Annotated in this window: 36 protein-coding genes and 1 tRNA gene; 18 read left to right on the plus strand and 19 right to left on the minus strand. The window is 63.3% G+C overall.

Annotation, left to right across the window (positions count from 1 at the left end):
- Positions 1-69: 69 nt before the first annotated feature.
- The 6 genes from AB5Y81_RS07200 to AB5Y81_RS07225 form a co-directional block, all read right to left on the minus strand.
- Entirely contained in the window at positions 70-846 is a 777-nt protein-coding gene (locus tag AB5Y81_RS07200) for a hypothetical protein (RefSeq protein WP_010634629.1), read from the minus strand.
- A 112-nt stretch (positions 847-958) separates the two neighbouring features.
- On the minus strand, positions 959-1,384 hold the full coding sequence (gene arsC, locus AB5Y81_RS07205) for a glutaredoxin-dependent arsenate reductase (RefSeq protein WP_026141739.1): 426 nt from the start codon (positions 1,382-1,384) through the stop codon (positions 959-961).
- 63 nt (positions 1,385-1,447) lie between these two features.
- Positions 1,448-2,512: an ACR3 family arsenite efflux transporter gene (gene arsB / locus AB5Y81_RS07210; protein WP_017778748.1), complete on the minus strand. Its 1,065-nt coding sequence runs from the start codon at positions 2,510-2,512 to the stop codon at positions 1,448-1,450.
- A 101-nt stretch (positions 2,513-2,613) separates the two neighbouring features.
- A complete protein-coding gene (gene arsA, locus AB5Y81_RS07215; protein ID WP_279484640.1) occupies positions 2,614-4,377 on the minus strand; it encodes an arsenical pump-driving ATPase in 1,764 nt (587 codons plus the stop codon).
- A gap of 39 nt (positions 4,378-4,416) precedes the next feature.
- Positions 4,417-4,785 (minus strand): arsenite efflux transporter metallochaperone ArsD, encoded by a 369-nt coding sequence (arsD, locus tag AB5Y81_RS07220; protein WP_279484641.1) that lies wholly within the window; start codon positions 4,783-4,785, stop codon positions 4,417-4,419.
- Between the two features lie 4 nt (positions 4,786-4,789).
- Entirely contained in the window at positions 4,790-5,158 is a 369-nt protein-coding gene (locus AB5Y81_RS07225) for a helix-turn-helix transcriptional regulator (protein WP_005298747.1), read from the minus strand.
- A 192-nt stretch (positions 5,159-5,350) separates the two neighbouring features.
- Between AB5Y81_RS07225 and AB5Y81_RS07230 the strand changes: the two genes are divergently transcribed.
- Together AB5Y81_RS07230 and AB5Y81_RS07235 are read left to right on the plus strand one after the other, a co-directional pair.
- Entirely contained in the window at positions 5,351-5,656 is a 306-nt protein-coding gene (locus AB5Y81_RS07230) for a DUF134 domain-containing protein (RefSeq protein WP_206865582.1), read from the plus strand.
- Positions 5,656-6,177, plus strand: coding sequence for a NifB/NifX family molybdenum-iron cluster-binding protein (locus AB5Y81_RS07235; RefSeq protein WP_206865583.1), 522 nt, complete (start codon positions 5,656-5,658; stop codon positions 6,175-6,177). The genes AB5Y81_RS07230 and AB5Y81_RS07235 overlap by 1 nt, the downstream gene beginning before the upstream one ends.
- A gap of 213 nt (positions 6,178-6,390) precedes the next feature.
- Here the strand turns inward: AB5Y81_RS07235 and AB5Y81_RS07240 are convergent, their stop codons facing one another.
- The gene (locus AB5Y81_RS07240) at positions 6,391-7,482 is read right to left on the minus strand and encodes an HD-GYP domain-containing protein (RefSeq protein ID WP_139725475.1); all 1,092 of its coding nucleotides are present in this window, start codon (positions 7,480-7,482) and stop codon (positions 6,391-6,393) included.
- A gap of 270 nt (positions 7,483-7,752) precedes the next feature.
- On the opposite strand from AB5Y81_RS07240, the gene rimO reads away from it, so the two are divergent.
- Positions 7,753-9,081, plus strand: coding sequence for a 30S ribosomal protein S12 methylthiotransferase RimO (rimO, locus tag AB5Y81_RS07245; RefSeq protein ID WP_279484643.1), 1,329 nt, complete (start codon positions 7,753-7,755; stop codon positions 9,079-9,081).
- A 146-nt stretch (positions 9,082-9,227) separates the two neighbouring features.
- Here rimO and rtxA read toward each other — a convergent pair whose 3' ends face one another.
- From rtxA to AB5Y81_RS07260, 3 genes are all read right to left on the minus strand, one after another.
- The gene (gene rtxA / locus AB5Y81_RS07250; protein WP_279484644.1) at positions 9,228-23,309 is read right to left on the minus strand and encodes an MARTX multifunctional-autoprocessing repeats-in-toxin holotoxin RtxA; all 14,082 of its coding nucleotides are present in this window, start codon (positions 23,307-23,309) and stop codon (positions 9,228-9,230) included.
- A 17-nt stretch (positions 23,310-23,326) separates the two neighbouring features.
- Positions 23,327-23,722: a toxin-activating lysine-acyltransferase gene (locus AB5Y81_RS07255; RefSeq protein WP_269429463.1), complete on the minus strand. Its 396-nt coding sequence runs from the start codon at positions 23,720-23,722 to the stop codon at positions 23,327-23,329.
- Positions 23,723-23,808: 86 nt separating this feature from the next.
- Positions 23,809-24,207: a hypothetical protein gene (locus AB5Y81_RS07260; protein ID WP_019839631.1), complete on the minus strand. Its 399-nt coding sequence runs from the start codon at positions 24,205-24,207 to the stop codon at positions 23,809-23,811.
- A 307-nt stretch (positions 24,208-24,514) separates the two neighbouring features.
- On the opposite strand from AB5Y81_RS07260, the gene AB5Y81_RS07265 reads away from it, so the two are divergent.
- The 5 genes from AB5Y81_RS07265 to AB5Y81_RS07285 all read left to right on the plus strand — a co-directional run bounded on the left by AB5Y81_RS07265 (position 24,515) and on the right by AB5Y81_RS07285 (position 32,309).
- A complete protein-coding gene (locus AB5Y81_RS07265; RefSeq protein WP_279484645.1) occupies positions 24,515-26,602 on the plus strand; it encodes a type I secretion system permease/ATPase in 2,088 nt (695 codons plus the stop codon).
- On the plus strand, positions 26,599-27,963 hold the full coding sequence (locus AB5Y81_RS07270; RefSeq protein WP_017766580.1) for an HlyD family type I secretion periplasmic adaptor subunit: 1,365 nt from the start codon (positions 26,599-26,601) through the stop codon (positions 27,961-27,963). The genes AB5Y81_RS07265 and AB5Y81_RS07270 overlap by 4 nt, the downstream gene beginning before the upstream one ends.
- 2 nt (positions 27,964-27,965) lie before the next feature.
- Positions 27,966-30,125 carry a type I secretion system permease/ATPase gene (locus tag AB5Y81_RS07275; RefSeq protein ID WP_017766579.1) on the plus strand — a complete coding sequence of 720 codons (2,160 nt, stop codon included), beginning with the start codon at positions 27,966-27,968 and terminating at the stop codon, positions 30,123-30,125.
- Between the two features lie 127 nt (positions 30,126-30,252).
- Positions 30,253-30,927 carry a response regulator transcription factor gene (locus tag AB5Y81_RS07280; RefSeq protein ID WP_010634645.1) on the plus strand — a complete coding sequence of 225 codons (675 nt, stop codon included), beginning with the start codon at positions 30,253-30,255 and terminating at the stop codon, positions 30,925-30,927.
- On the plus strand, positions 30,927-32,309 hold the full coding sequence (locus AB5Y81_RS07285; RefSeq protein ID WP_005298736.1) for an ATP-binding protein: 1,383 nt from the start codon (positions 30,927-30,929) through the stop codon (positions 32,307-32,309). Before AB5Y81_RS07280 ends, AB5Y81_RS07285 begins: the two co-directional genes overlap by 1 nt.
- A 312-nt stretch (positions 32,310-32,621) precedes the next feature.
- Here AB5Y81_RS07285 and glk read toward each other — a convergent pair whose 3' ends face one another.
- A complete protein-coding gene (glk, locus tag AB5Y81_RS07290) occupies positions 32,622-33,590 on the minus strand; it encodes a glucokinase (protein WP_042008408.1) in 969 nt (322 codons plus the stop codon).
- Positions 33,591-33,939: 349 nt separating this feature from the next.
- Here glk and AB5Y81_RS07295 point away from each other — a divergent pair, with 349 nt between their 5' ends.
- Both AB5Y81_RS07295 and pyk read left to right on the plus strand, forming a co-directional pair.
- Entirely contained in the window at positions 33,940-34,794 is an 855-nt protein-coding gene (locus tag AB5Y81_RS07295; protein ID WP_005298732.1) for a MurR/RpiR family transcriptional regulator, read from the plus strand.
- 163 nt (positions 34,795-34,957) lie between these two features.
- On the plus strand, positions 34,958-36,397 hold the full coding sequence (pyk, locus tag AB5Y81_RS07300; RefSeq protein ID WP_005298729.1) for a pyruvate kinase: 1,440 nt from the start codon (positions 34,958-34,960) through the stop codon (positions 36,395-36,397).
- A gap of 66 nt (positions 36,398-36,463) precedes the next feature.
- Here the strand turns inward: pyk and AB5Y81_RS07305 are convergent, their stop codons facing one another.
- The 4 genes from AB5Y81_RS07305 to AB5Y81_RS07320 all read right to left on the minus strand — a co-directional run bounded on the left by AB5Y81_RS07305 (position 36,464) and on the right by AB5Y81_RS07320 (position 43,785).
- Positions 36,464-37,510, minus strand: coding sequence for an efflux RND transporter periplasmic adaptor subunit (locus tag AB5Y81_RS07305; RefSeq protein WP_279484648.1), 1,047 nt, complete (start codon positions 37,508-37,510; stop codon positions 36,464-36,466).
- Positions 37,511-37,525: 15 nt separating this feature from the next.
- Complete coding sequence (locus AB5Y81_RS07310; RefSeq protein ID WP_279484649.1) at positions 37,526-40,588, minus strand: efflux RND transporter permease subunit; 3,063 nt, start codon at positions 40,586-40,588, stop codon at positions 37,526-37,528.
- A 170-nt stretch (positions 40,589-40,758) separates the two neighbouring features.
- Complete coding sequence (locus AB5Y81_RS07315; protein WP_005298724.1) at positions 40,759-43,083, minus strand: acyl-CoA dehydrogenase; 2,325 nt, start codon at positions 43,081-43,083, stop codon at positions 40,759-40,761.
- Positions 43,084-43,131: 48 nt separating this feature from the next.
- Positions 43,132-43,785, minus strand: coding sequence for a TetR/AcrR family transcriptional regulator (locus AB5Y81_RS07320; protein WP_005298722.1), 654 nt, complete (start codon positions 43,783-43,785; stop codon positions 43,132-43,134).
- A 468-nt stretch (positions 43,786-44,253) separates the two neighbouring features.
- Between AB5Y81_RS07320 and AB5Y81_RS07325 the strand changes: the two genes are divergently transcribed.
- Together AB5Y81_RS07325 and AB5Y81_RS07330 are read left to right on the plus strand one after the other, a co-directional pair.
- Entirely contained in the window at positions 44,254-44,994 is a 741-nt protein-coding gene (locus AB5Y81_RS07325; protein ID WP_010634652.1) for a phosphatase, read from the plus strand.
- An 85-nt stretch (positions 44,995-45,079) separates the two neighbouring features.
- Positions 45,080-45,155: transfer RNA gene (locus AB5Y81_RS07330), tRNA-Thr, on the plus strand.
- 115 nt (positions 45,156-45,270) lie between these two features.
- On the opposite strand, the gene AB5Y81_RS07335 is transcribed toward AB5Y81_RS07330, so the two are convergent.
- Entirely contained in the window at positions 45,271-47,559 is a 2,289-nt protein-coding gene (locus AB5Y81_RS07335; RefSeq protein WP_279484650.1) for an FdhF/YdeP family oxidoreductase, read from the minus strand.
- Entirely contained in the window at positions 47,546-48,352 is an 807-nt protein-coding gene (fdhD, locus tag AB5Y81_RS07340; RefSeq protein ID WP_279484651.1) for a formate dehydrogenase accessory sulfurtransferase FdhD, read from the minus strand. The genes AB5Y81_RS07335 and fdhD overlap by 14 nt, the downstream gene beginning before the upstream one ends.
- Positions 48,353-48,500: 148 nt before the next feature.
- Here fdhD and AB5Y81_RS07345 point away from each other — a divergent pair, with 148 nt between their 5' ends.
- The 3 genes from AB5Y81_RS07345 (at position 48,501) to AB5Y81_RS07355 (ending at position 50,534) form a co-directional block, all read left to right on the plus strand.
- Entirely contained in the window at positions 48,501-49,418 is a 918-nt protein-coding gene (locus AB5Y81_RS07345) for a LysR family transcriptional regulator (protein WP_279484652.1), read from the plus strand.
- A 267-nt stretch (positions 49,419-49,685) separates the two neighbouring features.
- Complete coding sequence (locus AB5Y81_RS07350) at positions 49,686-49,889, plus strand: hypothetical protein (RefSeq protein ID WP_017780636.1); 204 nt, start codon at positions 49,686-49,688, stop codon at positions 49,887-49,889.
- Positions 49,890-50,240: 351 nt separating this feature from the next.
- On the plus strand, positions 50,241-50,534 hold the full coding sequence (locus AB5Y81_RS07355) for a hypothetical protein (RefSeq protein WP_231570557.1): 294 nt from the start codon (positions 50,241-50,243) through the stop codon (positions 50,532-50,534).
- 369 nt (positions 50,535-50,903) lie between these two features.
- On the opposite strand, the gene AB5Y81_RS07360 is transcribed toward AB5Y81_RS07355, so the two are convergent.
- Entirely contained in the window at positions 50,904-51,983 is a 1,080-nt protein-coding gene (locus tag AB5Y81_RS07360) for an ATP-binding protein (RefSeq protein WP_279484653.1), read from the minus strand.
- Positions 51,980-52,708 (minus strand): response regulator, encoded by a 729-nt coding sequence (locus tag AB5Y81_RS07365; protein ID WP_010634673.1) that lies wholly within the window; start codon positions 52,706-52,708, stop codon positions 51,980-51,982. Before AB5Y81_RS07365 ends, AB5Y81_RS07360 begins: the two co-directional genes overlap by 4 nt.
- Positions 52,709-52,863: 155 nt before the next feature.
- Between AB5Y81_RS07365 and AB5Y81_RS07370 the strand changes: the two genes are divergently transcribed.
- The 3 genes from AB5Y81_RS07370 (at position 52,864) to AB5Y81_RS07380 (ending at position 57,668) form a co-directional block, all read left to right on the plus strand.
- On the plus strand, positions 52,864-54,021 hold the full coding sequence (locus tag AB5Y81_RS07370) for an efflux RND transporter periplasmic adaptor subunit (RefSeq protein ID WP_279484654.1): 1,158 nt from the start codon (positions 52,864-52,866) through the stop codon (positions 54,019-54,021).
- Positions 54,022-54,035: 14 nt separating this feature from the next.
- Positions 54,036-57,164: a multidrug efflux RND transporter permease subunit gene (locus AB5Y81_RS07375; protein ID WP_279484655.1), complete on the plus strand. Its 3,129-nt coding sequence runs from the start codon at positions 54,036-54,038 to the stop codon at positions 57,162-57,164.
- A 117-nt stretch (positions 57,165-57,281) separates the two neighbouring features.
- Positions 57,282-57,668 carry a hypothetical protein gene (locus AB5Y81_RS07380; protein ID WP_279484656.1) on the plus strand — a complete coding sequence of 129 codons (387 nt, stop codon included), beginning with the start codon at positions 57,282-57,284 and terminating at the stop codon, positions 57,666-57,668.
- Positions 57,669-57,671: the final 3 nt, after the last annotated feature.

The raw sequence follows: 57,671 nt of genomic DNA on the forward strand, positions 1-57,671 counted from the left end.
GCACCAATTAAACAGACGGCAATCCGCGCCGTGTGAAGAAAAACTGGCGGTTGCTCACCCTCTGCTCAATCAGCGGGTCAGATCCTTGTCCACCCAGTACTTGGAGCCCGAGATATTGGCGTCCAGCAGCAGCCCCTTTTCGCCGATCTGGTAGATGGCCATGCCGCCGTTGTACTTGGCGGTCAACTCGGCGCTCTCCTTGCCCGCCACGGCACCCACCTCGGAGGTGGCCTCCCAGCCCTGGCTGACGAAGGCATCGAACCTGGCCTTGTCCTCAAACAGGATCACCTGCTGATAGAACTTGCCGCCCAGCCCGGCCGCCAGCCCGGCACCGAACATCTTCATGTAGGTGTGCTTGCCGGTGGCACGGTTGACGGCCACCCCGGCCCCCTGGTTGGTGTGCAGCATCAGGGAGAACTTGCGCGAGTCGAACACCGCATAGCCGTATGCCTTGTCAAACAACAGCTTGGCCGAGGGCTGTTCGTTGAACAGCCGCACCAGGGCGGTGTCGGCCATGGTATTGAGGGCGAGGCGCGCCTCGTCCGCCGTCTTGGGCTCCAGCATCTCGTCGAGCTTCTTGTCGGCCACCGCCAGCCACTCCTTGCCGGTGGCCACGCTCTTGTCGGTCCAGGCGCCGGCGGTATTGAACGCCTCCGAGCCCCACTGGGAGACCGAGGCCCAGGTCGCCTTGGAGAAATCGGTGACGCTCTGCCACGCCTCCTTGCTGGTGTCGCTCACCGCGTTGCCAAGCTCGGTCGCGGCCGCCTTCACCTTGGCCCAGTCGGCCAGGCCAGGGGCCGAGGTCAGCGCCAGTGCCGTGGCTATCACCAGGAATCGAATCTTCATGCTGTTTCCCCCGCTGTGATGAGTCGAGGGTCACAGTAGCAGATCCGGCGCCCACCCGGTAAGTGCATCTGCACCCTCCGGGTCAGCCGGTGACGCTCGGCCCCGCTCCCTGTCAACGCAGCCGCTTGCCGTGCTCGTCCACCACCTGCTCGCCATCTTCCTTGGCGAAGGCCCCTTTTTGCTGATCGGGCAATATATCGAGCACCAACTCCGAGGGGCGGCACAGTCTGGTGCCAAGGGGGGTGACCACTATGGGACGGTTGATGAGGATGGGGTGGGCCAGCATGGCGTCGATCAGTTCGTCATCGCTGAAGCGATCTTCTGCCAGAGCGAGCGCCTCGTAGGGGGGCACGTTCTTGCGCAGCAGCTCGCGCACTGGCATCCCCATGGCGGCGATCAGCGCCACCAGCTCATCGCGTGAGGGGGGCGTCTCCAGATAGTGGATGACGGTCGGCTCAACCCCGCTGTTGCGAATAAGCTCGAGGGTGTTGCGGGAGGTGCCACATTCCGGATTGTGATAGATGGTGATTGCACTCATTGGCATGTCTCTCATGGCTTAAGTGAATAAAAACATTGGATAAAAAGGGTTAGCGGCCATCTGTTAACGGCTTAGCCCCGCTTCGTACCAGGGTTTGCTGGCATTGACGATGCGCACCACCAGCAGCATGACCGGCACTTCAATCAGCACCCCGACCACGGTGGCGAGCGCCGCGCCGGAGTGGAAGCCGAACAGGCTGATGGCGGCGGCCACCGCCAGCTCGAAGAAGTTGGAGGCGCCGATAAGGGCGGAGGGGCAGGCCACCGAGTGCTTCTCCCCCACCTTGCGGTTGAGCCAGTAAGCGAGCCCCGAGTTGAACAGCACCTGGATCAGGATCGGTACCGCCAACAGGGCGATGACCAGCGGCTGCTCGATAATGGCGTTGCCCTGGAAGGCGAACAGCAGCACCAGAGTGAGCAACAGGGCCGCCACCGACCAGGGTTGGATGCGGGTCATGACGCCGTCAAAATGGGCCTCTCCCTTTTTCAGCAAAGCCTTGCGCAGCAGCTGGGCGATGATCACCGGGATGACGATATAGAGCACCACCGAGGTGAGCAGGGTATCCCAGGGCACCACTATGCTGGAGACCCCGAGCAGCAGCGCCACCAGCGGAGCGAAGGCAAACACCATGATGAGATCGTTCACCGCCACCTGCGACAGGGTGAAGTAAGGATCGCCATTGGTGAGGCGGCTCCAGACAAACACCATGGCGGTGCAGGGGGCCGCCGCCAGCAGGATCAGCCCCGCCACATAGCTGTCGAGCTGATCCGCCGGCAACCAGTCGGCAAACAGCACCCGGATGAAGAGCCAGCCGAGGAAGGCCATGGAGAAGGGCTTGACCAGCCAGTTGATGAAGAGAGTGACCCCAATCCCCTTGAGGTGCCCCTTCACCTGATGCAGGGCACCGAAGTCTATTTTGAGCAGCATGGGGATGATCATCACCCAGATAAGCAGCCCCACCGGCAGGTTGACCTTGGCCACCTCCATGGCGCCGATGGCTTTGAAGAGTTCAGGCAGGCCCTGCCCTAGCCCAATCCCCACCAGAATGCAGAGGGCCACCCAGGCGGTGAGGTAACGTTCAAAAAAGCCAATCGCCGGTTGGCTCTTGGCATCACAGGTTGCAGACATGAGGGCTCCCGATGCGGTCATCCCGCATCTCTTTAGTTAACGACAAATGTTCATCCGCCCCGGCCACGCGGCCGGGGCCCTTGTTCAGTGATGCTGACTGCTCAGTGGTGCTGACAGAGGCGGCGCAGGGCATCCGCCCCCACCGGCTCCTCGGCAAGCAGCGGCACCACGGCGTAGCGGCTGGCGTGTTGCTGCTCGACCGCCTCGACATGGGGCAACTGGCGCTCGGCCCGCAGTTGCAGCAGCGGCGAGCTGACCGCGGCTTGCTGCAGACTGTGGTTGATAAGCCAGGCCCAGGGCTCGATGCCGGCGCGGCGCAGATCGGCTTGCAGATTGGCCGCCTCCTGCACCGGGGTGGGCTCAGGCAGGGTGACGATCAGCACCTTGGTCTGCTTGGGGTCCTGCAACTGCATCATGGGGGTGGTGAAGTGCAGCCCCTTGCTTCCCATCTGGCGGGCGATCTCCCTGTGGTAGGCGCCGGTGGCGTCGAGCAGCAGCAGGGTGTGGCCGGTGGGGGCAGTATCCATCACCACGAAGCGCTTGCCCGCCTCGCGGATGATCCGCGAGAAGGCCTGAAACACGGCGATCTCCTCGGTACAGGGGGAGCGCAAGTCCTCCTCCAGCAGCGCCCGCCCCTGCTCGTCCAGTGCCGCCCCCTTGCTGGCCAGCACCTGGGCGCGGTAACGCTCGGTTTCGGCACGGGGGTCGATGCGGCTCACCTCGAGATGGGGCAGACTGCCTGCCAGCGTCTCGCCGAGGTGCGCGGCCGGATCCGAGGTGGTGAGGTGAACCGGCAGGCCGCGGCTTGCCAGCTCCACCGCTACCGCAGCGGCCAGGGTGGTTTTACCCACCCCGCCCTTGCCCATCAGCATGATGAGGCCGTGACCGTCGGCGGCCAGTTCGTCCACCAGCGAACTCAACTCGGGCTGGACTGGCAGATGGGCTGACGTTGCCAGCGATGCCTGCCCACCAGCATCCTGTGGTTGCAGCAGCTGGCGCAAACTGTCGAGCCCCACCAGGTTGGTGGCCAGCAGCGGCACCTGATCCCGGACCAGCCCCTTTATTCCCTGCGGCATATCGGCGAGGGCCTGCTGCTCACGCCGCCAGATGGCCTGCGCCAGCGTGTCACCGGCAATAGCGTCCTCGGGGAAGAAGCCATTGATCACCAACTGCTGGTTCGCCAGGCCGATGGCCGCCAGCTCCTCGTGGGTGCGGGCCACTTCCCGCAGGGTGGAATGCTGGGCGCGCGCCACCAGCATCAGCCGGGTGCGCACGCCGTCGGCCAGCGCCGCGACGGCCTCGGCATACTGGCTGCGCTGTTTCTCCAGCCCCGCCAGCGGGCCCAGGCAGGAGGCATCCCCCTTGCCCTGCGCCAGAAATTCGCTCCAGGCCCCCGGCAGCTGCAACAGGCGGATGGTGTGGCCGGTGGGGGCGGTGTCGAAGAGGATATGGTCGTACTCCGAGCGCAGCGCCGGGTCGGTGAGCAGGGCGGTGAACTCGTCAAAGGCGGCGATCTCGGTGGTACAGGCGCCGGAGAGCTGCTCCTCGATGCTGCGCACCACTCGCTCGGGCAGCTTGCCGCGCACCGGGCCGACGATCCGCTCCCGATAGGCTTTGGCCGCCGCGGGGGGATCTATCTCCAGCGCCGACAAACCGGGCACAGCGGCGATGGCGGTGATGCGATTGCCTATGTCGGTGGCAAACACCTGCCCCACGTTGGAGGCGGGATCCGTGCTCACCAGCAGCACCCGTTTGCCGGCGTCACAGAGGGCCACCGCACTGGCGCAGGCCAGCGAGGTCTTGCCCACCCCGCCCTTGCCGGTGAAAAAGAGAAACGGCGGCGGATTGGTCAGAAAGTGATACATAGCCTCTCCCGTTACGACATGGCTTGTAATATCAATGTCTTAGCAGCAACCGCTACCAGGACGGCAGGCCGCTTTCACTATGCCCTTGATGGTGGCCTGCGGCGCGGGCAGTCCGGCATAGCGGGCCAACTCGCCGCGGCTCGGATAGCGGCCGGTCAGCACTACCTGACCCTCCACCAGCACCAGCGGCAGCCCATCCTCCCCGGCGTGGGTCAGAAAGGCGCTGACCGCAGGTGTTTCGGCAAACTGCAGCGGCTGCTGGGCCAGATTGAAACGCTCGATGGCAACGCCCTGCTCCCTGGCCCAGGCCAGATCGGCGGCAAAGGTGACCAGCGCCTGATCGACCTCGGTGCCGCAGACGCCGCTGGCGCAGCAGAGGGCGGGGTCGAAAATCTGAATGACTGACATGGCATTACTCCTTGTGGCAGCAGGGCTGCGCAGGCAGCACATGGGGTGAGCAAGTAGACTCGGCGCGCATCATGCCGCACGCCTCCGGATGGCCGGCGCAACACTCCTCGGTGAGATAGCCGATAAGGTCCAGCATCAAGGGGATATTGGCGCGGTAGCGCAGGAAGCGCCCCTCCTGCTCCACCGACAAGAGGCCGGCATTGAGCATCGCCTTGAGATGAAACGACAGAGTGTTGGGGGCGATGTCGAGCTCGCCGGCCAGCTCGCCCGCGACCCGCCCATCCAGTCCCGCCTTGACCAGCAGCCGCCACACATCGAGCCGGATCCCGGATGCCAGCGATTCAAAGACCTTGGTGGCCGTCTCTTTGTTCATGTTTGTCTCTCGTTGGATGCGCCTTTATTTCAACTATACAAGAATCATTGAAATGATCAAGTTGCCGCCAGCTCTGCTCGTGAAGCCGCAACCTCCCTCTCAACAAGATCATGCCTTTCAATTACATTTTTCTTTAATTTGCATATGCCATTTATGCGGCGTATATGTGGCATATGCAAATTAGGAGTCGTTATGCCGAGACCGAAAATAGCCCGTCGTATCTGCGGGCGCCCCGCCAACAGCTGCTTCAAGCCCAATGGTGTCCCCATGCATGAACTGGAGCAGGTGGCCCTCGCCGCCGATGAGTTTGAGGCGCTGCGCCTGGTGGATCTGGAGGGCATGCAGCAACAGGAGGCCGCCCGACTCATGGGCGTTTCTCGCCAGACCTTGGCCAATACCCTCAAGCGCGCCCGCTACAAGGTGGTGGAGTGCCTGAGCTCAGGTAAGGCCCTGTTGATGCAAACCGACGTCCCGCAACCCGGTGGAGAAACCGCGTAATGAACCAGAACGTGAATACAGCAGCCGTGCCAGGCAACCATGCCATCCTGTTGAGCCGGGGCCGGCCATCCGCCCACGTCAGCCGGGCTGAGCAACTGCAGATTGTCAGTCCAGCCGGCGAGGTGCTCGCGACCATGTCCAACCCAGCCAACGGTGAGGGTTGCCGTGGCAAACAGGCCCTGCTGGCGACGCTACAGGCCCATGCCGTCACTCAGGTGCTGGTGCGAAACATCGGTGAGCACATGCTGGGCCGACTGCTCGATGCCGGGATATCGGTATGGCAGTACCGCTCGGCGCACCTTGATCTGTCTGCTGCCCACCTTCAGCCGCTGACCGACGCCAGCCAGGGCAGTCCGTCACGCCGCAAGGCCAGCAAGGCCGGAAGTCTTATCAAGGGGATCCAGCCATCCTGCAACGGCCGCAAGGAAAAACAGATCGGTAGGGAAAGTGGTTGTCACCAGGCGGAGCAGTGCGGCTGCAATCATCAACAGGGGGACAAATCATGTCACACCTGCTGCTGAGCATGCTGGCCTCCTTCGCATTGATCCTGGCCATGAGCGCCCTGCTCTGGTGGCGCCAAACCCGGCTAGCGGCAGAGCGCCAGGGCACTAGCGACCGGCCTTGTGGCTGCGCAAGCGCTTGCTCCGAGCATCTCTATCAAATTGCAGAGCCCGCCCCCAGGCATTCACCCCGGTAGGCAAGCCGACCCTAGCACCGAGAGCGTGAACAAGAGGTCAAGTTATGGCCGGATCCCGATACTGCTGATGGATGGCGCGAAACGCCTCCTTGCTGCGCAACGCCGACGCGACACAGACGGGGTCGAACTGGCTGCCTGCATGGGTCTTGAGGTACTCGAAGGCCGTCTCGAACGGCCAGGCCTGCTTGTAGGGACGCTCGCTGGTGAGCGCGTCGAACACATCCGCCACCGTGACGATGCGGGCCTCCAGCGGGATCGCCTGCCCCGCCAGCCCCTCCGGGTAGCCCTGGCCGTCGAAACGCTCATGATGGTAGGCAATGATGTTCTTGAGCATGTCGGTGTGATGGATGCCGTCCAGACCAAACTCCTTGATCATCAGGGCGATCATCTCCCGTCCCTTGAGCGGGTGGATCTTCATCACTGCGTACTCCTCCGGGGTCAGCTTGCCCGGTTTGAGCAGGATGGCGTCCGGCACCGCAATCTTGCCGATGTCGTGCAGCTCGGAGAAGAGATGGATGAACTCCACCTCCTCGTCGTTGAGGGGATAATGGGCTGCCACCTCGCGGGCGATGAGCCGTGAATAGGCTGACATGCGGTGCAGATGGTTGGCGGTCTCCTCGTCCCGGTAGCGGCTGAACTCCCGCGCCGTGGTCAGCGCCCCGTTCAGGGTCTGGATGGAGAAGAACTCAACGGCGATGATGGCTGCCAGGATCTGGGCATAAGCCGCCAGCTCACCGCGAATGGCTGCATCGAAGTAGCCGGGCTCCCTGGCATCGCAAAACAGAAAACCAAACAGCCGGCTGTTGAACAGCAGCGGCTCGGTGTAGCTCGACTCATAACCGGCCGCCAGCAGCTTGCGGCTGTGCTCGGCGGGGGACCCCTGCAGCGAGCCCAGGGTATCGAGCACCCTGGGTTGCTGGCGCTCGGCCAGATAGCGCAGGGAGGGCACCTCGCTCAGCTTCACCTCGTACTGCAACAGCGGCGAGCCCCCCTCCGTGCTGTGGGCAAAGGTCTTGAGCTTGTCCGTCTGCTGGTCATAGATGGCGACCGCAACCCGGCTCAACTTGTCAAACCGCTGCCTGAGCGTGGCGTGCACGTTCTGCACTTTTTCGCCAAATGAACTCTCCATCCCGCGCGTCCTTCTGCTATTCCTGCAGGGAGTATAGTGACCCCTGTTTTTACTCTCCTGCCAAATTGACTCAAGCGTCAGCAACAAACATCAGGGCCCCGCAGACCGGCCGGCAAGGCCTGTTGCCACCATGGTTTTCTCCTTTGACGGCCCATTGTGGCCCGGGCAAAGAGATTGTTCGCTTCCGGCGTGCCGGCTGTATAGTTTTTGGTTAGCCATTCCGGTAAAATCCGCGCCCTAAAACTAGAGCCACCTAAGAGTGATTGAGCGATGTCCAACACAAAACAGGCCCCCAAAGTAGGATTCGTCTCCTTGGGTTGCCCCAAAAACCTGGTCGATTCCGAGCGCATCCTGACCCAGCTGCGTACCGAAGGGTACGACGTGGTGCCCAGCTATGACGATGCGGAGCTGGTGGTGGTCAACACCTGCGGCTTCATCGACAGCGCGGTACAGGAGTCGCTGGAAGCCATCGGCGAGGCCCTGGCCGAAAACGGCAAAGTGATCGTCACCGGTTGCCTCGGCGCCAAAGAGAACCAGATCCGCGAGATCCACCCCAAGGTGCTCGAGATCACCGGCCCCCACGCCTATGAAGAGGTGCTCGGCCACGTCCACAAATACGTGGAGAAGCCGACCCACAACCCCTTCACCAGCCTGGTGCCGGCCCAGGGCGTCAAGCTGACCCCCCGTCACTACGCCTATCTGAAGATTTCCGAAGGCTGCAACCACCGCTGCACCTTCTGCATCATCCCCTCCATGCGCGGGGATCTGGTGAGCCGCCCCATCGGCGAGGTACTGGCCGAGGCCAAGCGCCTGAAAGAGGCCGGCGTGAAGGAGATCCTGGTCATCTCCCAGGACACCTCCGCCTACGGCGTCGACGTCAAGCACCGTACCGGCTTCTACGACGGCATGCCGGTCAAGACCAGCATGGTGGCCCTGTGCGAAGAGCTGGCCAAGCTCGGCATGTGGGTGCGCCTGCACTACGTCTACCCCTACCCGCACGTGGATGACGTCATCCCGCTGATGCGCGACGGCAAGGTACTGCCTTACCTGGACATCCCGTTGCAGCACGCCAGCCCGCGCATCCTGAAACTGATGAAGCGTCCCGGCTCCGTCGAGCGCACCCTGGAGCGGATCCAGAAGTGGCGCGAGATCTGCCCCGAGATCACCCTGCGCTCCACCTTCATCGTCGGCTTCCCCGGCGAGACCGAAGAAGAGTTCCAGATGCTGCTGGACTTCATCGACAAGGCGGAACTGGATCGGGTCGGCTGCTTCAAATACAGCCCGGTCGAGGGCGCCAAGGCCAACGAGCTGCCGGATCCGGTGCCGGCCGAGGTGCAGGAAGAGCGCTTCCAGCGCTTCATGGAGCTGCAACAGCAGGTCTCCATCCGCAAGCTGGCCCGCAAGGTCGGCAAAGAGATGCTGGTGCTGATCGACGAGGTGGACGAAGAGGGTGCCACCGGCCGCTCCGCCGCCGATGCCCCCGAGATCGACGGTCTGGTCTACCTGAACGGTGAAACCGGCCTCAAGCCCGGCGACATGGTCAAGGTCCGCATCGACGAAGCGGACGAGTACGACCTGTGGGCCAGTCTCATCGACTGATCCCCGATAAGCACCAATAAAAAGCCAGTCAGCCCCTGACTGGCTTTTTTGTTGGTGCCTGCGCCGCCCGCTTCGGGTGCAACAGGCATAAAAAAAACCTGCTCCGAAGAGCAGGTTTTTACCTTACGGGAGGGAAGTCAGGTTGCTCAGGCAACCCGCCCCTTGCCCTGGATCACATCACCCCAGGCCGACTGCACCAGGCTGTTGGCCTGGCTGTCGAGCCGGTTGAGCAGGCCCATGTCGCCCGCTTCGGGGGCGAAGCTGCTCATGGCCTGGATCAGGTTGTCCACCGCCTGATGGGAGAGCGCGCTGTAGCTGCGCTCGCCGTCAGCCTGCTGCTCGCCAAGCCCGATCACCAGCTGGGCCCGATTGTCGGCGAAGTAGTTGCTGAAGGTGGCACTGCCCAGCTGCTCGAACTTGCCCTGCTCGCTGGAGCCGTCGGCACGACGGTTGACCAGCAGTTGCAGATCGTAGCCGCTGCGCTTGAACCAGAGATCCCGCCAGCTGACATCGTTGAAGACGATGAAGTCCTCCTTGCCGATGTCCTGCACCAGGTTCTCTATCACGGCGCCACTGAACACGAAGCTGTCGACACCGGTGCCACCGCTGAACTGGTTCTGGTAACCGCCCAGCACCAGCAGGTCATCGCCGGCACCGCCATCGAGCTGGCTGAACTTGGCGACCTGGTCGGCGATCAAGCGATCCCGGCCGTCACCGCCCCGGATGGTGGCGTGATAGCCCATCAGCTTGACCTGGTTGTTGCCATGCTCGGCCAGCAAGCGGTTGTGATTGCCGAACACCATGGCAAAGTCATCGCCCTCGCCGAGCCGGATCTGGTTGTGATGACCTATGGTCACCGTGAAGTCCTGATCCGCGCCGGCATCGATCTGGTTGTAGTTGCCGGAGGTCACCAGATAATCCTGGCCTGCGCCCCCTTCTACTATGCCCTCTTCACCGAAGATGAAGGCCTGATCGTTGCCCTCGCCCATGAAGGCGCGGTTGACACGGCCGGCCAGCACGGCGACGTCGTCACCCTGCCCGCCGAACATCATGTTCTCCCGTCCCATCATGATCCCGGTGTCCTGACCGGCGCCACCGGTGAAGATGTTGGAGGTCCCGGTGGCGTAGAAGACATCGTCCCCACGACCACCCCAGAAGTTGTTGTTGTCGCCGAGGTAGGCCCCCAGATCCTTGCCGTCTCCCCCCCAGTTGAAGTTGTAGTTGCCAAGGGAGACATGCATGTCGCCATCTCCCTGCAGATGGCCACTGTTGCGCAGGAAGTCGAATGTCTGCTCCTTCATGTTGAGCAGATCGGCCGTCAGGTTCTGCTTGAGGTTCTTGGCCAGCGCCACCACCTCCGCCTGCTTGTCCCGGTTGAACAGGGTGGCAAACAGGTTGGGCAGGCTCAGGGCGTTGAAGCCGAAGGCCCGCTCCTCGGTGGCGGCTGGCAGCGCCGCCGGCTTGGCGTCGTTCCCCTGCTGCACCGTCACGGTCCCGGACTTGGCCTCTTCGGGCGCCTCGTCCTGCAGGCCGTGGGTACGGGCAAAGCTGCTGAGGGCATCTTCCCCCAGATCCAGCCCGGCCTTGAGCTGATCGAGCCATTTGGCCGGATCGGTCAGGCTCTTGAGCTGATCGCCACCAAACTCGGCGATGACCCCCAGCATCTCCTGCAACAGGGCCGGCGCATCGATGGCCGCCCCATCACGGGCCACCAGCTGGCCACGGGCGTTGTAATCCACGCCGAAGATGTCCGCCAGCGTGGTATCGGCCCCCACCCCAGCCAGACGACCCAGCAACCGGTTCTGCAGCTGGCGCGGCAGATCGGTCGGGGTGAAAGTAAAGGTGGTCTTGGCCTGCCCGCTGGCGGTGAACTCCTGGGTCATCAACCCGAACAGGGAGCCCAGGTTGGTGTCCAGGATCGCCTGGATGTTGTCACCGAACACGAAGTTCCAGTTGCCCGTGGTGACCTGGATATCGGCCCCCTGACCGGCAACGGCAAAGTTGAAGACCAGCTTCTCGTTGGCCTGGCGCAACTTGCCCGCCCGGTCCAGAGGGCCCTGCGCACCCTGGCCACCGCCGGAAATGCGCTTGTTGAACTCCTTGTTGAGGGTCGCTTCAAGGTCGCTCTTGAGCCCGCGACTGCTGCGCTCGTTGCCGCTGTCCAGGGTGGTGAGCGAGCCGTATTCGACGCTGCTGGTCTGATCCAGACCGGCCATGTCGGCCACGAACTTGTTGGCGCCGGCCAGGGTCCACTGATCCCACTGGCTGGCAACCCAATCCGGTTTGGCACCGTCACCGGCGATCTGCTGCAGGGCACCGGCAATGCGGGCGGCCCCGTCAAACGGATTGACCAGCGGCGGAGTGGGGATGGATTTCTCCAGCATCACGATGAGATCGTTGCTGCGCCCCAGGTTGAAGCTGACGTTGCGTTGCCCAACGAACAGCTGGGCCCCTTCCAGCGCCCGGTAGCCGGCGATGTCGACGCTGTGTTTGCTGTCGCCATCCCCGATGTGCACCATGACGTTGTTGTCGCCGAAGGCCAGCGACTTCATGCCGCCCGTGCCTACCTTGACCCCCAGGTTGGTGGTCCCCCAGTTGAGGGCGGTGAACTCGCCATCCCCCACGTTGACCTGAACGTTGCCGGAGTAGCTGACCGCACTGCTGGTCTGGCTCGATGCCGTCTCCGGCTGGCGCTGTTTCTCGGGTGCGACGAAGGTCTCGTCGTTGTCGGCGATGGCGCCCCGGGCACGGCTTTCGCCCTCGCTCTGGCCCACTTTCGCCAGGTCGATGTCCCCTTCAGCCACGCCGCCGCGCACCCGCTCGTTGTACACCACGGGTTCGCCGGCTTCGTTGAGGGTCAGCACCACCTTGTTGGCGGCCACCTTGCGGGCCCAGACATCCGCCTCACCACGGGTGTGCTTGCGACCCCCCTGGTCCACCGCCACCTCGCTGCTGCGAGCCGACACCTGGGTACGGATCCCCTCGTTATCCAGCGCCTGGATGAAGCGACGGGCAAAGCCGGCCTGCAGGTCGTCGCTCACCAGGGAGCAACCCACCAGACTGATGTGGCTCGGTTTGGTGGTCACGCCGGCCTCTTGTTGCAGACGATCGACCAGGCGGCGCAGACGTCCGGCCAGCTCGTCGGCACTGTAGCCACTGAGGCGGCTGTTGTTCTGTCCATCCTCATCGCGGCCATGGCCGACCACCTGCCAGCGGATATTGCCGGCCAGCTGAGCCGGATCGCCATAAACCACCCGATAGTTGCCATCTGCATCCAGCTGCACCACCACGCTGTGGTCGGGGTGTTTGCCGGCCAGGCTGGCCGCGGCCTTTGCGGCCACAGGATCATCTTCGGTCTGGATGATGATCTGGCTGGTGAAGCGGGTCTCGCCCCCCTGGTTGCCCGGCGTCACCTCAGGTTGCTGCCACTGGTTGACCCGCTGGTTGCGAACCGGCTGGTCTTCGCCATCCAGCGCCGCTACCGGCGTCCACTTCCTGCCGACATCGGCGTACTCGACCCGCTGACTGACATCGTCCGCCTGCAGGTGGAAGCGATTGTCCGCATCCACCTTCAGGGCCGGCAGCCCCAGGCGATGGGTGATGCCGGGTACGAAGCCTTCGATCCCCTTGTGGGACCCCAGGTGGGCACTGCCGTAGATGGCGACGAACTTCTCGCCGGCCGGCAACTTGCCCAATACCTCGACAGCGACGTTGTTGGCCGCCCCGGCCCGGTACATCAGGCCGTGTTCGGTGCCAGCGATGGCGGGTCTGGCGGTGCTGCCATCGTCCAGCGCCACGATCCGCATTCCCCGCTCCCGGGCCCGCTCGAACAGGGAGGGCTCCAGGTGCTTGTTCTTGAGCATGCTCGTCAGCTCGGGAGACATCTCTCCCCCCGCCAGATAACGGTCGATCAGCGGCTGAGCCAGCTCACTGCGCAGGTGTTCCAGAGCGATGACAGTCACCCCCTGGGTCTTGAGCGCATCCATCTGCTCGTTGACGAACCGCAGACCGTTGACGTCGCTACCGTGGGTTTCGCCGATCAGCAGACCGTTGCGGTTATCCAGCAGGCGCGACAGCTGTCCGGCCAGCGTGCTCTCCCCGTCCAGCTGGTTGTTCAGCGTCCGCAGGGCATCGCCACCATAGCGGGCATCCCAGGCCGCCACATCGGTCTGCTTGCTGCTGTGATAGATGTTCTCGATCTGCGCGATGCGGCGGGACTCCAGCTCGCCGAGGTAACGGCGGTCACCGAACTTGTCCAGCATGATCAGCTCGGCGGAGAGCTCAGATCCGGGGGCTGCCTGCTTGGCGGCCTCCTTGATGAAGTAGACCGCCATCTGGGCGGACTGCTCCCCCGTCATGTCCTGCAGCTCCTGGTAGGAGTAACCCAGATGCAGCACCTTGCGGGTGTCGTCCAGCACGGCCCGGTTTAGCAACCCTTTCCCCTGTGCCTCGGTCAGCCACTTCTTCAGATCATCATGCTGTTCGCCCAGCGCGATGTGGAAGCGGGCATCAAACGGCAGATCCGCCGGCACGACCCCCTGGTACCCAGCCTTGGCCGCCAGATAGGGGTCTTGCGCCGCCCAGCGCAGCACCATCTGGGTGAGACCCGGATGCTGGCCCTGCGCCTCTTCGGCGGCCTTGCCGATGACAATGGCAGCCAGGTCCGGGCGGGTCTTGGCCAGCGCCGTCACCTCGGCCTGCAACGAGGCCAGCTCGCCGCGATAGAGATTGCCGTGAAGCTGACTCTGCAGCTTGCTCAGCGCCGGGTTTCTGCCGGAACCTTCGTGCTTGACCAGGTAGTCGTCGATCAGATTGTTCAACCGCAATGCGGCTTCTACTTTGGCCTGTCCGCTGGCACCGTGCAGCGTGGCGAGCTGATCCAGGATCTGCTGATAAGACTCGCCAATGGGCTTGGCAAAGACCTGGGCAGCTTTTTTCAACTCATCCGGGCTGTAGACGTCGGCAAACAGCCTGGCTGTGCGCTCCGTCACCCCCGTTTTGCCCGACAGCTCCGCCATCGGACTCTCGTCAAATACCGGCAACTGCAGGATCTCCTGCAGGGTGACCTTGTTGGCCAGATCCTTGGATGGCTTGAAGCGGGCGAGCTCGGCGCCGTTCATCTCGCTGACCCTGAAGAACAGCGGCTTGCCATCCGGCCCCGGCTTGAGGTGGTAGCCATTGGCCATGTCCAGCCCCTCTTTGCCGAAGAAGCGGGTCATGTAACGACTGAACTTCTCGGCGGAGGAGAATTCGACGATGCCGGCATTGGGATCGTAGAAGCCGTAGATCCGGCCAGACTCTCCCTGCTTGGCCCAGGCCGCCATGGCGTGGCCCGGCGCATCCAGCTCCAGCAACACGGGGGCATCGCTGCCCTTGGCAGTCAGCTTGGTGAGCACGGTGTCGAGCGAGATGGCGTTCTTGCCCTCCCACTTCTCCTTGACGATGTCGTACTTGATGCTGCGCAGGCTGTCGTAGTTGTAGGCGGCCGGCGTGTTGGTGTGGATCTCCGCCAGGCTGCCCACCAGCTTGCGGGCGTTGTCCAGCTCGGTAGCCGAGTAGCGATCCGGGTTGTTGATGACCGCCGCTGCGGAGTAGAGCTTCTCCATCATGCGCCGCGCCAGATCGGGTTGCCCCTCGCTCTCCAGCTGCTTGGCGACCAGCACCAGCTTGGAGAGGGGATCGCAGCGCCCGCCGAAGCCGTCATCCGCCAGATTGAGCAGCAACAGCTGGGGAGCCAGATGCTCTCTGGCATATGGATCCGTGCCACCTTGCGAGGCCACGTCTCGGAACAGACGGTTGGACTGCTCAATCCTGGGTTTGATGGTGCTCTTGAGCGCCCGGTTTTCGATCTCCCAGGCCAGCGCGCCCTGTTGCTGTGGCGTCAGGGTCGGCTGGACGAACAGGTCCACCAGCTGAGTCATGCTCATGTCGGACTGGAAGCCCTCGATCACCTTGCCGGCCAGCCCTTGCTGATACCCGGTCAGGAAGGCCTTGGTGGTACGGATGTCTCTGGTCGCCCCGTTGCTGCCCACCTGCGGGGTGAGCGCCTCCTGGTAGCGCTTGAGATCGCGTCTGATGGCCTCGATGCCCTTGAGCGGCGCCTCAATGTCTGCAGCCGGCGGCGTGCGGTTGAACAAGTCACCCACGATCTGCTCGGCGTACTGGCCCATCAGGCGGTTGCTGGCCAGATGGCCATAGAAGGTCTGCTCACCGCTGACCTGATAACCGGCCACGGCCAGCTTGGCCCGCAGCTTTTCCCCTTCGCTGCCGAGCCCTTCGTTGTCGGTCAGCAGCATGATGGGCGTGCTCTTAGGCAGGCCGTCGAGGTTTTTCTCCACCGAGAAACGACCGTTGATCGCCTTGGCGATCGCCCCCACCAGACCGCCCGGGTTGGGCAGCTCGTGGGCCTTGATCGCCTTGCTCATGCTGGGCATGGGGCGATCGAGCAGCAGCCCGCCCACCGGCTTGCCCTGCTCGGCGGCATAACGGGCCAGATCGGCGGCGATGGGGCCGCCCATGGAGTAGCCATGGATCAGGATCTTGCCAGGGGCCACCCCACGATCTTCCACCAGATAGCGGAACATGGTGCGGGCATCCTGATAGACCCCCTGCTCGCTGGGTCCGCCATCGCTGGCCCCATAGCCGCGCAGGTTGACCGCCAGCATGTCGATGCCCTGCTTCTGGTAGTGGCTGCGAACCGCATCGGCCTGCTCCTCGGCGGAGGAGCCCGAACCGTGCAGGAACAGCACCACCTCGGGCTTGCCATCCTGCGGCGTCCCTGGCTGCTCGGCCCCCTTGTGCAGGTAACCGGATAGACGGCCGGCATCCCCTTGCAGGGTCACCTGCTCGGCCTCGCCCTGGCTCACCGCATGGTCGAGCAGTTGGCGGGTGATGTCGCCCACCTGGCGCCGCTCATCGCGGGTGCCGTAGAGGTTGTCATTGAGGAAGCGGGTCAGCGGGTTGAGCGGCTGCTTGTCCAGCGGCGCCGTATCGGCATCCGCCGCGCCCGGACTCTGGTCCCCCGGCTTGTGGCCACCCAGGGCCTGCAGTCCGTTTGCCTCCTCCGCTTGATGCTCGGCGGTGAGCTGGCTCCATGCCTCGGCATGGTTGGCCATCACCCACTCGGCCTTGTGGTTGGCAGAGGCCACCTTCTTGGCATTCTTGACCGGCGGCAGCCCCTGGCTCTCCCGATAGGCCTGATACCAGCTGTCGAAGTCCGCGCTCTGCTCGACCAGGTTGTTAACCGCCGCCACTATGGTGCGGCGACTGACCGGGTCGAACTGGTCGAGGGTCTTCACCTCTACCCTGGCGGTCGACTCCGACTTCGGCACAAACTGGCTCAGCTCGTTCGGCACCTGACGGAACTCGAACAGGATGGCCGGTTCCGGGTGCTTGCCATCCCCCGTGGTCGCATTGTTGATGCCATGCCCGGCCACTTCGCCACCAAACTTGAAGTAGTCATAGATGTTCTGTGCCAGCGCCGGTGAATAGGCCGACTTGAGGGTCGCCAGGATCTGCTCGGACACCAGCTTGCGGTCATGGGCACTGAGCAGCGCCAACATGGCCACCGGCTTGGTTCTCGGCAGAATTTCCCAGGCATTCTTCACCTTGGGATCGGTCAACCCCTGGGCGTTGGGCGTGATCCCCTCGGCCAGCGGATCCCAGTCATTGATGTGAATGCCGTATTCCCGGGCCAGATCGGCCGTCTTGCCGTAAATGGAGGTGAGGTAGGCAAACACATTCTGTGCGGTGGTCGCATCCTCCCACTGCACGTTGGCCGTGTTGGACAGCAACAGCTCCTTCAGCTCGGGGTGATACCAGGGGGCGGACTCCAGCAGCCGGATCTCCTGGGACGAGCCGGTACCAAACGCCTTGGCACTGACCGCCACGGTCGCCTGCTGGCCGCTCGGCGTCATGCCGATGGTCTGCCCCTGACCGTCACGGGCGGCGCCATTGCCGGCGGCGATCACGTGGTTGGCATTGGAGATGACCAGGGTGAAGCGGCCATCCTCGCTCACGAGATCGGACAGTCTGGTGTGATTGGTCTGGCTGATGTGCTGGGTGAACTCTCTGGCAAGCCAGAGCATGGCCTCCTTGCGCGCTTCCACCGCCTGCTGATCCTGCATCTCGCTTGGATAGGTCACCAGCTCGATGGTATGGGTCTGCCACTGGTTGATCCCTTTGACATCGCTTATTCCGGCGGGATTGGTGTACCCCCCCTGGTTCATGTCCTTGGTCAGCATGAACAGCGGATTGCCTGCAGCGTCGTGCACGTAGCCAAACTTCTGTGCCGAGTTCTTCGGCAACGCCACCACCAGCCCAGTCAGCTCGTTCTCGATGCCGATGGAGGAGCCGTTGAAGTGACTGCTGAACTCAGGCACGGCCTTGCTGCCCGTGCGGGGGCCATGCAGGCCGGTGAGATCCACGGCCGCCGTGGCCAGTACCTCATGCTGCTGCACCGGCTTGCTCGCCGTGGCTGTCGCGTGCGCCTCCTCCTGCACCAGGCTCGGTGTTGGGGTCGGCGTTGGAGTCGGGGCCACCGGCGGTGTCGCCGGTTGACGGATCCCGGCATTGATCTGCAGGCGGTTGACCGCCGCCAGCGCCCCGTCGAGGGCGGACTGCTCCTGCTCGCTCAGCCCGGTGGCAGTGTCGATGGCCGAGGGTTGGACCTCATCAGGAGCCGATACGGTGCCGATCGCGGGCACATCCAGCTCGCCGGCCTGCGGCAGGGGCTGTGCGGTGACCGAGGGCTGGCCGGGCTGGGCACCCTGGCGGTTCGGCTTGTCGCCGCTCTGCTTGAGGCTCGCCGCATTCTGTTTGGCCTGGTTGGCCTGCAAACCGGCCTGGCTGGCCGCCTGCTCGCCGGCGAGCTGCGCCTGGCTGGCACTCGCTTCGCCCTGCTGCTGCCGCGATGCGGCCTCCCCCTGGCGAGCCAGCGCGTCGAGACGGCGCTGTTCGGCCTGGGCGGCCCGCTGCTGGCCAGCCGCCTCGGCGTCACCTTGCAGCTGTTCGCTGCGCTGCTGACCCGTCTTGGACTTGGCCAGCGCGCTATCGACCTGCTGATGCTGCGCCTCATGGCGGAGCCTGGCATCTTCGATCGCCGTGCCGGCCGTGCTGCCGGCATCGTCCAGATCTTCCTGAACCGTGCTCAGCAGGTGGTCGGCAAAGCCGGTGCGCCAGTGCTGGCCGGACGGCTCGCTCGCCGCGTCAGGGGTTCTGACCTGGTCAAACTGGCGGGCCAGCGTATCGAGCTGCGCCGTCATGTCGCGGGCTTCCGCCTCGATGGCGGCACGCTGCTGCTGGCCATTCTCCGCCAGCTTCTGCTGGTCGGTAGCCTCCAGCTGGGACTGGCTCCCGGCGATGGCGGCCAGCTGCTGCGCCTTCTCCTGCTCGAGCCGCTGTTTGTCGGCATCGGCACTCGCCTGATCGCCTCTCGCCCGGGCGGCGTTGTCATCTTGCGCCAGCTGGGCGCTGACCTGGCCTATCTCGGCCTTGCCGGCGGCGGTGGCCACCACGTTGTCGAGCAGGTAGCCAAGGCCGTTGTTCTCACCGGTGCCGCGGAACGCCAAGGTATTGGCTCCCTCTCTGGCCGTCAGCGTCAGCGCCTTGCTCTGCCAGCTGCTGGCGTCCCCTTCGCTGGCAAACACCCGCTCGCCATTCCACAGCACCTCGATGCCGTGTTGCAGGGAAATATTGGCCCGACGGGCAAAATCAAATGTCAGGTTGACGGTCTCGCCCGCCTTGAGGCCGGCAAGATCCTGGGAAATCTGGGTATTGCGGCCAGTCGACAGTTCGCTGACCCGGGCACCGTGCCCGTCGGTCGCCAGCCCGTAAGTGGCGGCGGAAAAATCGGCCTCGATGCCGGCGCCGGCATGTTGCCAGCCGTGCGCACCCTGTTCGAAATCGCCGTTGACGATGAGGTTCTCGCCCCCTCTGGCCAGCCCCTGCTCATCGAGCTGCAGCGCCTTGTCCATGGCCTGCTCGTCGCGCTCGCCGGCCTGGCTCACCTTGCCGGTCAGACTGCCGGCCAGGGCGGATTTCACCTCGCCAATCTCGTCCAGACCAAAGCCGCTCAGTCCCTGTACCTCGCCCAGGCTGGCCGCTTGCGGGGTCTTGATCGGGCCATGTTCATCGCCCTGCACCAGATAGTTGATGGCCTGGTTGCCCGCGCTGCCGAGCAGGGTCTGCTTGATGTTGTCAAACAGGGTGCCGAGCTTGTTGCTGCTGGTATTGCTGCTGGCGATGGCCAGGCTGTAGAAGTCGCCGTTGCCGATCTTGATGGCCACGTTGTGGCGGGCATAGGCGGCCGTGATGTCCAGCCCGTCGCCGATCTGGACATTGGCATTGCCCTTGCCTTTCATGACAGCAACGTTGAGGCCGTTCCCCACCTTGGTGTTGAGGTTGTAGTCACCCCAGGCCAGGTTGACGGTGGTGCCGTCACCCACCTTGACGTTGTTGTTGAACTTGCCGTAGGCGGCCGTCACGCTCAGACCGTCCCCGACCGTGGTGGTCTGGTTGACCTCCCCCTTGGCGAGGGTGACCTGGATGCCGTCCCCCACCCGGGTGACGATGTTGGCCTTGCCAAGCAGCGCCTGATAGCCTTCGCCATCCCCGACCTGGGTCACTATGTTCGCATCGCCCTTGGCCAGCACGACCTGACGACCATCCCCCACCTTGGTGATAACGTTGGCCTTGCCCCAGGCGCCGGTGTAGCCATCGCCGTTGCCGACCTGGGTGACCAGGTTGGCCTCCCCTTGCAGCACGGCCACTTCACGGCCATCCCCCACCTTGGTCAGCACGTTGGCGCGGCCCTTGGCGAAGCTGTAGCGATCGCCGTTGCCGACCTGGGTCAGCAGGTTGACGTCGCCCCAGGCGCCCTGCACCACCAGCCCGTCACCCACCTTGGTGATGAGGTTGGCGCGCCCCTTGGCCAGGCCTATGGTGCTGCCGGCCCCGACGTGGGTCATCACGTTGCCCACTTCGGAGATGAGCAGGCCCACCGTGGTGCCGTCACCTATCTTGGTCAGCAGGTTGCCCTTGCCCCACAGCACGCCGGCGGTGGTGCCATTGCCCACATGGGTCAGCACGTTGGCATCGGCCTTGGCGATGGCGCCGAGGAAGTCATCCCCCACCTTGGTGATGATGTTGGCCTTGCCCAGCGCCAGCACGCCGGTCAGACCGCTGCCGACATGGGTCACTATGTTGGCCTTGCCGAACAGGGCTGCCAGCGTGGTGCCGTTGCCCACCTTGGTCATCACGTTCAGCTCGCCGGCAAACAGCCCCAGGCTGGTGCCGTTGCCAATGTGGCTGTAGACGTTGGCCTTGCCGATCATCAGCGCGGCCGTCAGGCCATCCCCCACCTTGGTGAACAGGTTGGCCTGCCCCAGCATGGCGGCGAAGGTCTCGCCAGCACCGACGTGGGTGAAGACGTTGGCATTGCCCACCATGGCGGCCAGCGTCATGCCGTTGCCCACCTTGGTCGCCAGGTTGCCCTGGGCCAGCATCAGCGCTACGGTCAGGCCGTCACCGATATGGGTGAAGACGTTGGCCTTTGCCACCATCAACGCCAGTGCATTGCCATCGCCCACCTTGGTGAAGACGTTGGCCACCCCGCCCATCAGGGCCCAGGCATCGCCTTGGCCTATTTGGGTAAACAGGTTGCCGGCGCCGATCATGGCGGCAATGGCCGTGCCGTCGCCCACCTTGGTAAACAGGTTGCCGGCGGCCCCCATCACACCCAGAGTGTCGCCGTTGCCGACATGGGTCAGCACGTTGGCGCCCCCCAGCATCACGGTGGAGAGATCGCCATCGCCGACCCGGGTCAGCACGTTGGCAGCCCCCAGCAGCAGCGCCTGGGTATCCCCCTGACCAATCTGGGTCAGCACGTTGGCGCCGCCCCCCAGAATGGCCTGTACCTTGCCGTTGCCCTTCTTGGTCAGCACGTTGGCGCCCCCCAGCAGCACGGCGCGGGTATCGGCAGCCTCGTCCCCCTGGGTGACGTGAGTCAACACGTTGGCCCCGCCCAGCAGTCCGGCCGTCAGCTGACCCGCGCCGAACTTGGTCAGCACGTTGGCACCGCCCACAGACAGGGCATCGAGCCGGCCGTTGCCGACCTGGGTCAGCAGGTTGAAACCGCCCCCCGCCAGCCACAGCCCCTGGCCATCGCCCAGCTGGGTATGGGTGTTGTAACCGCCCAGCATGACCACCTGGCTGTCGCCACGGCCCTGCTGCACCGAGATGTTGCCATAGGCCAGCAGACGGGCCAGGTACTCGCCATCCCCGCTGCGCACCAGCACGTTGGCCGCACCGGCGGCATAGACATCCATCCGGCCCTGGGCCCCCTGGTGGACCAGCACGTTGGCAAGGCCCGCCCCACGGAACACCAGGTCGCCACGCTGACCGCGCTTGATCAGCACGTTGGCCGCACCGGCACCGTTGAAGTGGATGTTGCCCTCGGTCACGTCGGATTCGATGACGTTGCCGCCACCGGCGCCGTCAAAGAAGATGTCACCCTTGCTCTTGCCGCCACTTTGCTGACGGGGCAGCAGCAGCTGGCTGGAGAACTCGCGGGTGGCCGGCAGTCGATCCGACACGGCCGTGACGGTGTCGAGCTGGTAGTGTACCTCGCTCAGGGAGTAGCCCCCCGTCCCCATGGCGGTGAAGCCGGTACGCTCCGATATGACCTGATCGGCCAATCCCGCCAGGTGGTTGCCCTCCTTGTACCAGGCCTTGGCGAGGTACTTGAGCGCCCCGGTCTCCCGGTCGTTGGCCAGCTCCACCACCACTATCTTGGTGTAGGGGCCAAGCTGCTTGGCAAACACATAGGTGTTGGCCTGCACCCGGGATTTCAGTGCGCTCACGTCGACCTTGGTGCCATCCTCAAAAATGGCGTAACCGCTCATCTTGGCGCTGGAGAGCGTCACGTCGGCCGCCGCCACGTTCACCCCGCCACCGTAGTTGATCCAGCTGTTTTCGGTCAGATCCGCTTCCACCGCCTCCAGCTTGATGCGCTGGCGCCGCTCGAACACCAGATCGCTCAGCCGATAGGCGCCGTCGGTTTGCGTCGAGATGAAGCCGTTGTGCTCGTCGATCTGACGACCGGCCAGCCCGTCGAGCTGGTTCCCCTCCTTGTACCAGGAGGTGGCGTGATAGCGCAGGGCTCCACTCGCGCCATCGTTGGAGAGCTCTACCCGGTTGATCTTGGTGTACATGCCATCGAAGAAGGCAAACAGGTAGGTATTGGGCTGCAGGCTGGACTTGATGGCCGTGACGGCCTGGGACTGGTTGATCCAGCTGCCGCCCATGGTGGCGGTAGTCAGCGCGATCTCGTCGGCACGGGCGCCGGCGAAGGGGGAGCTGTCACTGTCCGAGCCCTTGCGGGAGAGATGGTTGTAACCCCCCGCCCCCTTGAAGTGGATGTTGCCCTCGGCCACGTCCGACAGCAGCCGGTTGTAACCACCGGCCCCGTTGAAGTGGATGTCGCCACGGGTCTGCAGGTACTCGTCCTGCTCGTTGCGCAGCCGGGAGAGCTCGTTCCAGCCGCCGGCCCCGTTGAAGCTGATATCCCCCTCGCGCCCCTTGCGGAACACCTTGTTGTAGGCACCGGCCCCGTTCAGGGTGATGTTGCCGGATTCCACCAGGGAGCTGATGATGTTGGCCGCACCGGCCCCCGAGAAGTGGATGTTGCCCTGCGAGCCCTGATACTGGCTGTGCCAGGTGCGGTCCAGCTTGTTGGCCGCCCCGGCGCCGCTGTAGCTCAGATCGCCGCGGTCGGTCTGGTGCCAGAGCTTGTTGTAGCCGCCGGCCCCCTCGAAGCTGACGTTGCCGCTGATCCCCTTGCGGGTCAGGAAGTTGGCCAGCGCCGCCCCCTGATAGCGGATGTCGCCGTCGCGCCCCTGGTGATCGATGTTGGTCGCCCCGCTGGCACCGGCAAAGTGAACGTTGCCGGACTGGGACTTGCTGATGTCGGCGTAACCCGCCGCCCCCTTGACGGTCAGGTTGCCGGAGTCGTCAACCACCTTGAGATAGGCGGCACCGCCATAGACGCTGTCGTTGCCCGTACCGGTATAGACGGTCGCACCGATGGATCCGACCCGGATGGTGTCGTCACCACCATAGGCACGGATGACGCCACCGAAGCCATAGGCATCGATATCATTGTTTCCGTCATCTGCCGTGTAATTACCGGTAAAGAAGTACTCAATACTTCTCCATACACTCTTTCCCATGTATTAACTCATTATGATTAAATGGAAAACCACTGCACCCTGCGAACACATTGGCCATGCTCGGCATGAACATGACCACGCACGGTGCAGACCCGCTGCCCTTTCCATGGCAAGAATATCCGGCGACGCAGATCGCTCACCACGGCGCGGGCATGTCCGTATGGCGCTATCATCTCCGGAATAAAAATATGGTCGCCGGATTGCCAATCCTCACGGATCAGCTCGCGCTCGGCGGCCAGCAAGGTGTTACGAATGGATAAAGAGACAAACGCCCAGTTACAAAATGCAACCGGGCGTCCGTGTGAGTCTTCATAATAGCAGAACTGGTTCAACTCAAATGCTGGCAATATACGTTGCTGCCACTCGGCGACGGAATAACGCCGGTGCAGGGAGGAGTGCTGACTGAGCAGCATGACTCCTCCCAACATATGTTGTTTTTGTTGCCAGTTCGGTTCCGTTGGTTGCAATACCAAGTGCATTGACTCCCCAAACCGGAAATTTATTTCTTCTTGCGCGGTGCAGCCTGTGCAGTGGCGGCAGGAGCGCTTTCCTGCACGTCGGCAGGGGCGGCCGGGATCAGGCCTGCGGCAATCAGCTTGTCGAACTCGGCGGCCATGCGCGGATCTTCAAGCATGTTTTTTATCATTGAAACCATATACATAAAGCCAGCAGCCGGCATGTGGACCGTCTGTTTCAGCGCCAGCTCATTGTCACTTTCCGCCATGACGCCCTGCGCCATCTTGAGCGGATCCTGACCGACGAAATAGAGGGAAAAAATACCCTTGTTGTAGTTGACGCTGGATACTGTCTGTACAAACTGCTCTGTCATATAAATTCCATTATCAATAAATATAAGGTAAAACAAAAAACAAAAATTCCGCCAAAGATAAATCAACATGGCGCTAACATCTCATTTTTCGCTATATTTACCATATTTGAAAATATTAGCCGGTTCAATTAAACAATGATTCAAAAATAGAGTAATTACGTCAAAATAAATATCAATGAACTCATTAAGGTTAATTGAGGCACACCTCTTGGGAACACGTCAGGATATATGAACTCAATAATTTATTATGGAGTTTGTCAGTGTATATAAAATTTGACAGGGAATTATCGGCTCGTTAGTATGCGCGCCCTGCCTGCAACAGGTCACCTTGCCCCATATAAACAGGAGGGGTTTAAACGCGGCAACGGGGTATATTATGACTGCGCATGACGAGTCTGTTTTGGCATGCTTGAAGATTATTACCGGATTATTGGGCTGTCCCCCTGAAGATATAGATATCACGCCAGACGAACCCTTTGATATTATTATCGATAGGCTGCAGCAGCAGACCGACAGCCGGATCCGCCAACGTCACATTGCTCCCCGCAAACTCGCCAAACAGACGCTCCCCTTGGTGCTGCTCAGTGACAGCGGCGCCCCCTTCGTGCTGGCCCAGCGCCAGGGGGAGCAGGCCCTGATCCTGGATCCCGCCGTCGGCAACCCGCAGGTCATCGGCCAGCAGGCACTGCTGGCTCGCTGGAACGGACGAGTCTATCAAGTACGCAGGCAACAGAGCCGCTTTGACATCCGCTGGTTCATTCCCGCCTTCCTGCAGCAGAAGCGGCTGCTGGGGGAGATACTGCTCTTTTCACTGGTCTTGCAGCTCCTGGCGCTGATCTCCCCGCTCTTTTTTCAGGTCGTCATGGACAAGGTGCTGGTGCATCAGGCCTGGTCGACGTTGGACGTGCTGGTGTTCGGGCTGCTGATCACCGCCCTGGTGGAGGTCTGCCTGCGCGGATTGCGGGAGTATCAGTACGCCCACACCGCCAACCGGATCGACATTCAGCTCGGCCTGCGCATGGTGCAGCACCTGTTTGCCCTGCCTCTGCTCTATTTCAAGAGCCGCCAGGTAGGGGCCATCGTGACCCGGGTGCAGGAGCTCAACACCATCCGCGAGTTCCTGACCGGCACCATGTTCACCCTGACGGTGGACGTGCTGTTCATGTTTGTCTTCCTGGCGGTCATGGCCAGCCTCTCCGGCATGCTGACTCTGGTGATCCTGCTCTCCATCCCCGCCTATGTGCTGATTGCCTGGTGGATCACGCCGCGCATGCAGCATGCGGTCGAACTGCAGTTCGGCCACGCCGCCGCCAACACCGCCTTCTTGAACGAGACGGTCGCTGGCGCCGAGACCCTCAAGAGCCTGGCGCTGGAGCCGCGCTTCGTGCGGCGCTGGGATGAGCAGACCAGCCAGATGGTGACCGCCGGTTACCGGGTGCAGCAGCTCAACAACGCCTCCCAGCACGGCGTCATGTGGCTGCAAAAACTGGTGAGCGCCGGCGTGCTCTGGCTCGGCGCGAGCGAGGTGATCAGCCTGCAGCTCACCATAGGCCAACTCATCGCCTTCAACATGATGGCCGGCCACGTGGCCCAGCCCCTGTCACGGCTGGTGGAGCTGTGGGGCCAGTTCATCCAGACCCGGATCGCGGTAGACAAATTGGGTGACATGCTCAACCTGCCCCCCGAGCATCAGCGTGACGGCGCGGGTCAGGTCAGTGCCGGCGCCATTCAACTGGAGCGGGTGCGCTTTCGCTATCAGCCGGACGCCCCCCTCATCATCGATGATCTCTCCCTGACCATAGCGCCCGGTGAAACGCTGGGGGTGGTCGGCGGCTCAGGCTCGGGCAAGAGCACCCTGGCCAGGTTGCTGCTGCGCCTCTATCAACCCGAGCAGGGCGAGATCTTCATCGACGGCCAGCCCATCCGCCAGCTCCCCCTCCACCACCTGCGCCAGCAGATGGGGGTGGTGCTGCAGGAGAACCACCTGTTCAACAAGTCGGTACGGGACAACATCGCCCAGTCGGTTCCCCATGCCAGCCTGGACCAGATCATCCGGGCCGCCACCCTGGCCGGCGCCCACGACTTCATTCTGCGGCTGCCCCTTGGCTATGACACAGTGCTGGCGGAGGGGGGCAGCTCGCTCTCCGGCGGCCAGCGCCAGCGCCTCGCCATCGCCCGCACCCTGCTGGCCGACCCCAGGATCCTCATCTTCGACGAGGCCACCAGCGCCCTCGACGATGAGTCGCAGGCCCTGATCCAGCGCAACATGCGCCAGATCGCCTGCGGCCGCACCGTCATCACCATTGCCCACCGTCTCTCCACCGTGCGCCAGTGCGACCGCATCATAGTCCTGCAACGCGGCAAGATAGTGGAGCAGGGCGACCACGCCAGCCTGCTGGCGCGAGGAGAGCACTACGCCCGGCTGTGGCGGCTGCAGCAGGACTTGCACGAGGAGACCCCATGAATCTGCGTACCTGGCTGGCCCGCTGGCGCCAACCCCGTCCACCCCGGCAGGCGGATACCCACTACGGCTTTCTGCCGGCCCACCTGGCGCTGGCCGAGACGCCCCCCTCCCCCTTTGCCCGCATCACGGCGCTGACCCTCAGCGCCGGCGTGCTGCTGACCCTGCTGTGGGCCAGCTGGGGCGAGCTCGACATCCAGGCCACCGCCAGTGGCCGCCTGCTGGTGCTTGGCCGCAGCCAGATGATCCAGTCCTACGAGCAGGCCAGGGTGGTGACCATCCACGTGGAAGACGGTCAGGCGGTTGCCGCCGATGCGCCGCTGCTGACCCTCAATACCCTGGGGGTCAGCCAGGATCTGAGCCGCTTGCGCCAGCAGCAGGCGTTCCAGTACCAGACGTTGATCCGCTACCAGGCGCTTTACCGGGAGCAGACACCCGACCAGCATCCGGACTATGCCAGGCTCACCCCGGAGCAGCAGCAGGCACTGGTAGAGAACTACCAGAGCGAACTGCACGAATTTCACAGCACCCTCAGCAATCTGCAGGCCGAGCTCGGGGTCAACCAGGCCAACCAGGCCGCCAGGCGAGGCGACATGGCCTCCCTCACTACCCTGCTGGCCAACATCCGGCCCCGCCTGCAGGCTCGTCAGACCCTGAGCCAGTCCCAGGCAATCTCCCGGGTGGAGTATCTGGAGCAGGAAAAAGAGCTGCTGGAGACCCAGCGCCAGCTCGCCCAGCAGCGGGCGGAGCTGGAGGTGCTGCAATCCCAGCAGCAGAGCCTGCAGGAGCGGCTGGCCGGCTTCAAGGCACAGAAGCAGCGGGAGTGGATCGAGAAGCGCCAGCAGGCCAGGCTGCAGCTCACCGCCATCGAGCAGGAGCTCGCCAAGTTGCGCGAGCGGGAGCACCTGGAGGTGATCCGTGCCCCCGTGGCCGGCACGGTACAGCAGTTGGCCATTCACACCCAGGGCGCCGTGGTGCAGCCGGCCCAGCAGTTGCTGGTGATCGTGCCCAACGAAGGGGTGCAGCTCGCCGAGGTGAAGATCCTCAACAAGGACATCGGCTTCGTGCACGAGGGGCAGGCGGTGAGCATCAAGGTGGACGCCTTCCCCTACACCCGCTACGGCACCATAGATGGCGAGCTGGTGAGCGTGTCGCGCGACGCCACCGCCGATGAGCAGCTGGGGCTGGTCTTTGCCGCCAGGGTCAAGCTGAGCCAGGGCGAGATGCTGATCGACAACCAGCCCGTCAGGCTCACTCCGGGCATGTCGGTGGTGGCGGAGATCAAGACCGACCGGCGCCGGGTCATCGACTACCTGCTGAGCCCCATTCGCGAGTATCAGGCCGAGGCGCTGCGGGAGCGATGAAAATGGACCAGACCCACGCCGCCGACCGCGCTCCCGTCGCCAATGGCGCCCTCGCCGCCCTCACCCACGCTGCCCATCAACTGATGCTGACCGCCGATGCCGATCAGCTGGCCCACGCCCTGGGTTGCGATCTGGCACCGCCCGACCTGACGGTGCGGGAAGCCGCCGCCCACCTTGGCCTGCGCAGCGCCTTGTCACAGGGGCCTGGCTGCCCGCTCGCGGCGCTGCCGCTGCCGGCCTTGCTCAAGCGGGATGGCCGCTGGTACACCATCACTGCCATCACGCCAGCGGGCTGGCAGCTGTTTGATCCCGCCAGCGGCACCAGCAGCCTGCAGCCGCTGCCGAGCCAAGCCGAGGCGGCGCAGTGGCACTTTCTGTTGCTGGCCCAGCAGGATCTCACCCCGGCCGAGGTCAAGTTCGGGCTTGGCTGGTTTAGCCCGGCGGTGCTGCGCCAGCAGAAACAGCTGCGGGACGTCTTCTGCTTCGCCATTCTGCTGCAGCTCATCGCCCTCGCCAGCCCGCTGCTGTTCGAGAACATCATCGACAAGGTGCTGGTGGGACGCAGCCTCGGCAGCCTGCATGTGCTGGCTCTGGCCATGGTGGCGCTGGCCTGCGCCGAGCCGCTCTACGGCTTTCTGCGCGGCCAGGTGTTCGGCCACCTGGCCAACCAGGTCAATGCCGAGCTCTCCGGCAAGCTCTATCGCCATCTGGTCGGCCTGCCCATCGGCTACTTCAAGACCCGCCAGACCGGCCAGATCATCGCCCGGGTCAAGGAGATGGCCCAGATCCGCCAGTTCCTCACCGGCTCGACCCTGATGCTGGTGCTGGATCTGCTGTTCATCCTGCTGTTCGTCGGGGTCATGTTTCACTATGCCCCGCGCCTGACCGCCTGCGTGCTGGGCTCGCTGCTGATCTACTTCCTGCTCTGGTTGCTGATAGGCCCCCTGGTGCGCAAGAAGGTCGAGGCGGAGTATCAGGCAGATGCCGATGCCACCAGCTTCCTGACCGAGGCGGTCACCGGCATCGAAACCATCAAGACCACGGCCACCGAACGCCGCTTCTACCAGGAGTGGCAACGCCTGCTGGCGCGTCAGCTCAGGCGCGGCTTTCAGGCTAGGAAGGTGGGGCTGGCGGCCGGCCAGGGCATCGACCTGGTGCAAAAGCTCACCGCCGCCCTGCTGCTCTGGCTTGGGGTCGGCGAGGTACTGAACGGCCGCATGAGCCCGGGAGAACTGGTCGCCTTCAACATGCTGGCTGGTCACGTCACCCAGCCTGTGCTGCGGCTGGCCCAGGTGTGGCAGGATTTTCAGCACACCCTGATCGCCCTGCGCCGGGTCGGCGACATCCTCGACGAGGCACCGGAGCATGGCAACCACGGGCTCGCCTCCGTGCCTGCCCTTCAAGGCGCCATCGAGTTTCGCCACATCCGCTTTCGTTACCAGCCGGATGCCCCCGAGGTGCTGGCCAACCTCTCCTTCGCCATCGAGCCGGGGCAGTTTATCGGCATCACGGGTCCGTCCGGCTGTGGCAAGAGCACCCTCACCCGCTTGCTGCAACGGCTCTATGTGCCCCAGCATGGTCAGGTGCTGGTGGACAACATGGATCTCGCCATCGCCGATCCCGTCTCCCTGCGCCGCAACATGAGCGTGGTGCTGCAGGAGAGCGTGCTCTTCTCCGGCACCATCGCCGACAACATCCGCATCTGCCGCCCCGATGCCACTCAGGCCGAGCTGGAGCAGGCGGCGCAGCTGGCCGGCGCCCTCACCTTCATTCGCGAACTGCCCCAGGGCTTCGAGCAACAGGTGGGAGAGAAGGGGGCCCGCCTGTCGGGCGGGCAGCGCCAGCGCATCGCCCTGGCCCGTGCCCTGCTGGTCAACCCCAGGATCCTGCTGCTCGACGAGGCCACCTCGGCCCTCGACTATGAGTCGGAAGCGGCCATCATGGCCAACATGGCGGCGATCCGCCACGGCCGCACCCTCATCAGCATCGCCCATCGCCTCAATACCCTGCGCGAGGCGGACCGCATCCTGGTGATGGAGGCGGGGCAGATAGTGGAGTCGGGCAGCCACCATGAACTGCTGGCTCGCGAGGGGCTCTATGCCAGGCTGTGGCGCCAGCAGACCTCTGATGACGAACTCCCGGCCATGGCCCGCACCGGCTAATGACTGGGTTGTGAATAATGGCGGGCTGATTCAGTCCCGATACAGGCGGGGCTGTTAGGATCCGGATTGACTCTCCCCGTCATAAGCCCTCTAATTGACAGCCTGGATCCCCATGATCGCGCACCTTATGAAAATTTTGTTGGTCGAAGACGACAAGCTGCTCAATCACCACCTCACCACCCTGCTGACCGAAGCCCAGAATCAGGTCCACAGCACCGAGAGCGCCCAGGTGGCGCTCCATTACGCCGCTGACTACCCCATCGACGTGGCCATCATCGATCTGGGCCTGCCGGACATGGACGGTCTGCAGCTCATCCGCCAGTTGCGCGAGCAGCAGATCCCCTTCCCCATCATCGTATTGACCGCCCGTGGCAACTGGCAGGACAAAGTAGAGGGGCTGGAAGCGGGGGCGGATGACTACCTGGTCAAGCCGTTCCAGAAGGACGAGCTGCTGGCCCGCCTCAACGCCCTGGTGCGCCGCAGCGCCGGTTTCATCTCTCCCAGGGTCAAGGCTGGCGACTACGAGCTGGATCTCTCCCGCAAGGAGCTGACCATCGCCGGAACACCGGTGGTGCTCACCAGCTTTGAGTACCTGATCCTCGAATACCTGATGCGCAACGCCCGCCAGGTGGTCTCCAAGCAGCAGCTGCTGGATCAGCTCTACGGCGACGGCGAGGGGGACCCCAACACCATAGAGGTGATGGTGAGCCGGCTGCGCAAGAAGCTGGATCCGGAGGGGCTCATCCAGCCCATCTCCACCATCCGCCGCCAGGGCTACATCTTCAATCTGTCGTGCAGCTGATGGGTTTTCGTCTGCCGCGCCCCATGCGCTTCATCCGCCGCTCGCTGCACATCAAGCTGATGCTGAGCGCCATGCTGGTCATCGCGCTCATCATGTCCTTCTCGGTCTACATCCTCTATCTGGGCCACACCGATGAGCAGGCCCAGAAGGCCAGCACCCGCATGCAGGAGAACCTCTCCAAGCTGTTCTCCTCCAAGATGCCGGACGCCCAGGCCAGCACGGATCTGGGCCGGCTCACTCCGGATGCCATCGACCCCAACCTGGACACCCTGATCTGCCGGGCCGATGGCCAGCTGAGCTGGTCCAGCCTGCACATGCCGGAGGTGATCCAGGTCAAGGACTCCATCTGCGACGATCTGATGAAGTACCTGGGCGGGCTGGATCAGGACTACTTCTTCAAGCGCCTCACCATCAAGAATGGCGAGAGCTACTTCATCTACAGCCTGCGCTTCTTGCGCAACCACGGTGACGGCCCCACCACCTATTACGTGGTGATGGTCGATTCCGCCAAGCGCTACCTGCTGCAGACCCGCGACTACCTCTACCAGTGCATCCGCCAGGCCCTGCTCGCCTACGCCCTGCTCGGCGCTCTGCTGCTGCTCACCAGCTTCTGGAGCCTGGGCTCCCTGCGCACCATGGCGCGCCAGATCGACGAGATCCGGGCCGGCAAGCGGGAGGCGCTCTCCAACGACTATGAGCGGGAGCTGACGCCGCTGACCGAGTCGGTCAACCAGCTGCTGGAGAACGAGCGCCAGCAGACCCAGCGCTACCAGCATGCCCTCAACGACCTGGCCCACAGTCTGAAAACCCGGCTGGCGCTGATCCAGATGACGGCGCAGGAGGTCAAGCTGGGGCGCGACATTCACGACAACATCAATGAGCAGATCCTGACCATGGATCAGATCATCCAGTACCAGCTGCGCCGCGCCGTCACCGGCCGCAAGCGGCTCGCCAGCAAGGGGACCGAGCCGGTGCCCCTTATCGAGAAGCTGCTGGCCAGCCTCGCCAAGGTCTATCGCCACAAGAAGCTGCAGACCCGCTTCAAGTTCGACGACGACGTCTTCTTCGCCGGCGAACAGGGGGACCTGATGGAGCTGATGGGCAACCTGCTCGACAACGCCTTCAAGTTCGCCATCAGCGAGATCAAGGTGACGGTGAGCCGCCGGCTCGACCGGCTGCGGATCGAGATCGAGGACGACGGCCCTGGCATCGACCCGGGCAAGTCGCAGCAGATCTTCCAGCGCGGGGTGCGCGCCGACAGCTCCCCCGGTCAGGGGATCGGGCTGGCGGTGGTCACCGAAATCGTGCACAGCTACGGCGGCCAGATCATGGTGGACGAGTCCCCGCTCGGCGGCGCTCGCTTCACCCTCGACCTGCCCTGAAGCCATCTCTGCCCACCCAGTGCGCCTGCCAACCGGCAGGCGCACTGCATTGTGGCCCCGCCACCTCACACAGACCCGGCTGCCGCCATCGCCAGCAACACAGGCCGGCTGTAAATGGCGGGCATAAAAAAACCGGCCGCAAGGGCCGGTGAAACAGTTCAGGCTTGTCAGGTGACAAACGCACCCAGCGGATGAAGAGAAGTCCCAATTCCTTATGGCGCCCTCTCTTCTTGAGTACGTAGGGACACTCTACGCCATGGTCACTGAATCAAGGCTGAACCATGGCCATTGCGTCACCCGCCCTGTCGTTGCTTACAACTTGATGCCCAGCGACTGGCGCAGATAGGCGCCGGCGCCGAGCAAACCCGGCCCTTCATGGGTGATGAGGAAGACCGGGATATCCTTGAGGTAGGATTTGAAACGTCCCTTGTCTTCGAAGGCCACCCGAAAACCCGAGCCTATGAAAAACTCCTGGAAGCGCGGCACTATGCCACCGGCGATGTAGACGCCGCCGAAGGTGCCCATGTTGAGCGCCAGGTTGCCGGCAAAACGGCCCATCAGCACGCAGAACAGGCTCAAGGTGCGACGGCAGTCCAGGCACTCGCCCGCCAGCGCGCGCTCGGTGATGTCCTTGGGTTCGAACGCCTGCGGCTCGCGGCCATCGGACTTCACCAGACCGCGGTAGATGTTGACGAGGCCAGGGCCGGAGAGCAGCCGCTCGGCCGAGACGTGACCCAGCTCGGCGCGCATCACCTGCAGCACCGCATCCTCCTCTTCGCTGTTGGCGGCAAAGTCCACGTGACCGCCCTCTCCCGGCAGGCTCAGCCACTGCTCTCCCGCCTGCACCAGGTGGGCGACGCCAAGGCCGGTGCCGGCCCCGTAGATGGCGATGGGCTTGCCGGCCATGGGGGCCGCGCCACCCAGCTGGATGCGATCGCTTTCCCCCAACACGGGCACCGCCATGGAGACGGCGGTAAAATCGTTGATCACCTGCAGCCGGGTCAGCCCCAGATTGGCCTGCATCTCGCTGATGGAGAACTCCCAACTGTGATTGGTCATGGCGACCCAGTCGCCGTTGATGGGGCAGGCGATGGCGATGCAGGCTTCGCCCACCTGCACCTTGTGCTCATCCAGATAGAGGCGAACCACGGCTTCGAGAGTGGGATGGGCCAGCCCGGAATAGGTCTTGGCCTGGGAAATGGTGCCGGTTGCCAGCTCGCACAGGGCCAACCGGGCATTGGTGCCGCCTACGTCGCCGACCAGCGCATGGGTATGCTGCATAAAACAACTCCTTCGTTACTGGGGTCGGGGCGGCCATTACCGTCCCGCACTTATTATTTGGTGCCAATTCTACCCGAGCCCCTCCCCTTGCGGCGCGTTTGATGGGTGCAACTGTGCGCCCGCTCACAGTGTTGTTGCTTTGCAACATTTGTAAGCGCTTTCACGGAATGACTGGAAGTTTGTAACCAAAACAACGAAATAATTAGACATGAGTCATACTTTGCAGGGCCGAGATTAGTTTCGATAAGAGCTTGTCTTGTATAGTCATCAAGTTGATTGGAAACCTGCTTAGCCATGAATTTAGTGCAAAGACACTGAAGCTAAATTACAAAAACGCCTGGTGGTGATGATGAATACCCTTGATAAAATTACTAATAATTTGGAAAGTTTCAGTAAATCAGAGCGTAAAGTCGCCGAGGTCATCCTGGCCTCCCCACAGACGGCCATCCACTCCAGTATCGCCACCCTCGCCAAGATGGCTGACGTCAGTGAACCGACCGTCAACCGTTTCTGTCGCCGGCTCGATACCAAGGGCTTTCCCGATTTCAAACTGCATCTGGCCCAGAGCCTGGCCAACGGCACACCCTATGTGAACCGCCACGTGGAGGCAGAAGACGGGCCCGATACCTATACCGCCAAGATCTTCGAATCCACCATGGCCTGCCTCGATGCCGCCAAGAACAGCCTGGACATCTCGGCCATCAATCGCTGCGTCGACATCCTGACCCAGTCCAAGAAGATCAGCTTCTTCGGCCTTGGGGCCTCCTCCGCCGTCGCCCGCGATGCCCAGAACAAGTTCTTCCGCTTCAACATCCCGGTGGTGAGCTTCGACGACATCGTCATGATGCGCATGAGCTGCATCAACAGCAGCGAAGGGGACGTGGTGGTGCTCATCTCCCACACCGGTCGCACCAAGGCGCTGGTGGAGATTGCCGCGCTGGCCCGTGAAAACGACGCCACCGTCATCGGCATGACCGCCAAGGACTCCCCGCTGGCGCGCGAGTGCAACCTGGTGCTCTCCATGGACGTGCCGGAAGACACCGATGTCTACATGCCGATGGCCTCGCGCATCGCCCAGCTCGCCCTGGTGGACGTGCTGGCAACCGGTTTCACCCTGCGCCGCGGCATGAAATTTCGCGAAAACCTGAAGAAAGTCAAAGAAGGTTTGCGCGAATCCCGCTTTGATACACCCCACTCTTCGTGAACAACGGGGGCCCCGGCCCCCGGCTGTCTCTGCCACCTTCCTTGGTGTAGTATTGTAATTTAGTAACAAAAGCCACCCAGATGGCTTGCAAGCGGGTGCAATGGGTCATGCGCTTGACGGGGCAGTATCTCAAGTCATATCAACTTCAAAACTGGAGTCTTTCATGCCAAGACGTACAAAGATTGTAACCACACTCGGTCCGGCCACCGATCGCGAAGGGATCCTCGAGGGGATCATCCGTGCCGGTGCCGACATGGTGCGGATGAACTTCTCCCACGGCACTGCTGAAGACCACATCCTGCGCGCCAACCAGGTGCGTGACATCGCCGCCAAGCTGGGCCGTCACGTCGCCATCATGGGCGACCTGCAGGGCCCCAAGATCCGCGTTTCCACCTTCAAGGACGGCAAGATCTATCTGGCCATCGGTGACAAGTTCATCCTCGACGCCGCCCTCGGCAAGGGTGAAGGCTGCCAGGAGCAGGTCGGCATCGACTACAAGAGCCTGCCCAATGACGTGGTGCCCGGCGACATCCTGCTGCTGGACGACGGCCGCGTGCAACTGAAAGTGGAGCAGGTCGAAGGCACCCGCATCCACACCACGGTCACCGTGGCCGGTCCGCTCTCCAACAACAAGGGCATCAACAAGAAGGGTGGCGGCCTCTCCGCCCCTGCCCTGACCGAGAAGGACAAGGAAGACATCAAGACCGCCGCCCGCATGAACGTGGACTACCTGGCCGTCTCCTTCCCCCGTTGCGGTGATGACCTGCGTTACGCCCGCGAGCTGGCCCGCGAAGCCGGCTCCAACGCCAAGATCGTGGCCAAGGTCGAGCGCGCCGAGACCGTCGCCACCGACGAGGCGATGGAAGACATCATCCTCGGCTCCGATGCCGTCATGGTGGCCCGTGGGGATCTGGGCGTTGAAATCGGCGATCCCGAGCTGGTCGGCGTGCAGAAGAAGCTCATTCGCCACTCCCGCCGCCTGAACCGGGTGGTCATCACCGCGACCCAGATGATGGAGTCGATGATCAACGCGCCGCTGCCGACCCGTGCCGAAGTGATGGACGTGGCCAACGCCGTGCTGGACGGGACCGATGCGGTGATGCTCTCCGCCGAGACCGCCGCCGGCCAGTTCCCCATCGAGACCGTTACCTCCATGGCCAGCGTCTGCGTGGGCGCCGAGAAGCACCCGAGCCTGAACGTCTCCAACCACCGCATGAGCTACACCTTCACCTCGGTGGAAGAGGCGGTCGCCATGTCCACCATGTATGCGGCCAACCACCTGGAAGGAGTCAAGGCGATCGTGGCGCTGACCGAGTCGGGCACCACCCCGCTGCTGATGTCCCGTATCAGCTCCGGCCTGCCGATCTTCGCCCTGTCGCCGCACAACAAGACCCTGGCCTGGACCAACCTCTACCGCGGCGTCACCCCGGTGCTGTTTGACGGCGACGAGACCAAGCCGGTCTACGAAGTGTGCCGCGACGCACTGGACGTGCTCAAGGCCAAGGGGCTGCTGCAAAGCGGCGACATGGTGTTGCTGACCCACGGCGACAAGATGGAAACCGTCGGCAGTACCAACACCTGCAAGGTGATGATGGTCGAGTAATCGCCCCTCCAGCCTGCAACAAAAACGGCTCCCGCGGGAGCCGTTTTTCATGGTGACCAAGCTGGATCAGCCGCGAAACAGCTCCACCTTGTCGCCATCCTGCAGGCTGCCGGCGCCGCGCACCACCACCCTGTCCCCCTGCTTGAGCGCCCCGCTCACTGCCACCTGCCGGCTGTCGCCGAACAACACGGTCACCGGCACCCGGTTTACCTTGAGCACCTCGCCGTGCTGCTCCACCTGATAGACCACGCTCCCCTCGGTGTTTAGCACCAGGGCATCGCGCGGCAGCAACATGGTCTGCTGCTCCGCCAGCGGCAACGCCACCCGCACCGGCGAGCCGATGATGAAGCGCCCCCCCTCCGGTTTGAGGCGCAGTTCGATGAGGCGCGACTTGGGATCGGCGCTGGCCGCCCGCTGGTAATAGACCCCGTGGCCACTGAGCTGATCCCCTTCCACTCGCAGCCGGGTCTGGGGCGCCAGCTGGCCGGCCCAGACGATGGGGGCCTGCAGGCGGATGTCGGGCTGATCGGGGTTGACCAGCTCCAGCGCCTGCTCGCCGGCATCCACATGTTCCCCCGGCTGGATGAAGTGGTTGTTCACCACCCCGTCGAACGGCGCGAAGATGTGGCTTCTGCGCAGCTGCTCCTCAATCTGGCGCACCTGCACCCGCGCCAACCGCTCGGCCAGTTCAGCCTGCTCCACGTCGTAGCGCGCCTTGTCGTACTGGCTCTGGGAGGCGCTCTTCTGGCGGTGCAGAGTCGCCAGCCGGCCAAACTCGGCGCGGGCAAAGCGCACGTTGCTATCCCACTTGGCCTGCTCGGCCTGGGCCTGCTCCAGCGAGAGCCGCAGCGCCGCGCTGTCGAGGCGCAGCAGCTCATCTCCCTTGCTGACCCGGCTGCCGAACTCGGCGATCCACTCCACCCGGCCACTCACCTCGGCGCTGAGCGCCGCCTGCTGGCGGCTCGCCACCGTACCGCTGACCCAGATGCTGGCCGCCGCCTCCCCCCGGGTCACGTCCGCCAGGGTCACCATCTTGCCCTGTGCCAGCGCGGGGAACACGCCCCCCGCCAGCAGCGCCGCGCCCACAACCATCCTTGTAAAACCGTGTGTCATCGATGAGCTCCTTGCTCAGGCCCGCTGCCGAATGGCCTGCGGCACGTCGACCCGCTCACCCAGCCGCAGGAAGGCGGGCAGCAGGACCAAGGTAAACAGGGTGCTGCAACTCATGCCGCCAACGATGACGGTGGCCAGCCCCCGGTAGATTTCGCTGCCCTCGCTCGGGCTCAGCATCAGCGGCAGCATGCCGAAGATGCTGGTGAGGCTGGTCATGGCGATGGGTCGCATCCGGCTTTGCAGGGCATCGGCCACCGCCTGCTGGCGACTCATCCCCTCCCGCTCCGCCGTGCGGGTCTGGTGCACCAGCAGGATGGCGTTGTTGACCACCAGCCCCAGCAGGATGACGAAGCCGATGATGGTCAGCAGATCCATCGGCAGCGGCACCAGCAGGCCGCTCAGGTAGAGCGCCAGCACACCGCCGACGGTGGCGAGCGGCAGGGTGAGCAGCACCAGCACCGCATCCTTGAGGGAAGCAAAGACCCCCCACAACAGGATGAGCAGGATCATCACCGCAAACAGGAAGATGGCCCCCAGGTTGCCGAGCGCCTGCTGCAGACTGTCGGCATTGCCGGAGACCCGCAGCTCGCCACCGGCGGGCAGCAGCGGCCGGATGGCGGCAAAACTCTTGCTCTGCAAGGTGTCCAGCACCTGCTCCATGCTCATCCCCGCCGGGGGCGAGATCTGCAGGCTGATGCTGCGCCGCCCATCAGCCCGAAAGATGCTGGCCGGCCCCATGTCGTGCTCCACCCGCAGCAGCTCGCCGAGTGGCACGATGCGCCCGGACGGGGTCGCCAGCGGCACCGCCTTGAGTTCATCCGGGTTGGCCGAGGTCTGCCCCATCAGCATGATGTCGAGCCGCTCCTCCCCGTCGAAATACTCGCCGACCCGCAGCCCGTCACCGAAGGTCTGGATGATGGCAGGCATGGGGGTGCGATCCCAGCCCACCTCGGCGAGGCGCCTGTCCTGCGGCACCAGCCGCAGCTCGGGGGCGGTGAAATCGAGATCCGGCTGCGGCCTGACCTGGGCCCCCGGCAGATCCTGCTTGACGATGGCCATGGCGGCCCGCGCCGCCCGATAGAGCTCTGCCAGATCGCCCCCCTGCAGCAGCAGGGAGATGCCGTTCTCGCTGTCAAAGCCGCCGAACAGCGACCCCTGACCGCCAAACACCTGGGTATCTGGGATGCCCACCAGCAACTGCTTCATCAACAGCTGCTCCAGCACCTTGATCTGGTCCTCCTCTTTCGGTCGCACCCCAATCTGGGCGCCGCCCGGGTAGCGCAATATGTAGTAGTTCTTGAGGGCCGGCTCCTGCTCCCCCTTCATGTAGGGATCCAGCCTGGCGCTGAGCGTGTCGATCACCTCCTCGCGCTGGGCCTTGAGGTTGAAGCCCGGGGTGAAATTCATCCAGACATCCACCGCGTCGCGCTTCACGTCCGGCAGGTAGTCCATCTTCGGCAGCAGGGCCCAGGTCGCCAGCGCCGGCAGGCTCATCATCAGGGTAATGACGGTCCAGCGCCGACGGGGCGTCGCCGTCCAGCGGATCACGTGGCGGGTGGTACCCTGCCACAGCGCCTCATAGGGGTCAGTCAGCCGCTCCCGCCCCATCCAGCGCGCCGCCACCGCCGGCAGCACGGTCACCGCCACCAGCATGGAGACGGTCACCGCGCAGGCGATGGTGAGCGCAAGGTCAGCAAACAGCTGCCCCTCGACGTCGTTGAGCAGCAGCACCGGCAGGAAGATGGCAACCGTGGTCAGGGTGGAGGCCACCAGGGCGGTCCACACCTGGCTGGCACCTTCCAGCGCCGCCTCCCCCTTGCTGAGATCCCCTCGCTCGTGGCGCCGGTAGATGCTTTCCAGCACCACGATGGCGGCATCGAGCACCATGCCGACCGCAAAGGCGATACCCGCCAGCGAGATGACGTTGAGGGTGCGTCCCAGCACCTTGAGCAGACAGAAGGTGAGCATGATGCTGATGGGGATGGCGATCGCGATCATCAGGGTCGCCTTGAGCCGGCGCAGAAAGACCCAGAGGATGGCGCAGGAGAGCAGCACGCCGAGCCCCAGGTTGGCGGTCACCATGCTCACCGCCCGGTTGATGTAGAGAGAGGCGTCGAACGACTGCTCCATGTGCAGACCGACCGGCTCCAGCACCTCGCGGTTGAGCTCGCCCACCTTGAGCTTGATCGCCTCCAGCGCCGCCAGGGCGTTGGCCCCACTCTCCTTGAAGATCTGCGCCGCGATGGCGGTGTTGCCGTTCTGGATGCGCAGCACCGGGTTCTCCTCCCGGGCCAGCTGGATCTCCGCCACGTCCCGCAGATAGATGGGCAGGCCGTCGCGCCAGTCCACCACCTTGTCTCCCAGGGTCGCCACGTCGTAGCGGCCGGCAAAGCGCAGCTTGTACTCCCAGCGGCCGATGTCGAGGGTGCCGGCGGAGACATCCCAGCCGGTGCTGGCCCGGCTGGCCAGCACCGGGATCTCCACCCCCAGCTCGGCGGCGCGGTAGGGGTCGAAGCGGATCTGGATCTGGCGCTCGTTGATCCCCTGGATGTCGACCGTCGACACCCCGGGGATCCGCTCCAGCTCGGGTTTTATCCGCGCCTCGATCAACGCCTGGTGATCGTCGATCGGCCCCTTGGCGCCGGGCAGCTGCTGGATGAAGAAGAAGGTGAGGGTGTCGTTGCTGCTGTAGTTGTTGACGTAGGGACCGCCAATCTTGTCCGGCAGGCCGGAGACCCGGTTCAGGCGGGAGATGACGTCAAGCTGGGCCCGCTGCATGTCGGTGCCGAGGGCAAACTCCAGATCGATCTCGGTGAAGCCGGGAAAGCTGTTGCTGGTGAGATTCTTGAGCCCCTGTACCCCCTGCATCTCCTGCTCGATGGGGTCGGTTATCTCCGACTCCATCTCCTGGGGTGAGGCCGAGCGCCAGTCCACCGAGATGTTGAGGTGCGGGCGATCGATGTCGGGAAACAGCTGGATCGGCAGCCCCCGGATGCTGAGCAGGCCCAGCAGAAAAATCAGCACGATCGAGACCGCCACCCAGATGGGACGTTCGATCGCCGTTTTGGCGAGATTCATTCACTCTTCCTGAGTTTGTTGTTGTCGGCCATTCCGCTGGCCTTGCTTCCTGCCCCAAGGGTGAGGGGCCATTGCATTAAACTGGAATTAATCGAGGTTGTAAATGCAGGGTTAACAAACAAAAAAACCGGCCATGACGGCCGGTTTCAGGTTCAGGAGTGAGTGCTCTCTCAGGCGGCGTGCACCACCGGATTCTGCTGGGATAACCCCTCCAGCTCACCCGGGGCGAAGTTGTCCACCTGGATCGCCTCGTAGCGCAGAGCATCGGCGGCCAGCAGCTTGTCCGCCTCGTCCTTGCTCAGGATGGATTGAGACAGGGCTGCGGCAACCAGCTCCGGCAGCGCCAGTTTGCGGGGCAGCTTGCCCTCTTTCTGGGCCTGCACCAGTTTCTTCTCGTAGGGCTGCACAGAGACCATGGCCTGGAAAGCACGCTCCATCAGGCCGACCGGATCCGCCTCGTCCTTGCCCACATAACAGAGCGCGGTCAGACGGTCGCGGAACTCGCCCGGCTTCATCATGGCCAGACAGATGGCGTGGCAGCGATCGTCTGCCGGCATCTTGTAGCCGACGCCGAACGGGAACACCACGCGCTTGAGTACGGCACCCACCACCTTGTTCGGGAAGTTCTGGAAGAAGCCCTCGAACGCCTTGCCAATCAGGTAGAGGTTGCGTTCCACTGCGTACTGTACGAACGGCAGATCGGAGACCATGCGGCCCTGATCCTCGTAGTGCTTGAGGGTGGCGGAGGCCAGGTAGAGGTGGCTCAGCACGTCACCCAGACGGGCGGAGATCATCTCCTTGCGCTTGAGATCGCCACCCAGCATCAGCATGGAGACGTCGGCGCACAGCGCCAGCCCTTTACTCATGCGAGAGAGCTGCTTGTAGTAGCGGGCGGTTTCACCGGCTACCGGCGCGCTGTTGAACTGACCCAGGGTCAGCCCCTGGAACAGGGAACCGAAGAAGTTGCCGGCGCCGAAGGCGATGTGCTTCATCAGCAGGGCGTCAAACTTCTCGAGGCCGCGCTCCACGTCGGTGTCAGCCGCCGCTTCCAGCTCGGCAAACACGTACGGGTGGCAGCGGGTGGCCCCCTGCCCGAAGATCATCAGGTTGCGGGTCAGGATGTTGGCCCCTTCCACCGTGATGGCCACCGGAATGCCCATGTAGGCGTAGCCAGTGTAGTTTTTCGGGCCCAGCTGGATGGCACGGCCGGCGTGGATATCCATGGAATCATCCATGATCTGGCGCGCCATCTCGGTCATGTGATACTTGGAAATCGCGGTGACGATGGCCGGAGCCTGACCCAAGTCCAGGGAACCTGCGGTCATGCGACGGGCCCCCTCCAGCTGATAGGTAAGGCCGCCGATGCGAGCCAGCGCTTCCTGCACCCCTTCAAACTTGCCGATGGACATGCCGAACTGTTTGCGCACGTAGGAGTAGGCGCCCACGGTGCGGCTCGCCATGTGACCGCAAGCGGTGCCAAGGGCTGGCAGCGAGATGCCGCGACCGGCGGAGAGGCACTCCACCAGCATGCGCCAGCCGCGGCCGGCGTAATCCGGGCCACCGATGATCCAGTCGAGCGGAATGAATACATCCTTGCCGAAGGTCGGGCCGTTCAGGAACGCCAGCCCCATGGGGTAGTGGCGATCGCCGACGCGCACGCCGGGGTGACTGGTGGGGATGAGGGCGCAGGTGATGCCCAGCTCTTCCTTGTCACCCAGCAGTTTTTCCGGGTCATAGAGCTTGAACGCCAGCCCCAGCACGGTGGCACGGGGCGCCAGGGTGATGTAGCGCTTGTTCCAGTTGAGGCGAATACCCAGCACCTCTTCACCCTTGTGCATCCCCTTGCAGACGATCCCCTTGTCAGGAATGGCGCCAGCGTCGGAGCCCGCTTCCGGCCCGGTCAGGGCGAAACAGGGCACTTCCTTGCCGTTGGCCAGCCCCGGCAGCCAGAAATCTTTCTGGGCTTGGGTGCCGTAGTGCATCAGCAGCTCGCCCGGACCGAGGGAGTTCGGCACCATGACGGTGACCGCCACGCTCAGGCTCTTGGTAGCAATGCGGGTGACTATGGTGGAGTTGGCGATCGCGGAGAATTCGCGGCCGCCGTAGGATTTCGGGATGATCAGGGAGAAGAAGCCTTCCTTCTTCAGATAGTCCCAGACCGGTTCCGGCAGGTCTTTGGTTTCGTTGACGATCTTGAAGTCGTCGACCATGGCGAGCAGGGTCTCGACCTGGTTGTCGATGAAGGCCTGCTCCTCGGCGGTCAGTTCGGCCTTGCCGTAGCCGTGCAGTTTTTTCCAGTCGGGGTTGCCGCGAAACAGCTCCCCATCCCACCAGACGGAGCCAGCTTCCATGGCCTCCCGCTCGGTGGCAGACAAGGGCGGCAGTATCTTCTTGAAGATGCCGAACACCGGGCGGGTGACCACCTTTTTACGGATGGAGGGCACGCCGAGCACGACGGCTATCGCCAGCACCAGCAGGATAAGCAATGTGATCATACTCAAGTTCCTTCTATTTCACTGTTTCCGTTGATTTATTGTTGGTTGTTACACGGCCAGGGAGAGCCTGGTCGACTCCACGGGCGCCCCGACACCGGACGCCAGATAAGGAATGACGTTGCGTACCAGCCCCTCCACATCGAGCTGCTGGCCGAAATCGGCCTGGGCGATGTCGCGCAGCGCATCGGCCGAAGCCATGGTGAACACGACAGTGCCCAGGGTGAAGTGCAGCCGCCAGAACAGATCCGCCGGCGACAACTCCGGGTTGGCCTTGGAGATGGCCTGGGTGATCCGCTGCAAAATGGGGCCGTAATGGGCGGTGATGAAACGGCGCAGATGGCCCTGGCTGTCGATGTAGCCGCGTCCCAGCAGCTGCATGAAGATGGCCGGACCGTTGGTGCGCACCGCCACCAGCTTCATCAGCGGGTCGACGAAACTCTCGAACACCTGCAACAGGGTCAGCTGCTCCTGCGCCATCAGGGTATGCAGGCGTGCATCCAGCTCGGGCATGAACAGGCTCAGATAGCGATCGAGCACCGCCTGGATCAGCTCCTTCTTGGAGCCGAAGTGATAGTTCACCGAGGCCAGGTTGACATCCGCCTCGCTGGTGATCAGACGCAAAGAGGTATCGGCGAACCCCCGTTCGGCAAACAACACCTCAGCGGCATCGAGAATGCGGTTTTTGGTATCGATTTTACTCACAGGACACCTCACTTAAACGAATGTTTAAAAAGTACGTTTCACAACCTTTTGTGTCAAGAGAATGTGAACAGGTGTTAGTGAAATGTTTTTGTTGAAAATGGGGAACAAGGCGGGAACTTCACGGACGAATCGGACTCTATATCTATGCCACTGCAATTAAACATTAAGTCTCGCCCAACCTGCTCCATGCTAGTTGGGCATTTTTTTACCCTGCTGCCACCCAGCACGCTGACAAACGGGCAAAAAAAACCGTCGCAGGGCGCGACGGCGGGGAAATGAGGTTGCACCATCCTGATCCAACCCATCGATGCGAGTTCAGGCTTTCATCGATGCATCCATCATGGCCGCCAAGCGTGTTCAAACTTTGTCAACCTGCCCTCAATTTGTGACAAAGTATGACAAGCCACGACATGGTCTCGACCCGCCGCCTTTGCTATGCTGGCCCCTCACGCCAGAGGGGAAGATAAGATGAAGTACACGGTCGATACCCACACCCACACCGTCGCCAGCACCCACGCCTACAGCACCATTCATGACTACCTGCCCATCGCGAAGGCAAAGGGGATCAAGCTGTTCGCCACCACGGATCATGGCCCCGACATGGCCGATGCCCCCCACTTCTGGCACTTCGTCAACCTGCACGTGTTGCCACGGGTGGTCGACGGGGTCGGCATCCTGCGCGGCATCGAAGCCAACATCAAGAACATCGACGGCGAGATAGACTTCCCCGAGCGCTACGAGTCGCGGCTCGACATGATCATGGCGGGCTTTCACGAACCGGTGTTCCCCCCCTGCGACCAGGCCACCCACACCCAGGCCATGATCAACGCCATCAAGAGCGGCCGGGTCGACATGATAAGCCACCCCGGCAATCCCGCCTTCCCCATTGATATCCAGGCGGTGGTCAAGGCGGCGGCAGAGTATCGGGTAGCGCTGGAGCTCAACAACTCCTCCTTCAGCCACTCCCGCCCGGGCAGTGAAGGCAACTGCCGCGCCATCGTCGAGGCTGCGCGGGACATGGGTGCCTACCTCACCTTCGGCTCAGATTCCCACGTGGCCTTCAGCCTCGGGGATTTCGAGCACTGCCACCGGCTGGTGACCGAGGCCGGCTTCCCCGAAGAGCGGATCCTGGCGCGCTCCCCCCGCGCCCTACTCGATTTTCTCGAAAGCCGCGGCCGGGCCCATATTCCGGAGTTCGCCGACCTCTGACATTGACCGTAACTCCATGAGCTCACTCATAAAACCGAGTGCAGCTCATTGACTTGCCCCCGGGTTTTCAGGAATCTAGTGGCACGCCGGTATAGCTCAGTTGGTAGAGCAGCGCATTCGTAATGCGAAGGTCGGGGGTTCGACTCCTCTTACCGGCACCAGAGCTGAAAAACAACAACGCCGCATAGCTTATGCGGCGTTGTTGTTTATAGGATGTCCAGGCTCTGCTGCATGGGGCTGGCCTGCTTGAACCGGCTAGCCTGCAAACCTCTCAGCTCATAGCAGCAACAGATTGTCCTGCCGATTGGAGGCGGTCACCAGCACCGGGATGGACTTGGAGGTCGGGGTAAACGAGCCCGCCCCTATGCTGTCGATGGGCACCAGCGGGTTGGTCTCCGGATAGTAGGCTGCGATGTTGCCGCGCGGGATCTCGTAGATCACCACCACAAAACCGGTCACGCTGCGCTCGCGCCCGTCGTTGCAGATGGCAGCCATGTCAACCCTGTCCCCTTCGGCAAAGCCAAGCTGGCGGGCATCCGCCTCGTTCATGAACACCACATTGCGCTGGCCCTTGATGCCGCGATAACGGTCATCCATGCCATAGATGGTGGTGTTGTACTGATCGTGGGAGCGCAGGCTCTGCAGCAGCAGCACCGGCTGATCGCTCATCTGCTCGGCATGGCGGGTACACTCCGGCAACACAGAGTGCGGCAGGGTGCTGGCACGAAACTCGGCCTGGCCGCTGGCGGTGTTCCACACCAGCTTGGCGGCGGAGTTATCCAGATGAAAACCGCACGGCTGCTGGATGCGGGCATTGAAATCGGCAAAACCGGCGATGGTCTGTTCGATAAGATCACGGATACGAGCATAATCATCGCGCAGAGCCAGCCAGTCGACCCGCTCGCCGCCCACGGTGGCATGAGCCATCCGCGCCACTATGTCGGTTTCGGAGAGGCAGAGCGGCGATACTGGCTCGGCCGCGCCGGTCGAGGCGTGCACCATGCTGAAGGTGTCCTCCACCGTGATCTTCTGGTTGCCCGTGCGTTGGATATCGAGCTCGGTGCGACCGAGGCAGGGCAGGATCAGCGCCGCCTTGCCCACCTGCAGATGGCTGCGGTTGAGCTTGGTGCTGATCTGCACGTTGAGCTCGGCCTTTTTCATCGCCCCGTAGGTGAAGCCGGTATCGGGCGCCGCTGCTGCCAGGTTGCCACCCAGGCAGATGAGCACCTTGCTCTTGCCCTCGTCCAGCGCCTTGAGCGCCTCGTACACGTTGTGACCTGCGGCCCGCGGCAGACTCACCTGCAGGTGACGCTCGAGCCGGTCGATGAAGGCAGCGGTGGGCTTTTCGTTGATCCCCATGGTGCGATTGCCCTGCACGTTGCTGTGGCCCCGTACCGGACAGAGGCCTGCTCCCGGCTTGCCAATCTGGCCGCGCATCAGGTGCAGGTTGACGATTTCGCGGATGGTGTCGACCGAGTGCAGGTGTTGGGTCACCCCCATGGCCCAGCAGCTGATGATGCGCTGGCTGGCGGCAAAGACCTGGGCGGCCTGCACGATGTCGGCGCGACTCAGGCCGGACTGCTGCTCGATCGCCGCCCAGTCGGTGGCACGCACCTGCGCCTCATACTCGTCAAAATGGCGGGTGTGGCGAGCGATGAAGTCGCGATCCACCACCTCTGGCGCCTCTTCCAACATGTACTTGGCCATGCCACGGATGGCGGCCATGTCGCCACCCAGTTTCGGCGTCAGGTACTGGTGGCTGATGGTGGTGGCCGCCGGGGTCAGCAGCTCGAGCGGGCTCTGCGGGCTGGCGAAGCGCTCCAGCGCCACCTCTTTCAAGTTGTTGAAGCTGACGATCTTGCAGCCGCCACGCGCCGCCTGGCGCAGGGCATTCATCATGCGCGGATGGTTGGTACCCGGATTCTGGCCATAGACGAACACCGCATCGGCCTGGTCGAAGTCATCCAGCACAACAGTGCCTTTGCCGATGCCGACCGACTGGATCAGCGCCACCCCGCTCGCCTCATGGCACATGTTGGAGCAGTCGGGGAAGTTGTTGGTACCGAACAGGCGGCCAAACAGCTGATAAAGATAGGAGGCCTCGTTGCTGGCACGCCCCGAGGTGTAGAACTCCACCTCGTCCGGGCTATTCAGCCCCTTGAGGGTGTCGGCAATCAGGGCAAAGGCATCGTCCCAGCTTACCGGCTCGTAGTGATCGGTCGCAGGGTTGTAGCGCATCGGCTCGGTCAGCCGCCCCTGATACTCGAGCCAGTAGTCGCTCTGGGTGGCCAGCTGGCGCACCGAGTGGGCCGCGAAAAACTCGGCCCCCACCGTCTTGCCGGTGGATTCCCAGGCCACCGCCTTGGCGCCGTTCTCGCAGAACTGGAAGGTACCGTGGTCGTTGTCCCCCCAGGCGCAGCCCGGGCAGTCGAAGCCGTCGGTCTGGTTGACCCGCAACAGGTTCTTGATGTTCTGACGGGTCTTCTGGCTGCGCAGCACCTGTTTCATGGTGGATTGCAGGGACGAAAAACCGCCGGCTTTGGCGGGCTTTTCAATATGACTCATGGCACTCTCCGATGGGATCCGCCGGGCGATAGCTGGAGTAGCTGACCGGGGCATCAAACTTGGGAATATGAACGACGTTGAGGTTGTATTTGAGGGCCAGCCTGACCGCCAGCTGACTGGGCGATGCCAGACAGATGAGATGACGGGCACCGAAACGGGCGGCTTTTTGCACCAGCTCGCTGCCGCAGCGGCTGGTCACCACTAGGGTGTCGCACACACTGTGCCGGCGCAGCAGCAGGCCGATCAGCTTGTCGAGGGCATTGTGGCGCCCGATATCTTCCCGGCAATGCAGGATCCGGCCCTCGGCATCCAGCGCCAGCGCCGCATGCAGGGCGCCGTGCTGCTGACCCTTAAGCTGCCACCGGGTAATCTGCGCACGCAGCCCCGCCAGCAAGGCCCCATCCAGCGGCGGCGTCAGCGGCAGCACCGACAGTGCGGGCAGCGCCTGCTCCACCGCCGCCACGCCGCAGATACCGCAACCGGTAGCCCCGGTCAGCCGGCGCTTGTGCTCGGTCAGAGCGGCCAGGGAGCGGTTGGCGATGGTGATGTCCAGCACCATCCCCTGCTCGGCCGGCCCAATCTGGATGTCGTGAACCTCGTGGTTGTGCCGGATGATCCCCTCGCCAAACAGAAAGCCGATGGCAAAGTCGTCGAGATCGTCCGGGGTCGCCATCATCACCGCATGGTTGATGCCATTGATGTTGATGGCGACGGCCACCTCCTCCACCAGATGATCCAGTGCGGGTGAGGCAGGCAAATTGACGGGTATCTCGACGGGCGTGTAGGCAGGCATGCAGGTTGGCCTAAAAATGCAAACTGCATTCAAGTTTAGAGAGGCGGCAGACGCAAAACCAATGAAATAAATCTATATGGCAATAGAGTTGTTCTATTGACGACGTTTTTTCAATTGATTAATTTTTAGATTCATCCTTGCCTCCCGAATGATCATGAACATCAAGCAGCTGCACTATTTCCACGAGCTGGCCAAACACCAGCATTTTGCCAGGGCGGCCAAGGCCTGCCACATCACCCAGCCGACCCTCTCGGCCAGCATCACGGCGCTGGAGAAGAACCTCGGCACCGATCTGGTGGTGCGTACCAGCCAGTTCGTCGCCCTCACCGAAGCGGGTGAGCTGGTACGCCAGTATGCCGAGCGGATGCTGCTGGAGCAGGAGGCGCTCAAGCAGGAGCTGGCGCTGTTTCATGGCGAGCTCTCCGGCACTCTGCGCATCGGCATCGTGCCCCAGTCCAATGTCGACATCATGCCGCTCATCGCCCGCTGCAAGCAGCGCTACCCCGACATCGTCATTCGTCTCTCGGTACTCAGCAACGAAGCCCTGCTGTCACAGCTGGAGCTGCACCAGTGCGACATCGGACTGGGGTTTGACGAGCCGCTCACCGGCGCCGCCAGACAGACTTTTCACCTCTATCCCCAGGGCAACAACCAGATGGCGGTGCTGATGAACCGCGACGAGGCGGATCAGCGCCTCCCCGGCGACGAGCTGACCCTGACCGCACTGCAGCAGCAGCCGCTGGTACTGCCCAGCCGCACCATGCAGTTTCGCAAGTACCTGGACCGCGCCGCCGAGCGGGCCGGCATCCTGCTTGACGTGGTGCTGGAAACCGACTCCCTGTTTCACCTGGTGAGCGCCGTGCGCCACCGGCTGGGCTGGGCTATCGTCAGTGCCGGCCTCGCCCGATCCGCCAGCAAGCTCTCGGATCTGGTCTGCCTGCCGCTGGCGCCGCAACGCGACATCGGCCACACCGCCTTCATCACCCGCCAGCACAGCATCACCCCCGCTATGCGCGCCTTCCTCGAGCTGGTGAGGGAGAGTGAGCAAACCAGCACACAGGGCTGAGCAGTGGCGAACGCAAACTCCGCTGGATTGATCCACCTTTGTCTATTTCAGCCAGCTGACATGACTCGAGTACAAAGCCAGAATCTTGGCAACGATGAGAAGATGAGAAGCAAGCCGCGCTAAGCTGTACCAGTCGTGCGAATGGAGAGGGAGCCCTGAGCAGGCACCTCGTTTGGTCAAGGTAATACAGCAGTTTCAGCAAGCGTTGGCGCAAGACGTGCTGACCCGACTGTCACTGTGGGACCAAGTTCCTTGGGGAGAGATGCGATGAATCTCGCCATCACCCTAACGCTGACAAGCTCACTATCGAGCTCAACCGCCCAGATAGCCCAACGTATCTCTGAAGACATGGCACACCTGCATCACCGTCTGGGTGATGGGGTAAGTGATGGACTGGGCATCAGCATCAGTCACCTGGTCGAACAGTTTGCGTTGCTGGCAGCGGCCTACCGTTCAAACACCAATGATTGAGTTCAACGACAGCTTTAGCCAGGCCGCCGTAGCGGAAGCCATGTGTACCCATCCAGCTCTCTCCAAGCTCATCTGTCAACAGTTGATAATGCCGGGATTTGCCTATGCCCACGATGTGGAGAGGCGACGAATTGGCGGGCCACTGATAGCCCCCAACCCGGTGCAGCACAAGACCACGCTCTTTGTCAGTCCACGGGATATGCGTGAACATCTGCCGCGAGAGATTAACTTCGCCCGCTTTCGCTGTGTCTGTAATGCTGCGGGTTAGCCGGTTGGCGAGTTGCAACGGGTAATGGTCGGGTCCTACGTCAACCATGGTACCAATGACACGCCGCATTGGAGCTGCCATACATGACCATGACAACGCCCAATGCACCACCAATGGAGCCAGAGGCTGATATTACCAGGCTTCGAGTCCATATCGAGGAGTTCATTGCGCTGAAGCTGACCCAAGAGTTTGATACGCAGTTGGCCAGTCTGGTGCGTTCCGGCGTGCTGGACCTGGATAAATGGGATGGCGTAAATCTGGTTCTTCCCCGCACCATGACCACTGCGCTACTGGAGGCTGCTACCGAGCGGGTGATTTGGCATAGCCACCGCCGTAGCTATCAACGAGACATCAACCGTCTCAAGCAATCGCTGTAGACAATCATCCCCACAACGTCATGTAGTTCTTCACATCTAGGGTGTTGGGAAGCCCAACCATGCATGACTTGCGTGATTACAAGACTTTGATCCCTCGGCAGATAACCGCTGCCATCGGCCAGCAACCACAACTCCACATCGAGCAATAACCCACCAGACACCACAAACCATATTGGTCGACTTGCTTAGCGATAACTAGGCCAGAGCCCAAACGCTCAAGTTGCTATGTGGAGCCAAAATGTAGGGCCATCCTGCCCCAGCCCGTGGACAATTATGCTTTAACCCATTAGTACACTCATTAAGCTATGGGATATGACGAAAACCTAGTCCAATGGGACAAAATTGACTATTTAAACAACAAGGTATATTTCAGGACAACTGAGAATTGAACGATATAGGCCATGAGAGAAGGAACATTGTTCCTCCACTTTTAGCGGGTTGGCAAACCACACTGCCACCGTGGGCCTCGACAATGGCCTTGACCACGGCCAGTCCGAGCCCGCTGCCGCCGCTCTTGCGCGAGCGTGACGGATCCCCTCGACGAAATGCATCGAAGATATGGGCTGCAACCTCCTCGCTGATGCCGGGCCCCTCGTCTTCCACACTCAGAATGCACAGGGTGCCCGAGCGATACAGACGCACGGTCAGCAGGCCCGGCACCCCATGCTTCTGGGCATTTTCCAGCAGCGCCATCAGGGCCTGGCGGATGCGAAGTGCATCGCAGCAGACACGGAGTTCATCATCGAGCTCCCGCTTGAGCGTGAAGCCGCTCACGGCCAGGGGGGTGGCAAACGCCTCGATCACCACGGCAAGCTCGTCTGCCAGCCTGATCTCCTCTCGTTGCAACTCCAGATGGCCGCTGTCGTTGAGGCTCAGTACCCGCAGGTCTTCGATCAGGTGGGTCAATCCCTCCACCTGACGTAGCAAGCCTTCAAAGAGCTCACGCTCTGGCGGAAATACCCCTTCGGCCAGCCCCTGCAAACGGCCACGCAAGATGGTCACCGGGGTGCGCAATTCGTGGGCGATAGCGGCATTCCAGAACTCCCGCTCGCGGGTCATGCTCTGCAGCCGTTCGGCCATGGTGTTGAAGTCCCGCACCAGTTGCGCCGTCTCCCCAATTGCCTGTTCATCCAGCGGCACGCGCGCATCGAGTTTGCCCTCTGCCACCTCGCGCAGGCTGTTCGCCACCGAATTGAGCGGGGTCAGGATGCGCCGAGAGAGGCGAACCGCCACGTACAGCGCCATCCCCAATGCAATCAGAATGGTCGAGCCTATCCAGAGCATCTCGACCCTGGAGGGTATCCAGCTCTCGGAGATGCTGCCAGGCACATAGGTCACGGCAATGGCGTAGAACACATAGGTGCCGATCACCGCGAGGGAGATGATGCCGAGCGCCATCAGCCCCAGGGAGCGGATGATCTGCCTGCGCAGGCCGGGGGCCGATGTCATGCATCGCCCCCGAAGCGATAGCCTACGCCCCAGACACTGGCGGGCACCCCTTGGATGCCGTGCGCCTCCAGCTTCTTGCGCAGCTTGCTGATGTGGCTGTCCACCGTGCGCTCCTGGGTATCCCCCTCTGGTAGGCAGTGGGTCAGCAGTTCGGCGCGGCTGAACACCCGTTTCGGCGCCCGCATCAGGGAGGCGAGCAACTTGAACTCGGTCAGGGTCAGATCCAGCACCAGTTGCCCCTCATCGCGGCAAAGGCTGGCCTCGTGGCTCTCCAGATCGATCTGGAAGGGGCCGACCCGCAACACCCGGGCCGTGGCCTGTTTTGCTGCCTGGCTGCGTCTGAGCACCGCCTGTACCCGGGCCACCACTTCAGCCGGATTGAAGGGTTTGACCACATAGTCATCCGCCCCCATGCGCAGCCCCATCAGCTTGTCGAGGTCCTGATCCAGGGCGGTCAGCATGATCACCGGCGTGTCGCCACGGGCCCGGATCTCGCTGAGCACCTGCCAGCCGTCGAGCTGCGGCATCTGCACATCCAGCAGCAGGAGATCGGGTTTGCATGTCTGGTGCATGGCCAGGGCTACGCGGCCATCGGCGGCATGCAAAGTGCGCAATCCGTGGCGTTGCAGGTAAGCGGCGAGGATCTCGGCGATCTCGGCTTCATCCTCTGCAATCAGTACCAGTGACTGGGCCGCCGGGCTGGCGGAGGCTGGAAGATACGACATGGTCGGCCTCGAAAATGGTGGGTTTGAACTTTATCACCGCCTCCATGGATTCTCCACAAAGCCTCGAATCATTCGCAATAGCCCCTCTCCATAATGCCCGCTCGATGTGCTCTCGCGGCAACACCATGCCGGGGAGACGGTTTAACGAGGTGAGTATGATGTTTGTCAGACAGCGGTATGCGGGCGCTCTGCTTGCCGTCATTGCCGTATTCGGGTTGGCAGGTTGCGATGGGGCGCCGCAAGCGCAAGACGCGCCAGCCCTTCCTCAGGTGTCGGTGATGACGCTGGCAGGGCAGGACCTGGTCATCAGCGAGGATCTGCCCGCCCGGGTGGCCGCGGTGCGCAGCGCCGAAATTCGCGCCCAGATAAGCGGCATTGTGCAGCGCCGCCTGTTCGAGCAGGGCGCCGAAATCAACGCAGGCACAGTGCTGTTCCAGATAAACCCGGCCCCCTTCAAGGCGGATGTCGACAGCGCCGCCGCCGCATTGCAGCGAGCCGAGGCCGTGCTGGCCCGCGCGCGCATCCAGATTGACCGCCTGGTGCCGCTGCTGCGCACCGAGGCCATCAGCCGCCAGACCTATGATGACGCCGTCTCCCAGCGGGATCAGGCGGCCGCCGACGTGGCCCAGGCCAGGGCGGCCCTGGCCCGGCACCAGCTGAACCTGCAATTTGCCAGCGTGGAGGCCCCCATCGCCGGACGCATCGATCAGACGCTGGTGAGCGAAGGGGCCCTGGTGTCGCCGACCGATGCCACCCCCATGGCCAGGATCCAGCAGATCGATCAGGTCTACGTCGATGTGCGTCAACCGGCCTCGGTACTGGAAGCCCTGCGCCAGCAGACAGGGTCGACGGCGCCTGAACTGACGGTGGAGATCCTCGGCAGCAATGGCAAGCCGCTCGGCATGCAGGGGCACATCCTCTTCTCCGGCATCGAGGTGGATGCCGGTACCGGCGACGTGCTGCTGCGGGTGCTGGTGGACAACCCGGAGCGGCGGCTCTTGCCCGGCCTCTACGTACAGGCACGCATTCCCCGTGCCCGCTATGCCAACGCTCTGAGCGTGCCCCAGCAAGCCGTGGTGCGCACATCGGGCCAGACCAGCGTGTGGGTGCTGGATGCCAATGGGCAGGCACAACAGATAGCTGTCACAACCGGTGAGCTGGTGGCGCGCCAGTACCGCATCGCGTCCGGGCTCAGCGCCGGACAACGGGTGGTGATCGAAGGGATAGAGCGCCTGACACCGGGTATGCAGGTCATTGCCCACCCCTGGCAACCCCTTGTTGCCGGCCAGCAAGCCGGCACCCACACCAGCTGAATCGGAGACATTTCATGCCGCAGTTTTTCATTCATCGCCCGGTGTTTGCCTGGGTGATCGCCCTCTTCATCGTGCTGGCGGGGGTCATCGCCATCCCCAAGCTGCCCATCTCCCGCTACCCCTCGGTGGCGCCGGTGTCGGTGACCCTCTATGCCACCTATCCGGGCGCCACGCCGCAGACCCTGAACGATGCGGTGGTGAGCCTGATCGAGCGCGAGCTGTCGGGGGTCAAGAGCCTGCTCTACTTCGAGTCGTCGGTGGACACCTCGGGCAGCGCGCAGATCACCGCCACCTTCAAGCCGGGCACCGATCCGGAGCTGGCCCAGATGGACGTGCAAAACCGCATCAAGGGGGTCGAGCCTCGCCTGCCACAGGCGGTGCGGCAAAACGGCCTGCAGGTGGAGTCCGCCTCTTCGGGTTTTCTGATGATGGTCGGCATGACCTCGCCGGATGGCCGCTTCGACGAAATTGCGCTGAACGACTACATGGCGCGCAATATCGTCCAGGAGCTGCGCCGCATCGAGGGGGTGGGACGGGTGCAGTTGTTCGGCGCCGAACAGGCCATGCGAATCTGGGTGGATCCGGGCAAGCTCGCCGCCTACGGGCTGACCATCAGCGAGGTGGCGCAGGCCATCGAGCAGCAAAACGTGCAGATTGCACCGGGACGCCTCGGCGATGAACCCGCCCTGCCGGGGCAGCGTGTGACGGTGCCCCTTACGGTTCAAGGGCAGCTGACGACCCCAGAGGCGTTCGCCGCCATCGTACTGCGGGCAGGTGCCGATGGCGCCAAGCTGGTGCTGGGTGATGTCGCCCGGGTCGAGTTGGGGGCGCAATCCTACGCCTTTGCCAACCGCGAGAACGGGGTGGCCGCCACCAGCGCCGCCATTCAGCTCTCCCCGGGTGCCAACGCCGTGCGTACCGCCGATGCGGTGCGCACACGCCTTGCCCAGCTCGCTCCCACACTGCCGGCGGGCATGGCCTACTCGATCCCGTTCGACTCGGCCCCCTTCGTCAAGGTCTCCATCGACAAGGTGATCCACACCCTGCTGGAAGCCATGGTGCTGGTGTTCCTGGTGATGTTTCTCTTCCTGCAGAACCTGCGCTACACCCTGATCCCGGCCATCGTCGCCCCCATCGCGCTGCTCGGCACCTTCGCGGTAATGCTGCTGGCCGGCTTTTCCATCAACTCCCTGACCATGTTCGGCATGGTGCTGGCCATCGGCATCATCGTCGACGACGCCATCGTGGTGGTGGAGAACGTCGAGCGCCTGATGGCCACCCGGGGGCTCTCGCCCAGGGAGGCGACATCGCGGGCCATGAAGGAGATCACCGGGGCGGTGATCGGCATCACCCTGGTGCTCACGGCGGTGTTCCTCCCCATGGCGTTCGGCAGCGGCTCCGTGGGGGTCATCTACCAGCAGTTCACCCTGTCGATGGCGGTCTCGATCCTGATTTCCGCCTTCCTCGCCCTGACCCTGACGCCAGCGCTCTGCGCCACCTTGCTGCGCCCGGTCAGCCCGGATCACCATGAGAAGCGCGGCTTCTTCGGTGCCTTCAACCGGGGCGTCGAGCGCCTCACCGCGAGCTACGGCACGCGGGTGACCCGCCTAGTCGGGCGCAGCGGACGCATGATGGCGGCCTTCATCGCCCTCTGCGCCGTGCTGGCCATCGCCGCCGCCCAGCTGCCCTCCTCTTTCCTGCCGGACGAGGATCAGGGCTACTTCATGACCTCCATCCAGTTGCCGACCGGCGCCACCAGCGAGCGCACCCTGGCCGTCATCAAGGAGTTCGAGGCCCATGTGGCCTCTCGCGAGGCGCTCGACACCAACCTGGTGGTGCAGGGCTTCAGCTTCTCCGGCGCCGGCCCCAATGCGGCCATGGCCTTCACCATGCTCAAAGACTGGGACCAGCGTCATGGTGCCACGGCTGCCGAAGAGGCGGAGCTGGCACAAGCGGCCATGGCCAACAGCCATGAAGGCACGGTAATGAGCCTGCTGCCGCCCGCCATCGACGAACTGGGCACCTCTTCGGGTTTCACGCTCTTCCTGCAAGACAGGGCCAACCAGGGGGAAGCCGCGCTGCTGGCCGCCCAGGCGCAACTGCTGGCACTGGCCGCTCAAAGCGAGATGGTGAGCGATGTCTATCCGGACAGCCTGCCCCCCGGCGAGAGCATTCACCTCGAGATCAACCGGCAGAAGGCCGAGGCCATGGGACTCTCGTTCACCAGCGTGAGCAGCACCCTGTCGGCGGCGATGGGGTCGCTCTACATCAACGACTTCCCCAACGGCGGGCACATGCAGCAGGTCATCCTGCAAGCCGACGCCAAGGCGCGCATGCAGCTTGATGACGTGCTCGGCCTGCGGGTGCGCAATGCCAGCGGCGGCATGGTGCCCCTGCGGGAGGTGGTGACGCCGACCTGGCGCCAGTCGCCGCAGCAGATGATGCGCTTTGAGGGCTTCCCTGCCGTGCGCCTCTCCGGGAGTGCCGCCCCCGGGGTTTCCAGCGGCGCCGCGATGGCGGAAATGGAGCGCCTGGTGGCACAATTGCCGCCAGGCTTCACCCTGGCCTGGACGGGGCAGTCGCTGCAGGAGCGCCAGTCGGCGGCCCAGGCCCCCCTGCTGATGCTGCTGTCGGCGCTGGTGGTGTTCCTGGTACTGGCCGCGCTCTACGAGAGCTGGTCCATCCCGCTCTCCGTGATGCTGGTGATCCCCCTGGGCCTGCTCGGCGCCGTGGCGGCGGTGATGCTGCGCGGCATGCCCAACGACGTCTTCTTCAAGGTGGGCATGATCACCATCATCGGGCTGTCGGCCAAGAACGCCATCCTCATCGTGGAGTTTGCGCGCCAGTTGCACAGCGAAGGGCGCTCGCTGCTTGATGCCGCGGTGACCGCTGCACGCCTGCGTCTGCGCCCCATCCTGATGACATCGCTCGCCTTTACCCTCGGCGTGGTGCCGCTGATGCTTGCCAGCGGCGCCAGCGCGGAGACCCAGCATGCCATCGGCACCGGCGTGTTCGGCGGCATGATCAGCGGCACCCTGCTGGCCATCTTCTTCGTGCCGGTCTTCTTTGTCTTCATCATCAGGGCGCAGGAGCGCCTGCAGGTCTGGCTGGCACGGCATGCTCAGCAATGGGGAGAGCAATAATGGCCGGGCTCTGCCCCCTGAGCCTGTTGTGCGGCCTGAACGATGGCCGCCAGACAACTCTGGTTGAGGTCTGCGTTGCCAGCCCTCATTCACCCACCATTACGGAGGAGCCACGCCATGTTTTCTGACACTCAACGCCACTGGCTGGTACTCCTGGCCTTCTTGCCGGTAGTCATCGACATGACCATATTGCACATTGCCGTACCTTCGCTGACCCAGGCCCTCGGTGCATCCGCTACCGAGGTACTGTGGATCATCGACATCTATCCGCTGCTGATGCCGGGACTGCTGGTGGCCATGGGCACTCTGGCGGATCGTATCGGCAACCGGCGTGTGCTGCTCACCGACCGGGCTTGCCATCTTCGGGATGGCTTCCCTGCTGGCCGCCTTTGCGCCGACACCAGCCATGCTCACCAGTGCACAGGGGCTGCTGGCCCTAGTGGGCGCGATGATCATGCCGGGTGTGTTTGGCACCATTCGCTGCACCTTCCAAGAGGAAAATGAGCG

Origin of the sequence: Aeromonas sp. s2 (assembly GCF_040907935.1) — a bacterium.
GTDB classification, from domain to species: domain Bacteria; phylum Pseudomonadota; class Gammaproteobacteria; order Enterobacterales; family Aeromonadaceae; genus Aeromonas; species Aeromonas dhakensis.

What these genes read in the sequence shown, in the direction of transcription:
- AB5Y81_RS07200 (WP_010634629.1), bottom strand. Translation starts at nt 846, where the DNA reads ATGAAGATTCGATTCCTGGTGATAGCCACGGCACTGGCGCTGACCTCG.
- arsC (WP_026141739.1), bottom strand. Translation starts at nt 1,384, where the DNA reads ATGAGTGCAATCACCATCTATCACAATCCGGAATGTGGCACCTCCCGC.
- arsB (WP_017778748.1), bottom strand. Translation starts at nt 2,512, where the DNA reads ATGTCTGCAACCTGTGATGCCAAGAGCCAACCGGCGATTGGCTTTTTT.
- arsA (WP_279484640.1), bottom strand. Translation starts at nt 4,377, where the DNA reads ATGTATCACTTTCTGACCAATCCGCCGCCGTTTCTCTTTTTCACCGGC.
- arsD (WP_279484641.1), bottom strand. Translation starts at nt 4,785, where the DNA reads ATGTCAGTCATTCAGATTTTCGACCCCGCCCTCTGCTGCGCCAGCGGC.
- AB5Y81_RS07225 (WP_005298747.1), bottom strand. Translation starts at nt 5,158, where the DNA reads ATGAACAAAGAGACGGCCACCAAGGTCTTTGAATCGCTGGCATCCGGG.
- AB5Y81_RS07230 (WP_206865582.1), top strand. Translation starts at nt 5,351, where the DNA reads ATGCCGAGACCGAAAATAGCCCGTCGTATCTGCGGGCGCCCCGCCAAC.
- AB5Y81_RS07235 (WP_206865583.1), top strand. Translation starts at nt 5,656, where the DNA reads ATGAACCAGAACGTGAATACAGCAGCCGTGCCAGGCAACCATGCCATC.
- AB5Y81_RS07240 (WP_139725475.1), bottom strand. Translation starts at nt 7,482, where the DNA reads ATGGAGAGTTCATTTGGCGAAAAAGTGCAGAACGTGCACGCCACGCTC.
- rimO (WP_279484643.1), top strand. Translation starts at nt 7,753, where the DNA reads ATGTCCAACACAAAACAGGCCCCCAAAGTAGGATTCGTCTCCTTGGGT.
- rtxA (WP_279484644.1), bottom strand. Translation starts at nt 23,309, where the DNA reads ATGGGAAAGAGTGTATGGAGAAGTATTGAGTACTTCTTTACCGGTAAT.
- AB5Y81_RS07255 (WP_269429463.1), bottom strand. Translation starts at nt 23,722, where the DNA reads ATGCTGCTCAGTCAGCACTCCTCCCTGCACCGGCGTTATTCCGTCGCC.
- AB5Y81_RS07260 (WP_019839631.1), bottom strand. Translation starts at nt 24,207, where the DNA reads ATGTTGATTTATCTTTGGCGGAATTTTTGTTTTTTGTTTTACCTTATA.
- AB5Y81_RS07265 (WP_279484645.1), top strand. Translation starts at nt 24,515, where the DNA reads ATGACTGCGCATGACGAGTCTGTTTTGGCATGCTTGAAGATTATTACC.
- AB5Y81_RS07270 (WP_017766580.1), top strand. Translation starts at nt 26,599, where the DNA reads ATGAATCTGCGTACCTGGCTGGCCCGCTGGCGCCAACCCCGTCCACCC.
- AB5Y81_RS07275 (WP_017766579.1), top strand. Translation starts at nt 27,966, where the DNA reads ATGGACCAGACCCACGCCGCCGACCGCGCTCCCGTCGCCAATGGCGCC.
- AB5Y81_RS07280 (WP_010634645.1), top strand. Translation starts at nt 30,253, where the DNA reads ATGAAAATTTTGTTGGTCGAAGACGACAAGCTGCTCAATCACCACCTC.
- AB5Y81_RS07285 (WP_005298736.1), top strand. Translation starts at nt 30,927, where the DNA reads ATGGGTTTTCGTCTGCCGCGCCCCATGCGCTTCATCCGCCGCTCGCTG.
- glk (WP_042008408.1), bottom strand. Translation starts at nt 33,590, where the DNA reads ATGCAGCATACCCATGCGCTGGTCGGCGACGTAGGCGGCACCAATGCC.
- AB5Y81_RS07295 (WP_005298732.1), top strand. Translation starts at nt 33,940, where the DNA reads ATGAATACCCTTGATAAAATTACTAATAATTTGGAAAGTTTCAGTAAA.
- pyk (WP_005298729.1), top strand. Translation starts at nt 34,958, where the DNA reads ATGCCAAGACGTACAAAGATTGTAACCACACTCGGTCCGGCCACCGAT.
- AB5Y81_RS07305 (WP_279484648.1), bottom strand. Translation starts at nt 37,510, where the DNA reads ATGACACACGGTTTTACAAGGATGGTTGTGGGCGCGGCGCTGCTGGCG.
- AB5Y81_RS07310 (WP_279484649.1), bottom strand. Translation starts at nt 40,588, where the DNA reads ATGAATCTCGCCAAAACGGCGATCGAACGTCCCATCTGGGTGGCGGTC.
- AB5Y81_RS07315 (WP_005298724.1), bottom strand. Translation starts at nt 43,083, where the DNA reads ATGATCACATTGCTTATCCTGCTGGTGCTGGCGATAGCCGTCGTGCTC.
- AB5Y81_RS07325 (WP_010634652.1), top strand. Translation starts at nt 44,254, where the DNA reads ATGAAGTACACGGTCGATACCCACACCCACACCGTCGCCAGCACCCAC.
- AB5Y81_RS07335 (WP_279484650.1), bottom strand. Translation starts at nt 47,559, where the DNA reads ATGAGTCATATTGAAAAGCCCGCCAAAGCCGGCGGTTTTTCGTCCCTG.
- fdhD (WP_279484651.1), bottom strand. Translation starts at nt 48,352, where the DNA reads ATGCCTGCCTACACGCCCGTCGAGATACCCGTCAATTTGCCTGCCTCA.
- AB5Y81_RS07345 (WP_279484652.1), top strand. Translation starts at nt 48,501, where the DNA reads ATGATCATGAACATCAAGCAGCTGCACTATTTCCACGAGCTGGCCAAA.
- AB5Y81_RS07350 (WP_017780636.1), top strand. Translation starts at nt 49,686, where the DNA reads ATGAATCTCGCCATCACCCTAACGCTGACAAGCTCACTATCGAGCTCA.
- AB5Y81_RS07355 (WP_231570557.1), top strand. Translation starts at nt 50,241, where the DNA reads ATGACCATGACAACGCCCAATGCACCACCAATGGAGCCAGAGGCTGAT.
- AB5Y81_RS07360 (WP_279484653.1), bottom strand. Translation starts at nt 51,983, where the DNA reads ATGACATCGGCCCCCGGCCTGCGCAGGCAGATCATCCGCTCCCTGGGG.
- AB5Y81_RS07365 (WP_010634673.1), bottom strand. Translation starts at nt 52,708, where the DNA reads ATGTCGTATCTTCCAGCCTCCGCCAGCCCGGCGGCCCAGTCACTGGTA.
- AB5Y81_RS07370 (WP_279484654.1), top strand. Translation starts at nt 52,864, where the DNA reads ATGATGTTTGTCAGACAGCGGTATGCGGGCGCTCTGCTTGCCGTCATT.
- AB5Y81_RS07375 (WP_279484655.1), top strand. Translation starts at nt 54,036, where the DNA reads ATGCCGCAGTTTTTCATTCATCGCCCGGTGTTTGCCTGGGTGATCGCC.
- AB5Y81_RS07380 (WP_279484656.1), top strand. Translation starts at nt 57,282, where the DNA reads ATGTTTTCTGACACTCAACGCCACTGGCTGGTACTCCTGGCCTTCTTG.